General features: G+C 70.7%; 58 protein-coding genes (2 of these 58 running past the window's edge). 42 read left to right on the top strand and 16 right to left on the bottom strand.

Going from position 1 to position 56,749, the window contains the following annotated elements:
* The 16 genes from nusA to NLX83_RS01025 all read left to right on the top strand — a co-directional run.
* Window positions 1–327: the 3' end of a transcription termination factor NusA gene (gene nusA / locus NLX83_RS01100; protein ID WP_254232980.1), read on the top strand. It extends 696 nt beyond the left edge of the window; only the last 327 of its 1,023 coding nucleotides appear in the window; the start codon falls outside the window, past its left edge; its stop codon occupies window positions 325–327.
* Window positions 328–419: 92 nt separating this feature from the next.
* The gene (locus tag NLX83_RS01095) at window positions 420–752 is read left to right on the top strand and encodes a YlxR family protein (protein ID WP_254232979.1); all 333 of its coding nucleotides are present in this window, start codon (window positions 420–422) and stop codon (window positions 750–752) included.
* Between the two features lie 78 nt (window positions 753–830).
* Entirely contained in the window at window positions 831–3,926 is a 3,096-nt protein-coding gene (gene infB, locus NLX83_RS01090) for a translation initiation factor IF-2 (protein WP_254232978.1), read from the top strand.
* Between the two features lie 64 nt (window positions 3,927–3,990).
* Window positions 3,991–4,287, top strand: a complete 297-nt coding sequence (locus tag NLX83_RS01085) for a DUF503 domain-containing protein (RefSeq protein ID WP_254236037.1) — start codon at window positions 3,991–3,993, stop codon at window positions 4,285–4,287.
* A 42-nt stretch (window positions 4,288–4,329) separates the two neighbouring features.
* Window positions 4,330–4,770 carry a 30S ribosome-binding factor RbfA gene (rbfA, locus tag NLX83_RS01080; RefSeq protein ID WP_254232977.1) on the top strand — a complete coding sequence of 147 codons (441 nt, stop codon included), beginning with the start codon at window positions 4,330–4,332 and terminating at the stop codon, window positions 4,768–4,770.
* Between the two features lie 71 nt (window positions 4,771–4,841).
* Window positions 4,842–5,801 (top strand): DHH family phosphoesterase, encoded by a 960-nt coding sequence (locus tag NLX83_RS01075; protein ID WP_254236036.1) that lies wholly within the window; start codon window positions 4,842–4,844, stop codon window positions 5,799–5,801.
* A gap of 31 nt (window positions 5,802–5,832) precedes the next feature.
* Window positions 5,833–7,134, top strand: coding sequence for an MATE family efflux transporter (locus NLX83_RS01070; protein ID WP_254232976.1), 1,302 nt, complete (start codon window positions 5,833–5,835; stop codon window positions 7,132–7,134).
* A gap of 285 nt (window positions 7,135–7,419) precedes the next feature.
* Window positions 7,420–8,748 (top strand): MFS transporter, encoded by a 1,329-nt coding sequence (locus NLX83_RS01065; protein ID WP_254232975.1) that lies wholly within the window; start codon window positions 7,420–7,422, stop codon window positions 8,746–8,748.
* A gap of 25 nt (window positions 8,749–8,773) precedes the next feature.
* Window positions 8,774–9,697, top strand: a complete 924-nt coding sequence (truB, locus tag NLX83_RS01060; protein WP_308209252.1) for a tRNA pseudouridine(55) synthase TruB — start codon at window positions 8,774–8,776, stop codon at window positions 9,695–9,697.
* A 21-nt stretch (window positions 9,698–9,718) separates the two neighbouring features.
* Window positions 9,719–10,681 carry a bifunctional riboflavin kinase/FAD synthetase gene (locus NLX83_RS01055; RefSeq protein WP_254232974.1) on the top strand — a complete coding sequence of 321 codons (963 nt, stop codon included), beginning with the start codon at window positions 9,719–9,721 and terminating at the stop codon, window positions 10,679–10,681.
* Window positions 10,682–10,686: 5 nt separating this feature from the next.
* A complete protein-coding gene (locus tag NLX83_RS01050) occupies window positions 10,687–11,169 on the top strand; it encodes an XRE family transcriptional regulator (protein WP_254232973.1) in 483 nt (160 codons plus the stop codon).
* A gap of 418 nt (window positions 11,170–11,587) precedes the next feature.
* The gene (gene rpsO / locus NLX83_RS01045; protein ID WP_254232972.1) at window positions 11,588–11,857 is read left to right on the top strand and encodes a 30S ribosomal protein S15; all 270 of its coding nucleotides are present in this window, start codon (window positions 11,588–11,590) and stop codon (window positions 11,855–11,857) included.
* A 241-nt stretch (window positions 11,858–12,098) separates the two neighbouring features.
* Window positions 12,099–14,345, top strand: coding sequence for a polyribonucleotide nucleotidyltransferase (locus tag NLX83_RS01040; RefSeq protein WP_254232971.1), 2,247 nt, complete (start codon window positions 12,099–12,101; stop codon window positions 14,343–14,345).
* A gap of 84 nt (window positions 14,346–14,429) precedes the next feature.
* Window positions 14,430–15,776 carry a M16 family metallopeptidase gene (locus NLX83_RS01035; protein WP_374118752.1) on the top strand — a complete coding sequence of 449 codons (1,347 nt, stop codon included), beginning with the start codon at window positions 14,430–14,432 and terminating at the stop codon, window positions 15,774–15,776.
* Window positions 15,773–16,537: a 4-hydroxy-tetrahydrodipicolinate reductase gene (gene dapB, locus NLX83_RS01030; protein ID WP_254232969.1), complete on the top strand. Its 765-nt coding sequence runs from the start codon at window positions 15,773–15,775 to the stop codon at window positions 16,535–16,537. Before NLX83_RS01035 ends, dapB begins: the two co-directional genes overlap by 4 nt.
* Window positions 16,537–16,980, top strand: a complete 444-nt coding sequence (locus NLX83_RS01025; protein ID WP_254232968.1) for a hypothetical protein — start codon at window positions 16,537–16,539, stop codon at window positions 16,978–16,980. Before dapB ends, NLX83_RS01025 begins: the two co-directional genes overlap by 1 nt.
* Here NLX83_RS01025 and NLX83_RS01020 read toward each other — a convergent pair.
* From NLX83_RS01020 to NLX83_RS01010, 3 genes are all read right to left on the bottom strand, one after another.
* On the bottom strand, window positions 16,973–17,476 hold the full coding sequence (locus NLX83_RS01020; RefSeq protein ID WP_254232967.1) for a VTT domain-containing protein: 504 nt from the start codon (window positions 17,474–17,476) through the stop codon (window positions 16,973–16,975). The genes NLX83_RS01025 and NLX83_RS01020 overlap by 8 nt on opposite strands.
* 42 nt (window positions 17,477–17,518) lie before the next feature.
* Complete coding sequence (locus NLX83_RS01015; protein WP_254232966.1) at window positions 17,519–18,079, bottom strand: GNAT family N-acetyltransferase; 561 nt, start codon at window positions 18,077–18,079, stop codon at window positions 17,519–17,521.
* A gap of 92 nt (window positions 18,080–18,171) precedes the next feature.
* On the bottom strand, window positions 18,172–18,936 hold the full coding sequence (locus NLX83_RS01010) for a S1 family peptidase (RefSeq protein ID WP_254232965.1): 765 nt from the start codon (window positions 18,934–18,936) through the stop codon (window positions 18,172–18,174).
* A gap of 288 nt (window positions 18,937–19,224) precedes the next feature.
* On the opposite strand from NLX83_RS01010, the gene NLX83_RS01005 reads away from it, so the two are divergent.
* The 3 genes from NLX83_RS01005 (at window position 19,225) to NLX83_RS00995 (ending at window position 21,765) form a co-directional block, all read left to right on the top strand.
* Window positions 19,225–19,392, top strand: coding sequence for a hypothetical protein (locus NLX83_RS01005; protein ID WP_254232964.1), 168 nt, complete (start codon window positions 19,225–19,227; stop codon window positions 19,390–19,392).
* Between the two features lie 143 nt (window positions 19,393–19,535).
* On the top strand, window positions 19,536–20,534 hold the full coding sequence (locus NLX83_RS01000) for an EamA family transporter (protein ID WP_254232963.1): 999 nt from the start codon (window positions 19,536–19,538) through the stop codon (window positions 20,532–20,534).
* Between the two features lie 16 nt (window positions 20,535–20,550).
* Window positions 20,551–21,765, top strand: a complete 1,215-nt coding sequence (locus NLX83_RS00995; RefSeq protein WP_254232962.1) for a winged helix-turn-helix domain-containing protein — start codon at window positions 20,551–20,553, stop codon at window positions 21,763–21,765.
* A 33-nt stretch (window positions 21,766–21,798) separates the two neighbouring features.
* Here NLX83_RS00995 and NLX83_RS00990 read toward each other — a convergent pair whose 3' ends face one another.
* Window positions 21,799–22,713, bottom strand: coding sequence for a hypothetical protein (locus tag NLX83_RS00990; RefSeq protein WP_254232961.1), 915 nt, complete (start codon window positions 22,711–22,713; stop codon window positions 21,799–21,801).
* Between the two features lie 495 nt (window positions 22,714–23,208).
* Here NLX83_RS00990 and NLX83_RS00985 point away from each other — a divergent pair, with 495 nt between their 5' ends.
* The gene (locus NLX83_RS00985) at window positions 23,209–23,361 is read left to right on the top strand and encodes a hypothetical protein (protein ID WP_254232960.1); all 153 of its coding nucleotides are present in this window, start codon (window positions 23,209–23,211) and stop codon (window positions 23,359–23,361) included.
* 57 nt (window positions 23,362–23,418) lie between these two features.
* Here NLX83_RS00985 and NLX83_RS00980 read toward each other — a convergent pair whose 3' ends face one another.
* Both NLX83_RS00980 and NLX83_RS00975 read right to left on the bottom strand, forming a co-directional pair.
* Window positions 23,419–24,339, bottom strand: a complete 921-nt coding sequence (locus NLX83_RS00980; RefSeq protein ID WP_254232959.1) for a DUF4097 family beta strand repeat-containing protein — start codon at window positions 24,337–24,339, stop codon at window positions 23,419–23,421.
* Between the two features lie 19 nt (window positions 24,340–24,358).
* Window positions 24,359–24,937 (bottom strand): toxin-antitoxin system HicB family antitoxin, encoded by a 579-nt coding sequence (locus NLX83_RS00975; RefSeq protein ID WP_254232958.1) that lies wholly within the window; start codon window positions 24,935–24,937, stop codon window positions 24,359–24,361.
* Between the two features lie 119 nt (window positions 24,938–25,056).
* Here NLX83_RS00975 and thyX point away from each other — a divergent pair, with 119 nt between their 5' ends.
* The 6 genes from thyX to NLX83_RS00945 all read left to right on the top strand — a co-directional run bounded on the left by thyX (window position 25,057) and on the right by NLX83_RS00945 (window position 31,170).
* A complete protein-coding gene (gene thyX, locus NLX83_RS00970) occupies window positions 25,057–25,809 on the top strand; it encodes an FAD-dependent thymidylate synthase (RefSeq protein ID WP_254232957.1) in 753 nt (250 codons plus the stop codon).
* A 17-nt stretch (window positions 25,810–25,826) separates the two neighbouring features.
* Window positions 25,827–26,252: an ACT domain-containing protein gene (locus NLX83_RS00965; protein ID WP_441296803.1), complete on the top strand. Its 426-nt coding sequence runs from the start codon at window positions 25,827–25,829 to the stop codon at window positions 26,250–26,252.
* 147 nt (window positions 26,253–26,399) lie between these two features.
* Window positions 26,400–27,026 carry a TIGR03085 family metal-binding protein gene (locus NLX83_RS00960; protein WP_254232955.1) on the top strand — a complete coding sequence of 209 codons (627 nt, stop codon included), beginning with the start codon at window positions 26,400–26,402 and terminating at the stop codon, window positions 27,024–27,026.
* A gap of 278 nt (window positions 27,027–27,304) precedes the next feature.
* The gene (dapA, locus tag NLX83_RS00955) at window positions 27,305–28,231 is read left to right on the top strand and encodes a 4-hydroxy-tetrahydrodipicolinate synthase (RefSeq protein ID WP_254232954.1); all 927 of its coding nucleotides are present in this window, start codon (window positions 27,305–27,307) and stop codon (window positions 28,229–28,231) included.
* Between the two features lie 29 nt (window positions 28,232–28,260).
* Entirely contained in the window at window positions 28,261–29,946 is a 1,686-nt protein-coding gene (locus tag NLX83_RS00950; RefSeq protein ID WP_254236034.1) for a ribonuclease J, read from the top strand.
* A gap of 243 nt (window positions 29,947–30,189) precedes the next feature.
* Window positions 30,190–31,170: a hypothetical protein gene (locus NLX83_RS00945; protein WP_254232953.1), complete on the top strand. Its 981-nt coding sequence runs from the start codon at window positions 30,190–30,192 to the stop codon at window positions 31,168–31,170.
* Between the two features lie 55 nt (window positions 31,171–31,225).
* Here NLX83_RS00945 and NLX83_RS00940 read toward each other — a convergent pair whose 3' ends face one another.
* Entirely contained in the window at window positions 31,226–32,395 is a 1,170-nt protein-coding gene (locus NLX83_RS00940) for a S1 family peptidase (protein WP_254232952.1), read from the bottom strand.
* 249 nt (window positions 32,396–32,644) lie between these two features.
* Here NLX83_RS00940 and NLX83_RS00935 point away from each other — a divergent pair, with 249 nt between their 5' ends.
* The 3 genes from NLX83_RS00935 to NLX83_RS00925 are packed head-to-tail and all read left to right on the top strand — an operon-like array spanning window position 32,645 to window position 36,682.
* Complete coding sequence (locus NLX83_RS00935) at window positions 32,645–34,972, top strand: ATP-binding protein (protein WP_254232951.1); 2,328 nt, start codon at window positions 32,645–32,647, stop codon at window positions 34,970–34,972.
* Between the two features lie 46 nt (window positions 34,973–35,018).
* The gene (locus NLX83_RS00930; protein ID WP_254232950.1) at window positions 35,019–35,669 is read left to right on the top strand and encodes a dioxygenase family protein; all 651 of its coding nucleotides are present in this window, start codon (window positions 35,019–35,021) and stop codon (window positions 35,667–35,669) included.
* Window positions 35,669–36,682, top strand: a complete 1,014-nt coding sequence (locus tag NLX83_RS00925; protein WP_254232949.1) for a hypothetical protein — start codon at window positions 35,669–35,671, stop codon at window positions 36,680–36,682. The genes NLX83_RS00930 and NLX83_RS00925 overlap by 1 nt, the downstream gene beginning before the upstream one ends.
* 94 nt (window positions 36,683–36,776) lie before the next feature.
* Here NLX83_RS00925 and NLX83_RS00920 read toward each other — a convergent pair whose 3' ends face one another.
* Window positions 36,777–37,607, bottom strand: a complete 831-nt coding sequence (locus tag NLX83_RS00920) for a lysophospholipid acyltransferase family protein (RefSeq protein WP_254232948.1) — start codon at window positions 37,605–37,607, stop codon at window positions 36,777–36,779.
* A 116-nt stretch (window positions 37,608–37,723) separates the two neighbouring features.
* Between NLX83_RS00920 and NLX83_RS00915 the strand changes: the two genes are divergently transcribed.
* Window positions 37,724–40,186 (top strand): DNA translocase FtsK, encoded by a 2,463-nt coding sequence (locus NLX83_RS00915; protein ID WP_254232947.1) that lies wholly within the window; start codon window positions 37,724–37,726, stop codon window positions 40,184–40,186.
* Window positions 40,187–40,448: 262 nt separating this feature from the next.
* On the opposite strand, the gene NLX83_RS00910 is transcribed toward NLX83_RS00915, so the two are convergent.
* The 3 genes from NLX83_RS00910 to NLX83_RS00900 form a co-directional block, all read right to left on the bottom strand.
* A complete protein-coding gene (locus NLX83_RS00910; protein WP_374118751.1) occupies window positions 40,449–40,826 on the bottom strand; it encodes a phospholipase in 378 nt (125 codons plus the stop codon).
* 373 nt (window positions 40,827–41,199) lie between these two features.
* On the bottom strand, window positions 41,200–41,709 hold the full coding sequence (locus tag NLX83_RS00905; protein ID WP_254232945.1) for a phospholipase: 510 nt from the start codon (window positions 41,707–41,709) through the stop codon (window positions 41,200–41,202).
* A gap of 96 nt (window positions 41,710–41,805) precedes the next feature.
* Window positions 41,806–42,339: an amino-acid N-acetyltransferase gene (locus NLX83_RS00900; RefSeq protein WP_308209251.1), complete on the bottom strand. Its 534-nt coding sequence runs from the start codon at window positions 42,337–42,339 to the stop codon at window positions 41,806–41,808.
* Between the two features lie 95 nt (window positions 42,340–42,434).
* On the opposite strand from NLX83_RS00900, the gene rimO reads away from it, so the two are divergent.
* The 7 genes from rimO (at window position 42,435) to NLX83_RS00865 (ending at window position 48,896) form a co-directional block, all read left to right on the top strand.
* On the top strand, window positions 42,435–43,913 hold the full coding sequence (rimO, locus tag NLX83_RS00895) for a 30S ribosomal protein S12 methylthiotransferase RimO (RefSeq protein WP_254232944.1): 1,479 nt from the start codon (window positions 42,435–42,437) through the stop codon (window positions 43,911–43,913).
* Complete coding sequence (pgsA, locus tag NLX83_RS00890) at window positions 43,910–44,509, top strand: CDP-diacylglycerol--glycerol-3-phosphate 3-phosphatidyltransferase (RefSeq protein ID WP_254232943.1); 600 nt, start codon at window positions 43,910–43,912, stop codon at window positions 44,507–44,509. The genes rimO and pgsA overlap by 4 nt, the downstream gene beginning before the upstream one ends.
* A complete protein-coding gene (locus tag NLX83_RS00885; protein WP_254232942.1) occupies window positions 44,496–44,963 on the top strand; it encodes a CinA family protein in 468 nt (155 codons plus the stop codon). Before pgsA ends, NLX83_RS00885 begins: the two co-directional genes overlap by 14 nt.
* 150 nt (window positions 44,964–45,113) lie before the next feature.
* Entirely contained in the window at window positions 45,114–45,569 is a 456-nt protein-coding gene (locus NLX83_RS00880; protein WP_254232941.1) for a helix-turn-helix domain-containing protein, read from the top strand.
* 242 nt (window positions 45,570–45,811) lie between these two features.
* A complete protein-coding gene (locus NLX83_RS00875; protein WP_030430804.1) occupies window positions 45,812–46,636 on the top strand; it encodes a PspA/IM30 family protein in 825 nt (274 codons plus the stop codon).
* A 7-nt stretch (window positions 46,637–46,643) separates the two neighbouring features.
* A complete protein-coding gene (gene pspM, locus NLX83_RS00870; protein WP_254232940.1) occupies window positions 46,644–47,477 on the top strand; it encodes a phage shock envelope stress response protein PspM in 834 nt (277 codons plus the stop codon).
* 144 nt (window positions 47,478–47,621) lie between these two features.
* Complete coding sequence (locus tag NLX83_RS00865) at window positions 47,622–48,896, top strand: uracil-xanthine permease family protein (protein ID WP_254232939.1); 1,275 nt, start codon at window positions 47,622–47,624, stop codon at window positions 48,894–48,896.
* Between the two features lie 256 nt (window positions 48,897–49,152).
* Here the strand turns inward: NLX83_RS00865 and NLX83_RS00860 are convergent, their stop codons facing one another.
* From NLX83_RS00860 to NLX83_RS00845, 4 genes are all read right to left on the bottom strand, one after another.
* Window positions 49,153–49,482, bottom strand: coding sequence for a DUF6247 family protein (locus NLX83_RS00860; RefSeq protein WP_254232938.1), 330 nt, complete (start codon window positions 49,480–49,482; stop codon window positions 49,153–49,155).
* 251 nt (window positions 49,483–49,733) lie between these two features.
* Complete coding sequence (locus NLX83_RS00855; RefSeq protein WP_254232937.1) at window positions 49,734–50,522, bottom strand: DNA-formamidopyrimidine glycosylase family protein; 789 nt, start codon at window positions 50,520–50,522, stop codon at window positions 49,734–49,736.
* On the bottom strand, window positions 50,522–51,151 hold the full coding sequence (locus NLX83_RS00850; RefSeq protein ID WP_254232936.1) for a LysE family translocator: 630 nt from the start codon (window positions 51,149–51,151) through the stop codon (window positions 50,522–50,524). Before NLX83_RS00850 ends, NLX83_RS00855 begins: the two co-directional genes overlap by 1 nt.
* Complete coding sequence (locus NLX83_RS00845; protein WP_254232935.1) at window positions 51,148–51,996, bottom strand: ParA family protein; 849 nt, start codon at window positions 51,994–51,996, stop codon at window positions 51,148–51,150. Before NLX83_RS00845 ends, NLX83_RS00850 begins: the two co-directional genes overlap by 4 nt.
* A gap of 57 nt (window positions 51,997–52,053) precedes the next feature.
* On the opposite strand from NLX83_RS00845, the gene NLX83_RS00840 reads away from it, so the two are divergent.
* Window positions 52,054–52,821, top strand: a complete 768-nt coding sequence (locus tag NLX83_RS00840; protein ID WP_254232934.1) for a class I SAM-dependent methyltransferase — start codon at window positions 52,054–52,056, stop codon at window positions 52,819–52,821.
* Between the two features lie 3 nt (window positions 52,822–52,824).
* On the opposite strand, the gene NLX83_RS00835 is transcribed toward NLX83_RS00840, so the two are convergent.
* Window positions 52,825–53,979 (bottom strand): PucR family transcriptional regulator, encoded by a 1,155-nt coding sequence (locus NLX83_RS00835; protein ID WP_254232933.1) that lies wholly within the window; start codon window positions 53,977–53,979, stop codon window positions 52,825–52,827.
* 56 nt (window positions 53,980–54,035) lie between these two features.
* On the opposite strand from NLX83_RS00835, the gene NLX83_RS00830 reads away from it, so the two are divergent.
* From NLX83_RS00830 to NLX83_RS00815, 4 genes are all read left to right on the top strand, one after another.
* The gene (locus NLX83_RS00830) at window positions 54,036–54,254 is read left to right on the top strand and encodes a hypothetical protein (protein ID WP_254232932.1); all 219 of its coding nucleotides are present in this window, start codon (window positions 54,036–54,038) and stop codon (window positions 54,252–54,254) included.
* A gap of 114 nt (window positions 54,255–54,368) precedes the next feature.
* Window positions 54,369–55,535: a lactate 2-monooxygenase gene (locus tag NLX83_RS00825; protein ID WP_254232931.1), complete on the top strand. Its 1,167-nt coding sequence runs from the start codon at window positions 54,369–54,371 to the stop codon at window positions 55,533–55,535.
* Window positions 55,532–56,503, top strand: coding sequence for a 2-hydroxyacid dehydrogenase (locus tag NLX83_RS00820; protein WP_254232930.1), 972 nt, complete (start codon window positions 55,532–55,534; stop codon window positions 56,501–56,503). The genes NLX83_RS00825 and NLX83_RS00820 overlap by 4 nt, the downstream gene beginning before the upstream one ends.
* Window positions 56,504–56,715: 212 nt before the next feature.
* On the top strand, window positions 56,716–56,749 hold the beginning of the coding sequence (locus NLX83_RS00815) for a glycine cleavage system protein H (protein ID WP_254232929.1). The gene runs 392 nt beyond the window's last position; 34 of the gene's 426 nt are visible here — the first part of the coding sequence; it begins with the start codon at window positions 56,716–56,718; its stop codon lies beyond the right edge, outside the window.

The following is a 56,749-nucleotide window of genomic DNA, read 5'->3' as shown; positions in this document are numbered from 1 at the left end:
GGCCCGATGGGCGCGCGGGTGCGCAACGTGATGAGCGAGCTGGCGGGCGAGAAGATCGACATCGTCGACCACGCCGACGATCCGGCGTCCTTCGTCGGCAACGCGCTCTCGCCCGCCAAGGTCATCTCGGTGACCGTGGTGGACGAGCGGGCCAAGACCGCCCGCGTGGTGGTGCCGGACTTCCAGCTCTCGCTGGCCATCGGCAAGGAGGGGCAGAACGCCCGCCTCGCCGCCCGGCTGACCGGCTGGCGGATCGACATCCGCAGCGACGCCGCTCCGGACACGCCAAGTGCGCCCGGAGCAGCGACGGCGAGTACTCCTGAGTAAGTGTCGGCAAGCTCTCCGGGCTCCGGTGAACAACCGGTTCGCCCTAGGCGTTAGACTCATGAGTGGTTCAGGGCGCCGGGGAACGGGATTCAATGCACACGTCTGTTGTCCGAACGTGTGTGGGATGCCGAACTCGGGCGCTCACCGCTGAGCTTCTGCGTGTGGTGGTCTCGGGCGATTGTGCGATCCCCGACCCCCGGCGTCGGCTCCCGGGACGGGGCGCGTGGTTGCACCCCGATCCCGAGTGCCTTCGCCTCGCCGAACGGCGCAGGGCGTTCCCGCGAGCACTGCGTGTCGCAGGCCCGCTCGACACCGCCCCGGTCGGCTCCCACCTCGCCAAGGCGGCCCGGCTCTCGACCGACGAGGGAACCTCCCCGTCGCGCAATACGAAGGAAGCAGGTCGACCGATCATGAATCAGCCGTGAAGCTGAAGACATGAACGCGCTTCGACGGTAGGACGAGGTCGTGCGGGCTTGCCGCTCGGCCTCCCAGTGAGGAGACAAGTGGCAGGCAAGGCCCGTGTGCACGAGCTCGCGAAAGAGCTCGGTGTCACCAGCAAGGACGTACTGAACAAGCTCAAGGAGCTTGGTGAGTTCGTGAAGTCGGCGTCCTCCACAGTGGAGGCGCCGGTCGCCCGCAAGCTGCGGGACTCGTACCCGGGTGGCAAGGCGGACAAGCGTCCCGCCGCGCCCAAGCCCGGGCCCCCGGCTCCCAAGCCCGGCCCGGCGGCACCGCAGTCCGGTGCCCCGGCCCCGACGCCCGGGCCGAAGCCCGCGCCGACCGTGTCCTCTGCGTCTTCTTCGGAGGCGAAGTCCGCGCCGCGCCCGGGCCCCGGCCCCAAGCCCGGCCCCAGGCCCCCGGCCCCGAAGCCGGTCGAGCAGGCCAAGCCCGCTCCGGCCCCGGTGGTCGAGTCCAAGCCCGCGGTCACCGAGTTCAAGCAGGCCGCTCCCGCGCCCAAGGCGCCCGAGCAGGCCCCCAAGCCCGAGACGCCCGCCGCTCCCGCGGCGTCCGCGTCCCCGTCGGGTGCCAGGCCCGGCCCGCGCCCCGGCCCCAAGCCCGCGCAGGCCAGCCCGTCCGTCGTCCCGCCGAAGCCGCAGTCCCCGAAGCCGGGTCCGCGCGCTCCCCGGGTCGGCAACAACCCCTTCGGCGTCGGTGGCGGGGCTCCCGCCCAGCGTCCGCAGACCCCGGGCCCGCGTCCCGGCGGCCAGCGCCCCGGTGGCGAAGGCCGCCCGGGTGGCGACTCCCGTCCCGGTCCCGGTGGCGAGGGCCGTCCGGCCCCGGCCCCGCGCGGTGACGCGCGTCCCGGCGGCCCGCGTCCCACGCCCGGCAACATGCCCCCGCGCCCGAACCCCGGCATGATGCCGCCCCGGCCGCAGCGCCCCTCCGGTGGTCCCGGTGGCGGTCGTGGCGGTCCCGGCGGTGCCGGTGGCCGTGGTGGTCCCGGCGGTGCCGGTGGCGGTCGTGGTGGTCCCGGTGGCGGTGGCGGTGGCTTCCGTCCCGGTGGCGGCGGCGGAGGCGGTGGCTTCCGCGGCGGTGGTGGCGGTGGCGGCGGTTTCCGTCCCGGTGGCGGCGGCGGTGCCGGTGCCCCGGGTGCCGGTGGCGGCGCCGGTGGTTTCCGTCCCGGTGGCGGTGGCTTCCGCCCGGGTGGCGGCGGTGGTGGCCGTGGCCGCGCCGGTGGCACCGCGGGTGCGTTCGGCCGCCCCGGCGGCCCGAGCCGCAAGGGCCGCAAGTCGAAGCGGCAGAAGCGCCAGGAATTCGACAACATGCAGGCCCCGTCCATCGGTGGCGTGCGGTTGCCGAAGGGCCAGGGCGAGGTCGTCCGGCTGGCGCGCGGCGCCTCGCTGACCGACTTCGCCGACAAGATCAACGCCAACCCGGCCGCGCTGGTGCAGGCGATGTTCCACCTCGGTGAGATGGTCACCGCGACGCAGTCGGTCACCGACGAGATCCTGGAGCTGCTCGGCCAGGAGATGAACTACCGCGTCCTCGTGGTCAGCCCCGAGGAGGAGGACCGCGAGCTGCTGGAGTCCTTCGACATCAGCTACGGCGAGGACGAGGGCGGCGAGGAAGAGCTCGAGTTCCGCCCGCCGGTCGTCACCGTCATGGGTCACGTCGACCACGGTAAGACCCGCCTGCTCGACACCATCCGCAAGGCGAACGTGCACGAGGGCGAGGCCGGCGGCATCACCCAGCACATCGGCGCCTACCAGGTGGCCGCGGAGCTGGAGGGTCGCGAGCGGCTCATCACCTTCATCGACACCCCGGGTCACGAGGCGTTCACCGCCATGCGTGCCCGCGGGGCGAACTCCACCGACATCGCGGTGATCGTGGTCGCCGCCGACGACGGTGTGATGCCGCAGACGGTGGAGGCGATCAACCACGCCCAGGCGGCGAACGTGCCGATCGTGGTCGCGGTGAACAAGATCGACAAGCCGGACGCGAACCCGCAGAAGATCCGGCAGCAGCTCACCGACTACGGCCTGGTCGCCGAGGAGTACGGCGGCGAGACGATGTTCGTCGACATCTCCGCGCGGCAGAACATCAACATCCAGGGCCTGCTGGAGGCGATCCTGCTGACCGCGGACGCCACGCTGGACCTGCGGGCCAACCCGGACATGCAGGCCCAGGGCATCGCGATCGAGGCCCACCTCGACCGCGGCCGCGGCTCGGTGGCCACCGTCCTGGTCCAGCGCGGCACGCTGCGCGTCGGTGACTCGATCGTCGCCGGTGACGCGTACGGCCGCGTGCGCCGGATGGTCGACGAGTACAACGAGGACGTGCTGGAGGCGACCCCGTCGCGTCCGGTCCAGGTCATCGGGTTCACGTCGGTGCCGGGTGCCGGTGACACCTTCCTCGTCGTCGACGAGGACCGGGTCGCCCGCCAGATCGCCGACCGGCGGCGCGCTCGCGAGCGCAACGCCCAGCAGGCGGCCAAGCGCAAGCGCGTCAGCCTGGAAGACCTGGACGCGGCCCTGAAGGAGACGCGCCAGCTCAACCTGATCATCAAGGGTGACAACTCCGGTACCGTCGAGGCTCTGGAGAGCGCGCTGCTGAAGCTGGACGTCGGTGAGGACGTCGAACTGCGGGTCATCCACCGCGGTGTCGGTGGCATCACCGAGAGCGACATCAGCCTCGCCATCGCCGACGACGTGATCGTGCTCGGCTTCAACGTCCGCGCGGAGGGCAAGGCCACCGAGATGGCCAACCGCGAGGGCGTGGACATCCGGTACTACACGGTCATCTACCAGGCGATCGACGAGATCGAGGCCGCGCTCAAGGGCATGCTCAAGCCGATCTACGAAGAGGTCGCGCTCGGCAAGGCCGAGGTCCGCGAGGTCTTCAAGTCCTCCAAGTTCGGCACCATCGCCGGCTGCCTGGTCATGTCCGGTGAGATCCGCCGCAACACCAAGGCGCGTCTGCTCCGCGACAACGTCGTGGTGGCCGACAACCTCTCGATCACCTCGCTGCGCCGGTTCAAGGACGACGCGACCGAGGTCCGCGAGGGCTACGAGTGCGGTATCACGCTCGGTTCGTACGGCGATCTGAAGATCGGCGACTCGATCGAGACGTTCGAGATGCGCGAGAAGCCGCGCAGCTGATATCCGACGGTGGCCGGGCGCGTGTGCGCGCCCGGCCACCGCTTAATTCACAACGGTGATGCCCGTGTACGTGGGATCGTTGGAGCTGGACGTCCTCTTCGGGGACGTGCACTCGCTGAAGGAGAAGCGCTCCCTGGTGCGGCCGGTCATCGCCGAGCTGCGCAAGCGCTTCGAGGTGGCCGCCGCCGAGGCCGGTCACCAGGACCTGCACCGCCGCGCCCTGATCGGGGTGTCGGCGGTCGCCGGGGACACCCAGCACGTCCGGGACGTCCTGCTGTCCTGCGAGCGCTTGGTCGCCGGACGCCCGGAACTGGAACTGCTCTCCGCCCGTCATCGCATGTTCGGGCCGGAGGACGAATAGCCGCGTCGTGAGGCGCTGTACGAGAAAGACAGGAGGAGCGCCGTGGCCGACCAGGCCCGCGCCCGCAGGCTCGCCAAGCGGATCGCGCAGATCGTGGCGTCCGCGCTGGAGCACGACGTGAAGGACCCCCGCCTGGCCATGGTCACGGTGACCGAGGCCAGGGTGACCGGCGACCTGCGCGAGGCGACCGTGTTCTACACCGTCCTCGGGGACGACGCCGACCACGCGGGCACCGCCGCCGCGCTGGCCAGCTCGACCGGTGTGCTGCGTTCCCTGGTGGGACAACGCACCGGTGTGCGCTACACCCCCTCGCTGGCCTTCGTGCTGGACGCGGTGCCGGACACCGCCCGGCAGATGGAGGAGCTGCTGGCCAAGGCCCAGGCGGCCGACGCCGACGTGGCCCGGATCGCCGCGGGCGCCCAGCCCGCCGGGGAGGCCGACCCGTACCGCAAGCCCCGCGAAGCCGAAGAGGACGAGAACTAGTGGTACGCGGGCAGGGTGCCGAAGACCCGCTTGCGGGGTCGAGCGTCGGCACTGCCCTCAGCGCGGCGCGGCTGCTGGCCGACGCGCCTGACGTCACCCTGCTCGCCCACGTCAACCCCGATGCCGACGCGCTCGGTTCCGCGGTGGCGCTGGGCATCGCCCTCCAGCGGCGCGGCGCCACCGTGCGGGTGTCCTTCGGGCATCCCGCGGCGGTGCCGGAATCGCTGCGCGGGCTGGACTCGACCGGCATCGTGGTGCCCGTCGAGGAGGTGCCCGCCGTGCCGCCGCTGCTGGTGGCGCTGGACGCGGGCAGCGTCGACCGGCTCGGCGTGCTCGGCGACCGGGTGGCCGCGACCGCGGCCGCCGGGGGCGAGGTGATCGTGCTCGACCACCACGTCTCCAACACCCGTTTCGGCACGCTCAACGTGGTCGACGACAAGGCCGAGGCCACAGCGGTGATCGTGCTGCGCGTGCTGGACGAGCTCGGCGCGCTGGTCGACGAACCGATCGCCCGGTGCCTCTACGCGGGCCTGGCCACCGACACCCGCTGCTTCCGCGTCGCCACCGGCGCGACGTACGCGACCGCGGCCCGGCTCGTCGAGGCCGGGGTCGATCCGGACGCCACCCTGCGCCCGCTGCTGGACACGCACCCGTTCGGCTGGATGGGCATGCTCGCCACGGTGCTCGGCGGGGCCAGCCTGGAGCCGGATTCGGCTCAGGGACTGGGTTTCGTGCACGCCGCCGTCCGTGCCGCCGATGCCGAGGGGCTGCGCGGCGAGGACGTGGACAGCGTGATCGACATCCTGCGCACCACCCGCGAGGCCGAGGTCGCCGCGGTGTTCAAGGAGACCGCTCCGGCGACGTGGACGGTGTCGCTGCGCGCGATCGCCCGGCTCGACGTGGGGGCCGTCGCCGAATCACTGGGTGGCGGTGGTCACCGCCTCGCCTCAGGGGTGACCCTCCACTGTGGCCTCAAAGAGGCCGTTGACCAGGTGCGTTCCGCCCTGGAGTCCGCTCCCTCGCTGCGCTGAGGCTGTCGGTGGGCTGACCTACGCTCGGCTCGTGAAGGTTGTGGAGTCGCCGCGGCACGTGCTGGGCCTGGCGCTGCCCGCGCTCGGCGTGCTGGCGGCGGAGCCGCTGTACCTCCTCGTGGACACCGCGGTCGTCGGCCACCTCGGCGCGGTCCCGCTGGCGGCGCTCGCGATCGGCGGGATCGTCCTCGCCCAGGTCTCCACTCAGCTGACCTTCCTGTCCTACGGCACGACCGCTCGCGCGGCGCGGCTGCACGGCGCCGGTCGGCGGGCCGAGGCGGTCGCGGAGGGCGTGCAGGCGACCTGGCTGGCCGTGGCGGTCGGTCTGGTCCTGGTGCTGGCCGGGCAGCTCCTCGCGAGCCCGATCGCGCACGCCCTCGCCGGGCCGGGTGCGATCGCCGACGCGGCGGTGGGCTGGCTGCGCATCGCGTTGCTCGGCGCGCCGCTGGTGTTGATCACCATGGCGGGCAACGGGTGGATGCGCGGCGTGCAGGAGACCGCCCGGCCGCTCCGATATGTGTTGGCGGGCAACGGGATTTCGGCCGTGCTGTGTCCGGTGCTGGTGTACTGGGCGGACTGGGGCCTCGCGGGTTCCGCGGTCGCCAACGTGGTGGCACAGGCGATCTCCGCCGCCCTGTTCGTCCGGGCGTTGGTGGTGGAGCGCGTGCCGCTGCGCCCGGTACCGCGGTTGATGCGCGCGCAGCTCGGCCTCGGTCGCGACCTCATCGTGCGCAGCCTGGCGTTCCAGGCGTGCTTCGTCTCCGCGGCAGCGGTGGCCGCGCGCACCTCGGCGGAGGCCGCCGCCGCGCACCAGGTCGTGTTGCAGCTGTGGACCTTCCTGGCGCTCGTGCTGGATTCGCTCGCGATCGCGGCGCAGTCGCTCGTCGGCGCGGCGCTGGGCTCCTCGGATTCCTTGCGCGCCAAGGCTCTCGCCCGGCAGATCACGATCTACGGCCTGTGGTTCGGCGTCGCTCTGGGCGTGGTCTTCGCGGCGCTTGTGACGGTGCTCCCGCCGGTGTTCAGCCCAGAACCCGCGGTGCTCGCGCAGATCCCGCACGCGTGGTGGTTCTTCGTTGCGCTGCAACCGATCGCGGGCGTGGTCTTCGCTTTGGACGGCGTGCTGCTGGGCGCGGGCGATGCCGCCTACCTCCGCAACGCGACCCTCGCCTCGGCGATGATCGGCTTCCTCCCGCTGGTGTGGGTTTCCCTGGCGGCGGGTTGGGGCCTGGCCGGAGTCTGGACCGCGCTCTCCGCCTTCATGCTCCTCCGCCTCTCCGCCGCGCTCCTCCGCGCCCGCTCCGGCGCGTGGGCCGTCCCCGGCGCTATCCGCTAGCACGACGTCCCTGAGCGGGTTGGGGCGTCTTCAAGTACCCCCGACCCCCCCTCCCAGCGGTCGCTAACCGCCCCCAACCCCGGCGACGTCCCGGAGGGTTGGGTGCGGTTAGTGGTGATCGTTCGCGGGGTTCGTAGGACTTGAAGACGCTCCAACCGGCGCGGCGCCAGGTGTGGGCGAGTGCACGTTTTGGGCGGCTAACAGAAGGAGAGGCGGCGGGCGATGGACAGAGTGCCAACGTTGGCAGATTCCCATTTCCCCTTCTCCAGGTTCGGAGGGTTTTCCTTGCCTTCGGTCGAGCGCGCCACCCGCCAGGGCTGGCTGGTCTGGACCATTGCGGTAGCCATCTACGTCGCGGCGGTCTTCCACCGCACCTCGCTCGGCGTCGCCGGTCTCCAGGCCGGTGAGCGCTTCGGGGTCGGCCCCGCCGCACTCGGCGTCTTCACCGTCCTCCAGGTCGGTGTGTACGCCCTCATGCAGATCCCCACCGGCGTGCTCGTGGACCGCTTCGGCCCGCGCCGGGTGCTGACCGTCGCCGCCCTGCTGATGGGCACCGGTCAGCTGCTGTTCGCCGTCGCCGACTCCTACGCGCTCGCCCTCGTCGCCCGCGCGGTGCTGGGCAGCGGCGACGCCATGACCTGGGTCAGCCTGCTGAGGCTGATCGCCGGTCACTTCCCCGGCCGCCAGTACTCGGTGGTCGTGTCGTTCTCCGGAGCACTCGGCGCGGCGGGCAACCTCGTCTCGACGGTTCCGCTGACCCTCGCGCTGGACAACGTCGGCTGGACGTGGACCTTCCTCGCGGTCGGCCTGGTCACCGCCGCTTACTCCGTCCTCGCGGTGTCCAAGCTGCGCGACCACCCGGCGGGGCACGAGGTTCGAGCCGCCGATCCCGTGTCGCCGCGCCAGGTGCTGCACCGCGTCGCCGACTCGTGGCGGGTGCCGGGGACCCGGCTCGGCTTCTGGGTGCACTTCTCGACCATGTTCGGGCCCGCCGTGCTCGGCCTGCTCTGGGGCTTCCCGTACCTCGTCGAGGCGCAGGGCATGGACCCGCACGCGGCCAGCGCGCTGCTCGGCGTCCTGGTGCTCGGCGGCGTCTTCGGCAGCCCGGTCGTCGGCGCGCTGATCGGTCGGCGCCCGGAACTGCGCATGCCGATCGTGGTGGGTTACCTGATCAGCGCGCTCGTCGTGTGGACGGTGCTGCTGTCCTGGCCCGGCGGGCACGTGCCGACACCGTTCATCGCGGTCGGCCTCTTCGTGCTCTCCCTCGGTGGGCCCGCGTCCGCGGTCGCGTTCGCGCTGGCCCGTGACTACAACCCGCTGCGCGTGGTCGGCACCGCGACGGGCGTGGTCAACGTCGGCGGCTTCACGGCGACGACGGTGGCCGCCCTCTCGGTCGGAGTGCTGCTGGAGCTGACCCGGTCCCTCGGGCCGGCGACCTCGTTCCGCATCGCCCTGATCGCGGTCGCCGCGGTGCTGGTCTTCGGCACCTGGCGCACGGCCGTGTGGTGGCGCCGGGCTCGCGGAGTGGTCTTCGCCGCCGAGGCCCGGGGCGAGGAGGTCCCGGTCCAGCTCCGGCACCGCCGTTGGGACGAGGACCTGGCCCTCGCGGCCTGAGCCGTCCGGATTAGGGTTTCCCGTCGTGACAAGAGCACGACGGGACCGCAAGTCCGACCGGCCGACATCGAACGTCCCGCCGGGGCTGGTCATCGTGGACAAGCCCGACGGGATGACCTCGCACGACGTGGTCGCGCGGGTGCGGCGGATCATGGGCACCCGCAAGGTGGGCCACGCGGGCACGCTCGACCCGATGGCCACCGGCGTGCTGGTGCTGGGCATCGAGCGCGCGACCAAGCTGCTCGGCCACCTCGCGCTGGACACCAAGGCGTACCTGGCCACCATCCGCCTCGGCGCGGCCACGACCACCGACGACGCCCAGGGCGAGGTGCTCTCCACCGCCGACGCGTCCACTGTGGACGAATCGGCGATCACCGAGGGCATCGGCGCGCTCACCGGGCCGATCGACCAGGTCCCGAGCGCGGTCAGCGCGGTCAAGATCGACGGCAAGCGCGCCTACGCCAGGGTCCGCGACGGCGAGACCGTCGAGCTCAAGGCGCGCCCGGTCACCGTGCAGCGCTTCGACGTGCTCTCGATGCGGCGCGAGGAGACCTGCACCGACCTCGACGTGCTCGTGGAGTGCACGTCCGGCACCTACGTGCGCGCGCTGGCCCGCGACCTCGGTGCCGGGCTCGGCGTCGGCGGTCACCTCGCCGCGCTGCGCCGCACCCGCGTCGGCCCGTTCGGCATCGCGCTCGCCCGCACCCTGGAGCAGCTGGAGGCCGAGCCGACGCTCGCGCTGGACCTCACCTCGGCCGTCGCGGCGGCCTTCCCCCGCCGCGACGTCAGCGAGGCCGACGCCGCCGCGCTGCTCACCGGCAAGCGCCTGCGCGGCGCCGGGATCGCCGGTACGCACGGGGTTTTCGACCCCAGCGGCAAGGCGATCGCGCTCGCCGAGGAGGTCGAGGGCAGGACCCGTTCCCTCGTGGTGCTGAGCCTGGACGGCTGACCCGCCCGTAAGCTTCCCGTCGTGCAGCGTTGGCGTGGACTAGAGCACCTGCCCGGTGGCTGGGGTCGTTGTGTGCTGACCGTCGGAGTCTTCGACGGCGTGCACCGGGGGCACCAGCAGCTGATCACGAGGGCGGTGGAGCTGGCCCGCGACCGCGACCTCCCGTGCGTGCTGCTGACCTTCGACCCGCACCCCTCCGAGGTGGTCCGGCCCGGCAGCCACCCCGCGCAGCTCACCACGTTGCGCCGTCGCGCGGAACTGGTGGAGCAGCTGGGCGTCGACGTGTTCTGCGTGCTGCCGTTCACCCCCGACGTCGCCCGAATCCCCGCCGACGAGTTCGTGCACGAGATCCTCGTCGACCGGCTGCACGCGGCCGCCGTCGTGGTGGGGGAGAACTTCAACTTCGGCCACCGCGCGCAGGGCGACGTGGCGCTGCTGGAGACGCTCGGCCGCCGCTTCGGCTTCGTCACCGAGGGCGCGCGACTGCTCTCCGACGAGCAGGTCACCTTCTCCTCCACCTACATCCGCGCGTGCATCGACGCGGGCGACGTGGCCGCTGCCGCCGGAGCGCTCGGCCGTTCGCACCGGGTGGAGGGCATCGTCGTCCGGGGTGACGGCCGCGGCCGCGAACTCGGCTTCCCCACGGCGAACCTGTCGACCGCGCGCACCGCGGCCGTGCCCGCGGACGGCGTGTACGCGTGCCGCTTCGTCGACATCGGCCACGGCCGCCCCGGCTCGACGCCGAAGTTCCCCGAGCCGCGGATGGCCGCGGTGTCCGTCGGTACCAACCCGACGTTCTCCGGGCGAGAACGCCGCGTCGAGGCTTTCGTGCTCGACACCAACGAGGACCTCTACGGCCAGCGGGTCGCGCTGGACTTCGTCGCCAGGTTGCGCGGTCAGGAGCGGTACGACAACGTCGAGGCGTTGATCGAACAGATGCACCTCGACGTGGCGACGTGCCGCGAGCTGCTGGCCGACGGGTGAGTGCGGTGGACGACCAGAAGATCGTGCAGCGCAACCTCGCGCTGCAACGCGAGTGGTACGGCGAACCCCTCGGCGACCGCGTGCGGCGGCTGGTGGTGGCCTACTCCACCTCGCAGGCGCAGCTGGCCGACGTGCTCGGGATCAGCGCCCCCATGCTCAGCCAGGTGATGAGCGGCCGCCGGGCCAAGATCGGCAACCCCGCGGTGCTGGCCAGGCTCGTGATGCTGGAGCGCCGGGTGCTCACCGCGGGCGTGGCCGCGGGCGACCGCGAGGCGGTGGAGCGCGCGCTGGAGGAGGTCCGCGCCTCGCAGCCGACCGTCGGCCTGGACACGCTCCCCGTCGACGAGCGCGGCGCCGAGCAGGCCGCCGTCGCCCGGCTGCGCGAGCTGGCCGTCGCCGACGAGCTGGCCGGAGCCGCGCGCCTGCTGGGCGAGCGCTACCCCGCCCTGGCCGGTCTGCTCTCCCGCGCCGCCGCCGAAGGCGACTGACCCCCGTCACGTATGCGTTCAGGGACTCCAACGCCCCGAACGACTCGTTCAGGGACCTCAACGCCCCGAATGCGGCGTTGGGGTGGGGGTTGGGGGCGGTTGGAGACGGTGGGGGGTGGGGTTGGGGGTACTTGAAGACCGGGGAACCCCGGCTGCGGAAATGTGGTGGCGTGGGGGTGCTCGCGTGGGCATAGTGGAGGGGTATGCGCCTGACGAGGACCACCCTGCGGATCGACTCTGTTGATCTAGGTCCACTCGTTCGTGCGCAGTGTGACGCTTGCCGTGACGAACTGCTGAGACGAGCCTGCTAACCTCAGTAGTTGGGTCTGGCTGCGTTCCGTGGCGGCCACGACCGTCTTCGCGTGACGCGGACCTCGCACACGCGGCCGCACGGAACACCATGCAAGGAGATCTACACGTGGCTCTGTCCACTGAGCAGAAGAAGAGCATCCTCGGCGAGTACGCCGTCCGCGAGGGCGACACCGGCTCCCCCGAGGCCCAGGTGGCCCTGCTGAGCAAGCGCATCAGCGGGCTCACCGAGCACCTGAAGGTGCACAAGCACGACCACCACTCCCGCCGGGGTCTGCTGCTGATGGTCGGCCGTCGCCGCCGTCTGCTGAACTACCTGGCCAAGGTGGACATCGAGCGCTACCGGTCGCTGATCCAGCGCCTCGGCCTGCGCCGCTGACGCACTGACGAGGGGGAGGGGCCACGGGCCGCTCCCCCTCAGCACAGAACAACGCAGCACCAGAAGAACCAGCAGTACAAACCAAAACCAGGGCCTAGTCGCCACCGCACTCGCGGGACGCACGTTCGCCGGTCCTCGGTAGTGGTCTCCGGAATCAGCCGGGGACTTCGATCGAAGACCGGCCTTGTTCGGACCGCACACCCGTGACGTCGACGCGGCGGCCCGCAAACAAGGAGCATTTGTGACCGAACTTGCAGTGCACGAGGCGAGCGCCGTCATCGACAACGGCCGCTTCGGAACCCGGACGGTGCGTTTCGAGACCGGCCGGCTGGCCCGTCAGGCCGCGGGCAGCGTCGTCGCCTACCTGGACGACGAGACCATGCTGCTCTCCGCGACCACCGCGTCGAAGCAGCCGAAGGACCACTTCGACTTCTTCCCGCTGACCATCGACGTCGAGGAGCGGATGTACGCCGCGGGCCGCATCCCCGGCTCGTTCTTCCGCCGCGAGGGCCGTCCCTCCACCGAGGCGATCCTGACCTGCCGCCTGGTCGACCGCCCGCTGCGCCCGTCCTTCGTCGACGGCCTGCGCAACGAGATCCAGGTCGTCATCACCGTGATGAGCCTGGACCCCAAGGACCTCTACGACGTGGTGGCGATCAACGCCGCGTCCGCGTCCACCCAGCTCGCCGGGCTGCCGTTCTCCGGTCCGGTCGGCGGCGTCCGCGTCGCGCTGATCGAGGGCCAGTGGGTCGCCTTCCCGACCTACGAGCAGCTCGAGAGCGCCGTCTTCGACATGGTCGTCGCCGGTCGGGTCGTCGGTGACGACGTCGCGATCATGATGGTCGAGGCCGAGGCCACCGAGCAGGTCACCACCCTGGTCGCCGAGGGCGCCAAGGCCCCGACCGAGGAGATCGTCGCCGCCGGTCTCGAGGCCGCCAAGCCCTTCATCAAGGTGCTGTGCGAGGCCCAGGCCCAGCTGGCGCAGGTCGCCGCCAAGGAGACCCGCGAGTTCCCGGTGTTCCCGGCCTACCAGCCGGACGCCTACGAGGCCGTCTCCGCCGCCGTCGCCGACGAGCTGGCCCAGGCGCTGACCATCGCGGGCAAGCAGGAGCGCGAGTCCCGCCTCGACGAGGTCAAGGCCGCCGCCCTGGAGCGCGTGGTCACCGAGGGCTCCGCCTTCGAGGGCCGGGAGAAGGAGGTCGCCGCCGCCTTCCGCTCGCTGAACAAGAAGCTGGTCCGCGAGCGGGTGCTGCGCGACCAGATCCGCATCGACGGCCGCAGCACCACCGACATCCGCAGCCTCTCCGCCGAGGTCGCGCTGATCCCCAGGGCGCACGGCTCGGCGCTGTTCGAGCGCGGCGAGACCCAGATCCTGGGTGTCACCACGCTGAACATGCTGCGCATGGAGCAGCAGATCGACGCGCTGACGCCGGAGACGCGCAAGCGCTACATGCACCACTACAACTTCCCGCCGTACTCCACCGGTGAGACCGGCCGCGTGGGCTCGCCCAAGCGCCGCGAGATCGGCCACGGCGCGCTGGCCGAGCGGGCCCTGGCGCCGGTGCTGCCCTCGCGCGAGGAGTTCCCCTACACCATCCGCCAGGTCTCCGAGGCGCTGAGCTCCAACGGCTCCACCTCGATGGGCTCGGTCTGCGCCTCGACGATGTCGCTGCTCAACGCCGGTGTGCCGCTGAAGGCGCCGGTCGCGGGCATCGCGATGGGTCTGGTCTCCGACCAGGTCGACGGCGAGACCCGCTACGTCGCGCTGACCGACATCCTCGGTGCCGAGGACGCCTTCGGCGACATGGACTTCAAGGTCGCGGGCACCAGGGAGTTCATCACCGCCCTCCAGCTGGACACCAAGCTCGACGGCATCCCGTCGGACGTGCTGGCCAAGGCGCTCAGCCAGGCGCAGGACGCCCGGCTGACCATCCTGGAGGTCATGCAGGAGGCCATCGACGCGCCGGACGACATGAGCCCGTTCGCGCCGCGCGTCACCGCGGTGAAGATCCCGGTCGACAAGATCGGCGAGGTGATCGGCCCGAAGGGCAAGATGATCAACTCGATCACCGAGCAGACCGGTGCCGACATCTCCATCGAGGACGACGGCACGATCTACGTCGGCGCCGCGGATGGCCCCTCGGCCGACGCCGCGATCGACATGATCAACGCGATCGCCAACCCGCAGCTGCCCAAGGTCGGGGAGCGCTTCCTCGGCACCGTGGTGAAGACGGCCGCCTTCGGCGCGTTCGTCTCGCTGCTGCCGGGCAAGGACGGCCTGGTGCACATCTCCAAGCTGGGCGCCGGCAAGCGCATCGCCAAGGTCGAGGACGTCGTCTCGGTCGGTGACAAGCTCCGCGTGGAGATCGCCGACATCGACAACCGCGGCAAGATCAGCCTGGTGCTGGTGTCCGAAGAGAACACCGAGAACACCGAGACGGCCGACAAGTCCGACGCCGAGGTTCCGGCCGAGGTGGCCGCGAACTAGCGGTTGTCGTTGTAGTACAACGCAATCCACTCCGCAGGGGGCGCTCACAAAGCGCCCCCTGCGGCGTAGCGGAGGAGTCCGACCCTGAACGCGAACAGTGCCAACGGGAACAGCGGCGTGACCGAGGTTCTGGAACGCAGCTCCGAGGACTGCGCGGTGCGCAGGACGGTGCTGCCGTGCGGCCTGCGGGTGATCACCGAGCAGCTGCCGGGCGTGCGCTCGGCGTCGGTGGGCATCTGGGTCGGCGTCGGGTCCCGCGACGAGGAACCCGAGGTCGCCGGGGCCGCGCACTACCTGGAACACCTGCTGTTCAAGGGAACGCGGCGGCGCACCGCGGCGCAGATCGCCGAGGAGATCGACGCGGTCGGCGGTGAGCTGAACGCGTTCACCGCCAAGGAGCACACCTGCTACTACGCGCACACGCTGGACGCCGACCTGCCGCTCGCGGTGGACCTGGTCTCCGACGTGGTGTTCGAGGCCGTGTGCGCCGACGCGGACATGGAGACCGAGCGCAGCGTCGTGCTCGAAGAGATCGCCATGCGCGACGACGATCCCGAGGACCTGCTGCACGAGGCGTTCTGCGCGGCGATGCTCGGCGGGCACCCGCTCGGCCTGCCGGTGCTCGGCACCGACGAGTCGATCACCGGGATGAGCCGCGACGCGCTCTTCAACTTCTACAAGAAGCGCTACACCCTGCCGAGGATGGTGCTGGCCGCCGCGGGCAACGTGGACCACGCCGAGGTGCTGGCGCTGGTCGAGGCCGCCCTGGGCGAGCGCGCCGACGAGCGGCACACGCCGATCGCGCCGCGCACCGGTTCGGCGGACCTGCGCAGTGGGAGCCGGTTGGTGCTCCAGCACGACGAGTCCGAGCAGGCGCACCTGATGCTCGGTGTGCCCGCGCTGGACCGGCACGACGAGCGGCGGTTCGCGCTGGGCGTGCTCAACGCGGCGCTCGGCGGAGGCATGAGTTCGCGGCTGTTCCAGGAGGTCCGGGAGCGGCGCGGGCTGGCGTACTCGGTCTACTCGTCGATCTCCTCCTACGCCGACACCGGCATGCTGTCGGTGTACGCGGGGTGCCAGCCGGAGCGCCTCGGTGAGGTCGCCGGGGTCGTGCGCGAGGTGCTGGGCGAGGTGGCCGACAACGGCCTGATGGACGCGGAAGTGGCGCGCGGCAAGGGACAGCTGCGCGGGAACCTCGTGCTGGGGCTGGAAGACACCGGCTCGCGGATGTCGCGGATCGGCAAGGGCGAGCTGAACTACGCCGACCACCTCAGCGTGGAGCAGACCCTGGCGCGGATCAACGCGGTCACCCCGGAGGACGTGCGGTCGCTGGCCAAGGACCTGCTGAGCCGCCCGGTCAGCGCGGCCGTTGTCGGGTCGTACGCTTCTGCCGAGGAGTTGCCGAGCGAGGTGCACGAGGTGATCGCATGACGGACGGCAAGGCCCCCACACGCGTCGGTGTGCTCGGAGCGCGGGGGCGGATGGGCGCCGAGGTGTGCCGTGCGGTGGAGGGCGCCGAGGACATGGTCCTGGTGGCCGCCATCGACGCGGGCGAGGAGCTGTCCGCGCTGTCCGAGGCGGGGGCCGAGGTCGCCGTCGACTTCACGCAGCCCGCCGTCGTGATGGACAACATCCAGTACTGCGTGGAGAACGGCATCCACGTGGTCGTCGGCACCAGTGGCTTCACCGACCAGCGGCTGGAGCAGATCCGCGGCTGGCTCTCGCAGCGACCAGAGCTGGGTGTGCTGATCGCGGCGAACTTCGCGATCGGCGCCGTGCTGGCGATGAAGTTCGCCGAGAAGGCCGCCGAGTTCTACGAGTCGGTGGAAATCGTTGAGCTGCACCACGAGCGCAAGGTCGACGCGCCCTCGGGCACCGCGGCTCGCACGGCGCGCCTGATCGCTGACGCTCGCGCGGCGGCCGGGCTGGAGAAGTACGCGCCGGACGCCACGACGGAGTCCTTGGACGGCGCGCGCGGTGCGGACGTGGACGGTATCCGCGTGCACTCGCTGCGGTTGGCTGGTTTGGTTGCGCACCAAGAGGTTCTGTTCGGTGGCACCGGCGAGACGCTGACCATCCGGCACGATTCGTTGCACCGAAGCTCGTTCATGCCCGGCGTGCTGCTCGGCGTGCGTGAGGTCGTGAAGCGGCCCGGGTTGACCCTGGGACTCGAATCGACATTGGGCCTTTGATGTTCACCGCCCGGCGGATGGCCGTCGTGCTGACCGTGGCTCTCGCGGTCTACTTCGTGCTGCTCGCCGGGCGGGGCATCGACCTCATCGCGTCCGGCACCGTGGTCGGGGTGCTCCTCGGCGCGGCGATCCTGGTGCTGCCCGTGCTCGGCGTGATCCTGATCGTCTTCGAGTGGCGGTTCGGCGCGCAGACCGAGCGGTTGGCGCGGTTGTTGGACGCCGACGGGGAGTTCCCCGACACGTCAGGGCTGCCGCGCCGTCCCTCTGGCCGGGTGGAGTGGGACGCGGCGGACGCCTACTTCGCCGAGCGCAAGCAGGAGCTGGACGAGGCTCCGGAGGACTGGCGCGCGTGGTTCAAGGTGGCGCAGGCTTACGACCTGGCCGGGGATCGCAAGCGGGGCCGTGAGGCGATGCGGAAAGCGATCGAGCTCCAGCTCAGGTGAGCCACACGCTGAACACCGAAGGCATCGCGGCGAGGGCGGCGAACCGGGCGAAGCGGCCGATCAGGCACGCGGAGATGAAGTTCGTCAGCGACACGTTGGCCACTCCGGCGACCACCGCGACCGCGAAGTACGGCGGCAGGCTGGTCGAGGACGACAGCAACAGCACGCCGTAGGTCCACACGGGTCGCTTCTCGCACTCGATGGCGAAGCGCTCCATGTAACCGCCCCAGCGCCCCTGCACGTGCTCGGCGTTCTGTTGCTTGCGACGCAGGAACGAGGGCAACCGCAGCATTCCCTTGCCCGCGTAGAAGTAGACGAGCTTGCCCGCGACCGAGCCGACCGCGACCACCAGCGCGAGCGCCCACCACGGCACCTCAGGCTGCGTCAGGGCGACGGCCAGCACCCACGGCTCGATCAGCACGGGCGGGATCACCGAGGACAACACCGCCATGCCGAGGCTCGCGCTCAACCAACCCAGCAACTGCGGTACCCCCATAGCAAAAAGCCGACTGTGGAGGCTAGCACCCCAACGGATGACTCAATCCCGTAGTTCGAGCTCCAGGGAGCCGGTCAGCCGGTACTCGCGCAGGGGGCGCCCGCCCGCGTCGAGGGTGCGCACCGTGCCGTCGGTGTCCCACCCCGCCGCCCGGTAGAAGTTCAGCGAAGCCTTGTCCTCCTGGGGAACCCAGGCCACACCGCGCACTCCGCCCTTCTCGCGGTAGGCGGCGGTGGCGGTGGCCAGCAGGCGCCCGCCGTGCCCGCGACGGCCCCACCTGGGCTCGACGAGCAAGGTGCCGACCTGGACGACGTGCAGCGCGTCCTCGGGCAGCGCTCCGTCCGCCGCCGCCACCTCGTCCTCCGGGGCGGGCAGGATCGCGCAGAAGCCCACGGTCCACTCGCCCTCGGTGGCCACGAAGACCAGCCCCGGGCCGTCCTCGATCGCTTGGCGCCACACGGTTTCAGCGCTCTCGGAGTCCAGTTCGGCGAGCAGGTCCGCGGGCAGCAGGGCGGCGTAGGCCAGCCGCCAGGTGTCGAGCTGGATGCGGGCGATCTCGGCGACGTCGTCGAGTGTCGCCGGGCGAACGGCGGCGAGGGCCATCGGGGGAGCTCCGTGGGGAATCGCGGGAAGGTGCCTGGGAGAACCTACCCGCGAGGGTGCGGAGCACGGCGGGCGCCGTGCTCCGCGACCGCTCAGACGCCTGAGGTGGTGTGGATCCAGTTACGGAACAGCGTGACGTTGGTGTAGCCCGCCCAGCCGCTGCCCGCCGGGCGGTGGCCGATCGCGCAGACGCCCGCCTGCACGGTGTTCCCGGCAGCGTTGCGCACGGTCACCGGGCCGCCGGAGTCACCGCCCGCGATGCTGCCGTTGGTCTGGGTGCAGATCGCGCGGGGCGTCGCGTTGCTCTGCGCGCAGTCGACGCTGCTGATCCGGCCGTCGGCGTACTTGAGCCGCTCCGGCAGCGGGCCGCTCCAGTCCGCCTTCTCCGAGCCCCAGCCGAGGACCTGCGCGGCCTTGTTGTCCGCGAGATCGGCGGCGGAGGCCAGCACGGAGTACTGCGACACCACGACGTCGCGGTCCAGCTGCAGGAGCGCGATGTCCGCGCTCGGCCAGCTGTAGCTGGGGTGGATGACCTTGCGGGCGACCGTGGCGGTCTGGCCGCCGCTGCTGCGGGTCAGCGAGCCCACGCGCACGGTGTAGGTGCCCGCGGCGGTGACGCAGTGCGCGGCGGTGAGCACCCACCGGCGCGCGATGATCGAGGACGTGCAGGTGAAGCCGCCGTTGCGGTGCAGGGCGCTGATCCACGGCTTCGCGGAGGAGACGAACCCGCCGCCGACGATCTGCGTCTGCGCGTCGTCGGGGGCCGGGGCCGCCGTCGCCGCTGGGGCGAGCACGGTGGACACCGCGGCGGCGAAACCCACGCTGAGGGTGGCCAGCCGCATGCTTGTGAAGCGCATGATGATCTCCTTGCAGGGGGAAGAAACCGCGCAGGGGTGCGGTTTCGAAGGTGGAGATATCAGTAGTCTGGGGAAAGATCGGCTTTACGAGTCAGCTCCGTTCGCCGCAACTTTCCTCATGAGTAGTGCTGCATTCGCACAGCGCGCTCCGCCATTCGTCCCGCTTCGTTCGTCGTTGTCGCGGAAAGTGATGCTCGCGTCACTCGTCCTGGGAATGCCGATCTCCCGGGTGCGGGTCCGAGAATGGGCTGTTCGCCTCGACCGAGGCGTGGGAGTGGGGAAACAGTGATGCGCCAGGTGGATCCGGGCTCCGAGCCGACAACGGACGACCTCCTCCGCGGCATGCGCGACACCTCGCAGGAGTGGCTGGCCAAGCGCCTGGCCGAGGCCGTGGCGGCCGAGGTGGCGCTCGCCGGGGTCCTACCCCGTCAGCGCGGTGCCTCCCGCCTTTCCTGAGTGGGCGTTTCTCGCGCTGAGGGAAATGTGGGTGGTCTTTTCTCCCGTCGTTGCGGGCGCGACACAAAATATTGATCTTGTCGATGTCCTGCATGGCGGGAAACCGCCAGATTTTTGTCGGAGGTGCGTGCGAACGTTGGCGTGTGACGACCTCAGCCGCTTCTTCGACAGGGTCCTCCGCCGACTCCACCGCACACCGCAGCCCCGGCTGGCTCCCCTGGGCCGCGCTCGGCGTGGTCTACCTGGTGTGGGGTTCGACCTACCTCGGTATCCGCTTCACGATCACCTCCATGCCGCCGCTGCTGTCCGCCGGGCTGCGGTTCCTGCTGGCCGGTCTGCTGCTCGCGGTCGTCGTCCTCGTCGTCTCCGGCCGTTCCGCGCTGCGGATGTCGGCGCGGGAGCTGGGCACCGCCGCGCTCGGCGGACTGCTGCTTCCCGCCCTGGGCAACGGAATCGTCGTCATCGCCCAGTTCCAGGTGGCGTCCGGGCTGGCCGCGCTGCTGGTCGCCTGCGTGCCGCTGTACGTGGTGGTGCTGCGCCGGATCAGCGGTGAGCGGCCGCCGTTGATCACCTTCGCCGGGATCGCCCTCGGGCTGGCCGGGCTCGCGGTGCTGCTGCTCGGCGGTTCGACGTCCGCGGGCACCCACGGCTCGGCGTGGTGGGGGCCGTGGCTGGTGCTGCTGGCCGCGATGTTCTGGGCGACGGGGTCGTTCGCCACGACCAAGCTCCCCGTGCCCGCCAACCCCTTCACCCTCTCGGCCGTGCAGATGGTGGTGGGTGGCTCGGTGCTGAGCGTGGCCGGGCTCGTCTCGGGGGAGCGGATCGATCTCGGCGCGATCACCGCGTCGTCCTGGATCGCGTGGGGCTACCTGGTGGTGTTCGGTTCGGTGTTGGCGTTCAGCTCGTACGTGTACTCGCTCCGCAAGCTGCCGGTGTCCACCGTGGCCACCTACGCGTACGTCAACCCGGTGATCGCGGTGGTGCTCGGCGTGCTGCTGGCGAGGGAGCACTTCGACCTCGTCCAGCTCGCGGGCGGCGCGTTGGTGCTGGTCGCGGTCGTGCTGGTGGTGCGAGCGGAGCGCCGGTCGCGGCGGGCGGTGATCACGGAGTCCTCGCCGGTCGAGGGGACTGTCAGTGGGTGATGCCACTATCCCGGTCGTGCAGACACTCTCGTTGGCGGCGACCAGGCGGGCGGCGCTGGCCGCGCAGGGGTTCACCGACGCCCGGCCCGCGGGCCCGCCCACCAGACGGCACCTCCAGCGCGTGCTCGACCGCACCGGCCTGCTCCAGCTGGACTCGGTGAACGTGGCCGTGCGCGCCCACTACGCGCCGGTGTTCGCGCGGGTGGGGCCCTATCCGATGGAGCTGCTCGACGACGCGGCGTGGTCGCACTCCGCGCGCAGGCCCCGGCTGTTCGTGGAGTACTGGGCGCACGAGGCCAGCCTGCTGCCGGTGGCCGACTGGCCGCTGTTCCGCTGGCGGATGCGGCGGTACGAGTCGTTGAAGGGCAAGCACTGGAAGGCCGCGCACAGCGAGCCCGAGCTGATCTCCGACGTGCTGGCGGCGATCAAGGAGCTGGGGCCGATCGGCGCGGGCACCCTGGAACGGGAGCTGGGCGGGCCCGGCAAGCTCGGCAAGGGCGGGTGGTGGAACCGCAGCAACACCAAGATCGCGTGTGAGTACCTGTTCGCGGTCGGCGAGCTGACCACCGGGGCGCGGCGCGGCTTCGAAAGGCTCTACGACCTGACCGAACGCGTTGTGCCGCAAGAGATTCACACACTGCCCGAGCCCGATCTCACCGAGGCCGCGCGGCGCCTGGTGGAGCGCTCCGCGATCTCGCACGGCGTCGCGACCGAGACCGACCTGCGCGACTACTACCGGCTGGGCGTGCAGCCGTGCAGGCAGGCCATCGCCGAGCTCATCGAGGACGGCGTCCTCGAACCGGTCCAGGTCGAGGGCTGGCGCAACCTCGCCTACCGGCACGTGGACGCCAAGATGCCCAGGCGGGTCCGCGGCCGCGCGCTGTTGTGCCCGTTCGACCCGCTGATCTGGGAGCGGGCGCGCACCGAGCGGCTGTTCGGCTTCCACTACCGCATCGAGATCTACGTCCCGGCCGAGCTGCGGAAGTTCGGCTACTACGTGTTCCCGTTCCTGCTCGACGAGGAGTTGGTGGCGCGCGTCGACCTCAAGGCCGACCGGGCCGATGGCGTGCTGCGCGTCCAGGGCGCCTTCTCCGAGCCCGACGTGGACCGCCCGCGCGTCGTCGCCGAGCTCGCCGGGCAACTACGCGAGATGGCCGAGTGGCTGGGCTTGTCCGGCGTCTGGATCGGCGCTCGCGGTGACCTGGCGAAGGAGCTGCGCAAGGCGATCTGACCGTCCACTGTGGATTATCGGGTCGAGTTCAGTTCAGTACTGCTCCGGCTGGTAGCGCATCTCGACTGTCTCCGGAACGCGATTCATGAACTTCTGCAGCTCGTAGTACGGCAACTCGGGAGGCTCCAGCCAGACGGCAAGCCTCTTGGTCGGGTCCAGGTGGTCGGCTCGGTTGTTGATCCAGGCCAACCATTGACGCGCTTGTCCGATCGCCTCGCTGGATTCCTGGTCGGCCGCATCAGCAGCCGCAATCCCGGCCGCGACCGCCACCGCGTAGGTCCGAAGCTCCTTGGCGGCTCGCCAACTGGTGAGCTGCTGTTCCAAGACCTCCCTGCGGTGCGCCTCGGCAGCGCGGGCACGAGCCCGTTCCTGCTCGCGTTCAACCGCCTGCTGATGCTCCACCTCCGCCCGCGCCTTCGCCTCGCGGCGCAGTCGTAGTTCATCAGCACGCACGCTGATCTCTCGCAGCAGTTCTGGCAGCTTCTCCTCCAGGCTCCAGGAAGCCCTGTCGGCCCAATTGGCCTTGCGGTCCAGCTGTGACTGGCCGCCGATCTCGATCCGCAGTCGGCCGCTGGCTACATGGTCATGCGTGGGGATACGCATCCACGAATGACGTTGCTGTTCCTTGCGTTCGTGGGGAGTCGGGACGTGTTCGACCCGGTCGGTCTCCTCTTCGATGCGCAGCGGCACAGTCTCGTGTCCGCTGGTGAGGAGCAAGTGCCATGTTTTCGACGCTCCGGTTTGACGGCCGGTGGTCTTTGACAGATGTTCCTTGACTGAGAAGCCGCGCTGTTCGGCTTCGGTAGCGATCGCATGCAAGATGCGCACTGCGCGGGGTAGGACGGTCGATCCAAGCTCGAGAAGCTTGGCTTTCCGCAGCGCGGACACAGCCGGGTGGTAACGCTTGACCTCATCCGGAACTAGCACCGGCATGAGCTGGGCGTCCATGCCCGCTGGACCGTCTTCCAGGGTGAACAAGTCAAATGACGGCGCGGACCAGTGCGAACCCTCGCGGACGACGTCGTGCGCCAAACGCTTGCCAGGCGGTGTCTTTCCATGCCGGTTCGCATTTCGAACGAGCTGGTCTACCCCGCGCCACCCCTTGCTCCTGGTGTCTCTCGGTTCCCGCAACGAACCTCCGGCCGCGACGACGTCCGCCACGAGCTGCTCTGTCGGCGAGAGCTTTCGCGGCTTGCCCGCTCGCGGAGCTGAGGCGGGCGCCGCCTCACGAGGGTTGGTCCCTATGCGGGTGCGAGGAGCAGAACTGCGGTCAACTGGCTGGCGACGAGGTTTTGAGTTCGCCGCATCGAGACGTGACGGGAACGACCCGTGATCGAGGTAGTACCTCCCAGCCGTGGTTACCGTCGCCGACCACGTCCCCTTTCCCTTGCTGATCTTCACAAGCCGCCGACCCTCCAGCGCCCGGGCGGTCAGCTTGTGGGTGTGGTCGCCCATGACGCCGTCCTGGCAACCATCAGCGATCCATTGCAGGACCTCTACCTGCCGCTGCGTGAGCGGGTCCGTTCGACGCACGCCACGCATTTCAGCACGTGCCAACGGCTGAGGACGCCCCTCGGTGGCGTCGTCGCCGGTTAGTCGGGTGAACGCCAATATGCAGCCGGGGTGGTGTTCGAGGGAACGAGCGAGATGGCGCTAGCTGACCGAGGTGGTGACGAGGACGTTGCCGGAGGCGGTGCGGCCCTCGATGCGCAGCGCGGGGTTGTCCCAGCCGGACTGGCGTTCCTCGAACACGGGCAGCTCGCTGCGTGCCTCGCCGGAGACCGACAGCAGGTCGAGCTCGGCCACGATGCCTTGGCGCACACCGATTCGGAGCGAGCCGGAGCCGCTGGCGAGGTGGACGCGGCCGGAAGCGGCGTCGGCCACGGTGAGGTCGCCGCTGCCGGTGCGGACCTCGACGTCGTGCTGCACCGCGCCGAGCCACACGTCGCCGCCGGTGGTGACGAGCTTGCTGGGGCCGTGGACGGCGGAGATCTCCAGCGCGCCGTTGCCGCTCTTCGCCCGGAGCGTGCCGTGCACGGGGCCGAGGCGGACGGTGCCGGTGCCGGTCTGGACGTTGGTGCTGCCGTCGGTGCGGTCCACGGTGACGTCACCGCTGGAGGTGGTCAGGTCGATCCGCCCGGCGGCGGCGCCGGTCGCGCCGGTCAGGTTCACGGCGGCGGAGCCGGTGGTGACGTTCACGTGGGAGCCCCTGGGCACGCGCACCACGATGGACAGCGGCACCACTCGCAGCGGCATGCCCTGCGGGCCGCGCACCACGAGCCGGTTGCCGGTCTGCTCGACCCGGGTCTGCTTCACCGCCTCGTCGGTCGGCGCGTCCTGCTCGCCGCCGACGAACTGCGAGTTGACCCAGTTGAAGAGCCCGGACAGGCCGTTGACCAGGGTGTCCCCGCCCTCGGTCAGGCGGCGCACGGTCACCGAGGCGCCGTGGTCGCCGACCAGCTCGACGTCGACCCGGCCCGCGTTGACGTGCACCTCGACCTCGGCGGGCCGGTTGGTGACGAACTCGTGCTGGCGGACGACGCCGTGCTCGGTGCTGGTGGTGGACTCGTTCATCTCGTCTCTCCCCCTGGCCTCAGCCACGAACCCAGCCGCGGATGCGTTCGCCGGTCTCCGGCTGTTCCTGCTCGCGCCGGGCCTTCTGCTGGTTGTTGGCCCGGTTCTGCAGCGCGCTGCGCACCGCGTAGCCCATCCAGCTGTTCAGCGACACGCCCTGCGACGCGGCGGCCTTCTCGGCCTTGGACTTGATCTCGTCGACCATCCGTAGGGTGACCCGGCTGATGTTGCCGGTGGCGTCGTCGAAGGCGGATTTCAGCGGTGTCTCGTCCTTCGGCTCCTCCGGTTCCTCCTCGGCCTCCGCCGAGGGCTCGGGCTCCGGGGTGGCCTTGGGCTCGGGCCTCGGGCGCGGGGCGTGGACCGGGCTGGTCACCACCTCGACGTCGCGGCCGCGCAGCCGGACCTCGACGACGTGCTCGTCCTGGGCGGCGGTGACCTGGGCGGCGAGGTCGGACAGCGCGTTCATGATGGCGAGCCGGGCCGCGGGCTCCAGCGCGGCGGAGAGCACGGCCGCGGTCCGCCTGGTCTGCTCGTCCCCGGCCGACGCCGCGGTGGCGAGATCCTCGCGAAGTGCGGCGATGTAGGGCGTGAGGTCCATGACGTCACTATGGCGTCACTTGTGACGTCAGTCAAGGAAGCGGTGACGCCACGATTGGAGATCGAATCCTCTGGCTTAGGGTTGACGACGGCAGAATCGCGGCGAACAAAGGGCAAGGCATGGCGCAGACGGTGTCCCCGAAGGTGCAACTCATCGCCAAGACGGAGTTCTTCCCGCCCGCCGAGGTGCCCTGGTCCACCGACGCCGACGGCGGCCAGGCGCTGGCGGAGTTCGCCGGGCGGGCGTGCTACCAGTCCTGGCGCAAGCCCAACCCCAGGACCGCGACCAACGCCGGGTACCTGCGGCACATCCTGGAGGTGGGTCACCTCTCCGTGCTGGAGCACGGGTCGGTGAGCTTCTACCTGACCGGCATGTCCCGCTCGCTCACCCACGAGCTGATCCGGCACCGGCACTTCTCGTACTCGCAGCTGTCGCAGCGCTACGTGCCCGAGTCGGACGCGGCCATGGTCGAGCCGGACGTCATCGCCGACGACCCCGAGCTGCACGAGATGTTCGCCAAGGCGGCCGAGGCCAGCGTGGCGGCGTACAACGAGCTGCTCGCCGGGCTGGAGAAGAAGTTCGCCGACGTCTCGAACGCGACCCTGCGCCGCAAGCAGGCTCGCCAGGCCGCCCGCGCGATCCTGCCCAACGCCACCGAGACCCGCATCGTGGTGACCGGCAACTACCGGGCCTGGCGGCACTTCATCGCGATGCGCGCCACCGAGCACGCCGACGTGGAGATCCGCGCGCTCGCCGTGGAATGCCTGCGGCACCTGCAGAAGGCCGCGGAGAACGTGTTCAGCGACTTCGAGATCTCCTCGCTGCCGGACGGCACCGAGGTCGCCTCCAGCCCGCTGGTCGCCGAGGGCTGAGCCACACGGTGAACGCTGTGGAGCTGGATCTGCGGTCGGAGCCCTACAGCGTTCTCCGGCTCGCCGCCGACGCCCCCGCGCCGGTGGAAGTCCTTGCCGCACAAGGGTTCGTGTCGGTCACCAGAACGCCGGACGAACTGTCCGTGGTGTGCCCGACCGCGGTCGCCCCGCCCGCTGACGAGGCAGAGGGCGGCTGGCGGCTGCTCACCGCGCGAGGCCCGTTCGACTTCGCGCTGACCGGGATCATGGCCGCGCTGTCCACTCCGCTCGCCGAGGCCGGGGTCCCGCTGTTCGCGTTGTCCACCTACGACACCGACCACCTCATGGTCCGCGAGGAGCACCTCCACCGCGCGATAACCGCCTTGGAGAACGCGGGCCATCGTGTGCACGCCGAAGTTGGCCGGTCTTCAAGTCCCACGAACCCCTCCGCCAACGATCGCTAACCGCCCCCAACCCCGAACGCTTGCGTACCCAATGTGGCTTTCGTTACGTCTGACGAAACAAATGCCACATTGGGTACGTACTCCCGGTGGTGGGGGTTGGGTGTGCTTGAAGACCGGCGAACCCCCGGGGGCGCTTAGGGTGGGTGCATGGGTCTCGCGCGGGATGAGCGAAGTGCACTGTCCGAGCTGTTCGAGGAGGTCGGGCCGGACGCGCCGACGCTCTGCGGGGGCTGGCTGACGAGGGACCTCGCCGCGCACCTCGTGGTCAGGGAGCGCAGGCCGGACGCCGCGGCCGGGATTCTCATCGGCCCGCTGGCGGGCTACACCGAGCGCGTGCAGCGGGGTTACGCCGCGAAGCCCTGGCGCGAGCTGGTCGAGCTGGTCCGCACGGGCCCGCCGACCCTGTCACCCTTCTCCCTGCCGGGCGTCGACGAGGCGGCCAACGGCACGGAGTTCTTCGTGCACCACGAAGATGTCCGCCGCGGCGGCCCGGGGTGGGAGCCGCGCCAGGCCGACACGAACCGCGACGAAGCGGTGTGGCGCAACGTCAAGAAGGTGGCGCGGTTGAACTACCGCCGCAGCCCGGTGGGCGTGGAGCTGCGGCGCCCGGACGGCGCGGCGATCACGGCGAAGCGCGGGCCGAGCACGGTGACGCTGACCGGCGAGCCGGGCGAGCTGCTGCTGCACGCTTTCGGCCGCGACGCGGTGCGGGTGGAGTTCGAGGGCGAGCAGCGGGCCATCGCGGTGGTCAACGGACTCAGCCGGGGCATCTGACCCGAGGCCCGGACCTCGCGCTGGAGCGTCGCCACCCGGGGGTTGGTCGTGGTTTGAGACCTCGGGGGCGGGGGTCGGGGGTACTTGAAGACCGGCGAACCCCTCGGCCGCCGCGGGGTAGCTCACACGGAAAGTCAGCGCGCGGAGCACGTGGTGCGGCGGAGAAAAAGCGGGGCTCGGCGGCGTTTGGCGGAAGGCATTGCGCGGGGCCCTGGAGAGCGTGGTCACGAGGGGGTCGCACCGCGTGGACCAGGCAGGTCGCGCGGTAGCGTCATGCCATGACCGGATGCCCCACCGCAACCCCAGGCCGCCCGTTCGGACGGGTGCTCACCGCCATGGTCACCCCGTTCACCGAGACCGGGAAACTGGACCTGGACGCGGCGCAGAAGCTCGCCGTACACCTCATCGAGTCGGGCTGCGACGGGCTGGTGCTCAACGGCACCACCGGGGAGAGCCCGACGACCTCCGACGCTGAGAAGGCGGACCTGGTCCGCGCGGTGGTCGACGCGGTCGGCGGCAAGGCCGGAATCCTCGCGGGCGCGGGCACCAACGACACCGCGCACAGCGTGCAGCAGGCCATCGCCATGGAGAAGGCGGGCGCGCACGGGCTGCTGGTGGTCTCCCCCTACTACTCGCGGCCCGCGCAGACCGGGCTGTTCGCGCACTTTTCGGCGGTTGCCGACGCCACGTCGCTGCCGGTGATGCTCTACGACATCCCCGGGCGAACAGCGGTGCCGATCGAAGTGGAGACGCTCTGCGGCCTCGCGGAGCACCCGAACATCGTCGCGGTGAAGGACGCCAAGGGCGACCTGTACGCGAGCACCCAGGTGATGAGCCGCACCGACCTGGCGTTCTACTCCGGTGACGACATGATCAACCTGCCGTGGTTCTCCCTGGGCGGGGTCGGCGTCGTCAGCGTCGTCGGGCACGTGGTCGCGGGGCGGCTGCGCGAGATGCTGGACGCCCACGAGCGCGGCGACGTCACCGCGGCGCGCCAGATCAACCGGGACCTGCTGCCGGTTTACGCGGCGTTCGGCAGACTGGGGGGTGTGATCTTCAGCAAGACAGCGCTGCGCCTGCGCGGCCTCCCCGTCGGGGAACCCAGACTGCCCATCCCGCCCGCCACCGCCGCCGAGCGCGACGCCCTCGCCGCCGACCTGCGCTCCGCCGGCCTCGACCTCGCCGAGGAGGCGGTCGCTCAGTGACTTCGCCGACCGCTGCCAGTCGCGTGCAGATGCACAGTTCCACCGCGCCCATCCCGCCCCCGAAGCTGCCGGAAGGCGGCCTCCGGGTCGTCGCGCTCGGCGGCATCGGCGAGGTCGGCCGGAACATGACGGTCTTCGAGCACGCCGGCGAGATGATGATCGTCGACTGCGGCGTGCTGTTCCCGGAGGACATGCAGCCGGGCGTCGACCTGATCCTGCCGGACTTCCGCGCGCTGGAGCAGCGCCTGCACGACATCGTCGGCCTGGTGCTCACCCACGGGCACGAGGACCACATCGGCGCGGTGCCGTTCCTGCTCAAGCTGCGGCCGGACCTGCCGGTCTACGGTTCCCGGCTGACGCTGGCGCTGGTGGCGGCCAAGTGCAAGGAGCACCGGCAGACCCCGCGCCTGGTCGAGGTCAAGGAGGGCGAGCACCACGCGATCGGCCAGTTCGACTGCGAGTTCTTCGCCGTGAACCACTCCATCCCGGACGCGGTGGCGGTGGCGATCAAGACCGCGGCCGGGGTGGTGCTGCACACCGGTGACATCAAGCTGGACCAGCTGCCGCTGGACGGGCGGCTGACCGACCTCGCGGGCTTCGCGCGGCTGGGCGACGAGGGCGTTGACCTGTTCCTGGTCGACTCCACCAACGCCGAGGTGCCCGGGTTCGTCACGCCGGAGCGCGAGATCGGCCCGGTGCTGGACAACGTGATCCGCAAGGCCACCCAGCGGGTGATCGTCGCGTGCTTCGCCAGCCACGTGCACCGCGTGCAGCAGGTGCTCGACGTGGCGGTGAACCACGGTCGCCGGGTCGCCTTCGTCGGCCGCTCGATGGTCCGCAACATGGGCATCGCGTCCGAGCTGGGCCTGCTCAACGTGCCGGACGGGCTGCTGGTGGACCTCAACGAGGCCATGGCCATGCCCGAGGACAAGGTCATGTTCGTCTCCACCGGGTCCCAGGGCGAGCCGCTGTCGGCGCTGTCCAGGATGGCGCGCGGCGAGCACCGGCAGATCAGCATCCGCGCCGGGGACACCGTGGTGCTGGCCAGCTCGCTGATCCCGGGCAACGAGAACGCGGTGTTCGGCGTGGTCAACGGGCTGGTCCGGCTCGGCGCGAACGTGGTGCACCAGGGCAACGCGAAGGTGCACGTCTCCGGGCACGCCTCCGCGGGCGAGCTGCTCTACCTCTACAACGCGGTGCGGCCGAGCAACGTGATGCCGGTGCACGGCGAGTGGCGCCACCTGCGGGCCAACGCCGAGCTGGCCATCCTCACCGGCGTGGCCCCGGAGCGCGTGGTGATCGCCGAGGACGGCGTCGTCGTGGACCTGGTCGACGGCCAGGCCACCATCACCGGGCGGGTCGAGGTCGGGCACGTGTACGTGGACGGGCTCTCCGTGGGCGACGTGGGCGAGTCCACGCTGTCCGACCGGCTGGTGCTCGGCGAGGGCGGGTTCATCTCGATCACCATCGCCATCGAGGCCGCGACCGGGCGCGCGGTGGCCCCGCCGACGATCTCCGGGCGCGGGTTCTCCGACGACCCGAAGGCGCTGGACCAGGTGGTGCCGCTGGTGGAGATGGAGCTGGCGCGCACCGAGGCGGAGAACATCACCGACTCGCACCGCATCGCCCAGGCCGTGCGCCGGGTGGTCGGCCGCTGGGTCGCCGACACCTACCGCCGCCGCCCGATGATCGTCCCGACGGTCATCCCCGTCTGACGCCGCCCGCGTGGGCGCCGGTGCCCGCGGCGCCCACGCGGACGGCCGAAGCGCCACCCCCGAACGCCGGGGTCTGTTTCAGTGATTTTCACAGTTGGCGCAGGCGTGCGGCGGCATTGTCGCTGGTCACGGGGATATTGGAAAAGGTTTGCCAGGCGTTCGGGACTGGTTTCCGGTGTGTTGGCAAGGTTAACTAGTTCCCCACCTGGACGGCCGTGCGACGCCGCCGGGCTGGGAGGAGCCATGACCCTCGACTCGGTCACCCCGGTCGCTGGGCGTGCGGACACGCGCTCCATCGCCGAGATCGACGATCCCGAACTGCTGGCCGCGCTGCGCACCGGCCCGTTCTCCGAGGCGCTGCGCGTCGCGATCCGCCGCAGCGGCCTCGCGCTGGAACGCGTGCAGTCCCGCCTCCTGACCCGCGGCGTCCGGGTCAGCCTGGCCACCCTGAGCTACTGGCAGCGCGGGCGCAGCCGCCCCGAGCGGATCGAATCGCTGAAGGCGGTCGAGCTGCTCGAAGAGGTGCTGCGGCTGCCGCCGAACTCGCTGCTCAACCTGCTCGGCCCGCGTCGTCCGCGGGGCCGCTGGCAGGCCGGGTCGCCGCGCCCGCTGACCTTCGACCGGCTGTGGACCGACCACTGGGCGCTGGAGCGGGTCCTCGACGAGGCCAGCGACCGGCTCAACGAACACGTCACCGGGCTGACCATCAAGGACCAGTACTGGATCGGCGCCGACCGGACCGAGCGCCGCGTGGTGACCAGCCAGGTGCTGCGCGCCGAGCGCGACGGCATCGACCGCGTGGTGGCGATCTTCCGAGGCGACGACCCGGACCAGCAGATCCCCTCGGTGATCACCGTGCGGTACGGCGAACTGGGCCGGGTGTGGTCCGACGACGAGTCCGGCTTCCTGGTCTTCGAGATCCTCTTCGACCGGATGCTCGACCGCGGTGAGACCGCGGTGGTGGAGTACGAGATCGACTTCCCGGAGGGCGGCGCGATCGCCCTGTCCTCGGACCGCCGGGCCCGCTACCCCGTCCGCGAGTACCTGCTCCAGGTCCATTTCGACCCCACGGCGGTTCCGCGCCGGGTATTCGAGTTCAGCAGGCACAATGCGCAGACTCCGGACCACGTGCGCAACGAGTTGCTGATAGGCCGCTCGGGAATGGTGCACTCGCTGCACAGCGATTGCGTCCCCGGAGTGCACGGAATCACCTGGGAATGGTAACGGCCGCGCGCCCCCGAAAGGACGCACGGCCGTTTCGTTCGAACAGACGGGCTTTCTAGCTCGCCGTCTGCACGGACAGTCCGTAGTAGCTCAGCGCGTCGCTGAGCGGCTGGAAGTACGAGGACTTCCCAGCGATGGTGCCGCCGTTGAACGTGCAGGTCTGACCCATCGGTCCGCCCGAGGTCATGCCCTGCGCCTGGTGGCCGGAGATGTAGGCGCCACCGGAGTCACCGCCCGCGGTGCAGACCGAGGAGCTGCCGAGCCCGCGCACGACGGTCTGCGGGCCGCCGTTGGGGTCGGTGTAGGTGACCGTGACGTTGTAGGACTTGATGTTTCCGCAGGTCCAGCCGGTGGTGGCGCCGGACTTGCAGATCGTCGAGCCCACCGCGGCCCGGTTCGCGCCGCGCACCGCCACGGTCCCGGCCGCACCCCACGTGCCGACCGAGGTCATGATCCGGTCCTCGGCGTCGATCCGGGCGATGCCCATGTCCACGCTGTCCTTGCCGAGGCCGAAGCGCGTGTGGGTGGCCTTGCCGAAGTGCGTGCTGCCCAGGTAGAGGTCGGGCAGCCCCTCAACGCAGTGCCCCGCGGTGACCAGGAAGCGCTGGCCGGAGGTGTTGGTGGCGCCGAAGCCCACCGAACACCAGCCGCCACCCGCGGCGCTGAAGGTCATCTTGCTGCCCGGGTACACGTCCGCGGTCGGAGCCAGGCGCTCGGTGGTGGTCTCCACGCGCACCGCGGTGCCGTGCTTGGCCGCCGCTGCCAGGAACTTCTCGGTGGCGGCCGAGCGGCGGCCCTCCTGGATCGTCACGACGACCGCGTCGGCGGCCAGGTCGACGGCCCACGAGTTCACGCCGTCCGGGCGGTGCGCGCTGGCGGCGCGGTCCAGGTCGGCGGAGACGCGCTCCAGCGCGGCGGCGCCGCGGGCTCCGGTGCGGGCCGCGAGGCCCTTCGCCTTGGCCTTGGCCGAGGTGGCCTTGTCCGCGGCGTTGACGATGAGCTGGCCGTTCACGAAGAACGCGCCGTCCACCGCCGCACCGGAGCCGCGCAGCTCGGTGAGGCGCTGCTGCTGGACGCCCTCGCTGTCCAGCCGCGCGGCCGCGGCACCGGGGCTGATCCCGAGGCTGCTCGACAGCGCGTCCAGCATTCCCCGGTCGTAGGAGTTCGAGGGGCTCGCCACGGCGGTGCCGGAGAACCCGAGGAGACCGGCGGCCAGTGCCGTCACCAAAACTTTCGATGAGCGTGACAAAGTGGTGCTCCTTTTTCTGGCAGGCCGGAGCGAAGCAGGGAGGAATCGGCGGACAGCAGGGGTCCGCCGAATTTCTCGCTCCGGCCTGGCCGCATTCCATTGAAGCCTTGAATGCGATGGGACAACTGTCGCCATCGTTGCGCGCACAAGCAAGACCCAAGGGCCATTCACTTTTTCACCCGCCCTTCACGTCGGACAAACAGCGCGCTGGGCAGGGTCGGTGCCATGCGGGTGTGTGCGGTCTGCGGGACCGCGCTGGTGGACGGTGGCGTGGGGCGGCCGACGAAGTACTGCTCCGGCGCGTGCCGTCAGCGCGCGTTCCGCCGCCGATCGCCCAAGGCGCCCGCCGGTGAACCGCTGCCGCGGGCTCTCGACGGGTTCGTCGGCCGTGAGCTGGAGCTGCCGCGCGTGCGCTCGCTGCTGCGCTCCGCTCGCCTGGTCACCGTCGTCGGGCCGGGCGGCGTCGGCAAGACGCGGTTGGCGACGGAGGTGGTGCACGGTCTGCGCGGGGCGCGGCTGGCCGAGCTGGACTCCGTCGGCCGGGGCGAGTTGGTGCCGCAGGCGCTCGCGGCCGCGCTCGGGATGCGTGAACGCGCCGAGACGGATCTGCGCGAAGCCCTGCTCGCCGAGCTGCGCGAGCGGGAAGTGTTGCTGCTGCTGGACAACTGCGAGCACGTGATCGACTCGTGCGCCTCGCTCGTCGAGTGGCTGCTGCGGCGCTGTCCCGGTCTGCGGGTGCTCGCGACGAGCCGCGAGGCGCTCCGCGTCCCGGGCGAGGTGGTCTTCCGGCTCGGCCAGCTCTCCGTGCCTGAGGTCGAGGACGACCTGGCGCTGGTGCTGCGCTCCGACGCGGCGCGGCTGTTCGTCGAGCGCGCCCGCGGCAGTGACCCCGCCTTCGTGCCGGAACCCGCCGGGGTCCTCGCCGAGGTGTGCCGCAGGTTGGACGGCCTGCCGTTGGCGATCGAGCTGGCCGCGCGCCGGGCAGGAGCGCTGTCGCTGCCGGAAATCCTTGCCGGGCTTGACGATCAGCTCGCCCTGCTCACCGATGGCAGCCGTACCGCGCCGCCACGGCACCGCGAGCTGGCCGCGGCGATCGAGTGGAGCCATCGCGTGCTCGAACCCGCCGAGCGAGCGGTGTTCCGCAGGCTTTCGGTGCTGCTGGGCGGCTTCGACATGAGCGGGGCGATCGCGGTGTGCGGCGAGGACTCGGCCACCGTGCGCCGACTGGTCTGCGCGCTTGAGGCGAAGTCGTTGATAGTGCGCAACGGCGACCGGTTCCGGCAGCTCAACCCGATCCGGGTGTACGCGGCGGAGCGGCTCGCGGAGTCCGGAGAGCTGGCGGCGACGCGGGATCGGGCCGCCTCGTGGCTGGCGGGGCTGGCCGGATCGCCGGTGGGTCCGCTGTTCTTCGGGGACTCCCTCGCGGAGGGTGTGCGCGACGAACACGAGAACCTGATCGCGGCGGTCGAACACACGGCAGGCGACCGCGACGACCGGCACGTGCTGCTCGCGATGGCGCTGGCCAGCGTGTGGCAGCAGCGCGAACTCCCGGCTCCGGCGCGGGAACTGCTGGCGGCGACCCTGGATCGGGTGCCGGTGTCGGAGTACCGGGGGATGGCGCTGGCGATGGCCGCGCGCTTCGCGTGCTTCCAGCTGGATCGATCAGTGGGGCTTTCCCTTGCTCGGCAAGCGGTTGAGGCTCAGCGCGGGCGCGAGGACCCGATTGCGCTCGTCGACGCGTTGGACACGCTCGCGCTCGCTCTGCTGGTGTGCGACGAAGGTCCGGCCGCGGTCGCGGTGTACCGCGAATGCCTGGAACTGGTGCGTCCGTTGGGGCGCGTGGCCGAGACGGCGTTCTGCGAGTACACCGTCGCGTGGGCGTTGTTCCGCGTCGGCGACGTGGTCGGAGCGGAGGAGATGCTGGCGAAGTGCTTGCCCGTGCTTCGGGAACACGGCTCACCGGCCCAGCTCGCCGCCGCGTTGCAGACGGCGGGCGCACTCCGGCTCGAACTGTCCGATGTGGACGGTTCGGAGCGGTTCTTCGTGGAGGCGCTGGACGTCGTGCCGATCGACAGCTCGCACATGGCGCCCACCATCGAGGGGCTGGCGTTCGTCGCGGTGCGGCGGGGCGACCTGACGCGGGCGCTGACCCTCGGCGCTGCCGCCGCCTCGATCCGCGACCGCCTCGACATCCCGGCGGAGGGGCCGTGGCAGGAAAAGCTGGACGCCAGCCTCGCGCTCGCACAGGATCGGCTGACAGCGACCGCCGCACGGTCGGCGATCGCGGCGGGCGAGTCGCTTCACGGTGCCCGGTTGACCGCGTTTCTGTTGCGGGACAAGGAAACCCGAGCGGTCGAACATCCGCTGACGCCACGCGAGGCGGAGGTGGCCAGGCTCGTCGCGGAAGGGCTGACCAACCCCGAGATCGCGAAGCGGCTGCGGGTGTCCGGCGGTACGGTCGCCGCGCACCTCAACCGGATCAGGGACAAGCTCGGGCTGCGGTCGCGGACCAGGATCGCGCTGTGGGTGGCGGAGCGCTTTCGTAACGCGTGATCGGTTGGGGGATGTGCCGCCGCGCGGGCGTCCCGACGCTGGCGCCATGAGCACTTCATCCCGACGAAGTTTCATCCGAGCGGGCGCGCTCGGTGCCACCACGGTCGCACTGGGGACCTCGGCCGCCGCACCGGCCCTCGGCGACGCGCCGTGGCCGGTCACGCCCGCCTGCTCCGGGCACGAGACCCCGGCGGCCATGGAAGGCCCCCTGTTCAAGCCGAACTCGCCGGAGACCACCAAGTTCGTCACGCCCGGGACCAGCACCGGTGTGCTGCTCGACTTCACCGGGTTCGTCTACGCCACGGACTGCAGGCCGATCGCGGGCGCGCTGCTGGAGTTCTGGCAGTGCGACCAGAACGGCGACTACGACACGGTCGGGTTCTCCTTGCGAGGACACCAGTTCACCGCGGCGGACGGCTCCTACCGGCTGAGCACGATCGTGCCGAGGGACTACTACGGGCGGTGGGGCCGCCGTGCCCCGCACATCCACACCCAGGTCCAGGCACCGGGCGGCCCGGTGCTGGTCACGCAGCTCTACTTCCCCGACAACACCCAGGCGTACGGCCGGAACTTCGCCGAGCTCAACGCCGGTGACGCGTTGATCAACCGGGCCTGCACCATCGCGCTGAACCCGCCGCGCGACGGCCGCTACACGGGCCGGTTCGACTTCGTCATCAAGACCAGGGGAGACAGCTGATGCGCATCGCGGCACTGGTCAGCGCCGTCGCGCTGCTCTTCGGCGGGCAGCCGGCGAGCTGGACCCGCACCCCCGTCCCGATCGACAAGGGCGACATCGCCGCCGTGGCCGCGCTCAGCGACCGCGACGCGTGGGCGCTCGGCTACCGGCTCATCAGCACCACGAACCTCCAGGCCGTCGCCCTGCGGTGGAACGGGCGGACCTGGACGCAGGAGTCCACGCTGCCCGCCAGGACCTTCCCGCAGGCCATCGCGGTCGCCGCGGCCAACGACATCTGGGAGGCGGGCGACGGGACGAGCCACTGGGACGGCAGCACCTGGACCAAGCACGCGCTGGAGGGCGAGATGGTGCCCGAGGCGCTGGCCACGGTCGGGGGCCGCACCTGGGTGGCGGGGGCGAACACCCCCGACTCGATCAAGGACAGCGTGCCCGACGTGCAGGCGTGGGACGGCTCGCGCTGGCGCAGGCAACCGTTGCCGCAGCTCGGCAAGGGCACGCTGACCAGCATCGCCGCGCTCGCGCCGGACAACGTGTGGGCGGCGGGCTACACCACCGCCGGTGCCACGCAGGCCACGCTCGTCGTGCACTGGGACGGCCGCACGTGGCGCAAGATCGACTCGCCGAGCGTCGCGGGCTCGCACACGTGGGTTTCCGGGCTGACGGCGAACAACGCCAACGAGGTGTGGGCAGTCGGCGGGAGCGTGAAGGGCACCGCGGAGCGCCCGTTCGCGATGCGCTGGGACGGCCGCGGCTGGACGATCACGCCGACCCCGGACGTCGCGGACGGACGACTGCGCGGCGCCGCCCGTGTCGGTGCGGACCTGTGGGCAGTCGGTGGCAAGGGAACCGCCACGGTCGCTTTGCGGTGGAACGCCGCCGCTCGGAGCTGGACCCCCGCCCCCGCCCCCGACATCTCCGTCCGCGGGCTGGCCGCAGCGGGCAACGGGGGCTTGTGGGCAGTCGGCCTGGCCAAACAGGGCGACCTGACCCCCGCCATCACCCGCTACCACTAGCGCTCCGCCCCACGCCAACGCCGCATTTGGGGCGTTAGATTCCCTGAACGGGTCGTTCGGGGAATCTAACGCCCCGAACGACCCGTTCAGGGCATCACAGCTTGTCCGGCGTCCAGGGGCTCTTGGACTTGATGGGGCGCGTCTTGTCCTTGAAGCGCGGTTCGCCCAGCTCGTCCTCGCGCAGCGGGACCATGCCGGTGGCGATGGAGCGCATGATCCGGTCGCGGGCGCGCACGGCGTCGCCCGGCGTGGTGGGGGACAGGTCGTCCAAGGGGACCTGCGGGCCGAAGTGCACCTTGAACTTCGGGCGCTTGAAGACCGACTTGAACCACGAGGTCATCAGCGGCTTGAAGTCGCTCCAGCCCTCGACGTTCTTCGAGCCCCAGACGACCGCCTCGTGCGCGCCCCACTGGCTGACCGGCAGCACCGGGGTCTTCGCGCCGAGGGCGATCCGGGCCGCGCCGCTCTTGCCGCGCTCCGGCCACAGGCCCGGGTCCAGCGAGATCTGACCCTCGGGGTAGATCACCAGCGTCTTGCCGCGGTTGAGCGCGTCGATGGCGTTGTCCATGGCCTGGGTGACCGTCTTCTCGCCGCGGTCCACCCGGACGTGCCGACAGGTCCGCCACGCCCAGCCGACCACCGGGGCGTCGAACAGGCCGCCGGTGGACATCAGGTACGGGATGACGCCCTTCTTGTGGCACGCCGCCACCAGCACGAAGCCGTCGAAGACCCCGATGTGGTTGGAGGCGACGAGCACCGGTTGACCGCGCAGCTCCTCCGGAACCTCGCCGGTGACGACGAGCTTGCCGGTGACCGCGACGAAGACCCTGTTGGCGCGCAGAAGGATTCGCCAGAGCAGGGGCGGGCGCCGCAGCGGCCCCGGCCGGTCTGACGGGTCTTCTGGGGTGGAAGGCAAAGAAACCATGGCGAGGGCAGCATTGCATGTCTGCGGCGACCGGTGTGCGACCAAGTCCGAATTTGTCGGGTGCGTTACGGCGTGACGGCTTCGGGCACGACGTGCGGCCCACTACCGTGTCCGGCATGGCCAACCGTGCGACTCCGGCGAGGAGAGGGACCCCCAGCTCCCGGGGCGGCGGCAAGCCACGTTCGAGTTCCGGCAGGTCACCGGCCAAACCCAGGTCCAAGCCGCCAGCCGCCAAGAGCCGCACTCCCGCCAAGCGGCCCGCGCCGCGCAAGACGGGTAACCCGATCGGCCGAGGGCTGCGCGCGGGCTGGGGCCTGCTCGCCAAGGGCATCGGCGGGATGGCCCGCACGGTCGCGCGCACCAAGGAGATCGACTCCGCGCACCACCGCGACACCGTCGGCCTGTTGCTCATCGCGGTCGCGGTGATCTCGGCGGCCGGTGTGTGGTGGCAGGCGGGGGGTCCGGTCGGCGAGGGCGTGAACTGGGCCGTGCGCAGCGTGATCGGCGCGGGCGCGGTGGTGTTGCCGTTGCTGCTGCTCGGCATCGGGATCACGGTGATGGTCCGGGAATCGACTCCCGAGGCGCGGCTGCGGACCGTGCTCGGCTCGATCCTGCTCACGCTCGCGGTGCTCGGGCTGCTGCACGTCTTCACCGCCCGCCCGCAGAACTCCGATGGCTGGATGACCGGCGGCGGCGCGATCGGCTACGCCATCGGCGATCCGCTCTCCCGCGGGCTGACCACCTGGGTCACCGTCCCGCTGCTGCTGCTCCTGGTGATCCGGGGTGGCCTGCTGATCTCCGGGACCCCGATCCGCGAGGTGCCCGGACGACTGCGCGCGCTCACCCAGGGCGAGCCCTACGACGACGGTTCCGAGGACGTCGGCGCGGACGACCTCTTCGACGACGTCGACCCGGCTTCGGTGCGGTTGCGCAAGCCCTCCCGGCGGCGCCAGGCCGCGGTCCCGGCCGAGGACGACCAGCTCAGCCTGGACGACGTGCCCAGGGAGTCCGCCAAGCCCGCGCGGGCGGTCAAGGAGACCCCCCAGGTCGTCGACAAGGCACCGGCCAAGATGACGATGACCCGCGCCGTCGAGGGCGACTACAAGCTGCCGCCGATGACGCTGCTGACCGCGGGCGAGGCGCCGAAGGCCCGCAGCCGCGCCAACGACGCGATGATCGAGGCGATCACCGGCGTGCTGGAGCAGTTCTCCATCGACGCCCAGGTCACCGGCTTCACCAGGGGCCCGACCGTGACCCGCTACGAGGTCGAGCTCGGCCCCGGCGTGAAGGTCGAGAAGATCACCGCGCTGACCAAGAACATCGCCTACGCGGTGGCCACCGACAACGTGCGGCTGCTGGCGCCGATCCCGGGCAAGTCGGCCGTGGGCATCGAGGTGCCCAACAGCGACCGTGAGATGGTCCGCCTCGGCGACGTGCTCAAGTCCGGCACCGCGCTCAACGACAACCACCCGCTGGTGATCGGCCTCGGCAAGGACATCGAGGGCCACATGGTCACCGCGAACCTGGCGAAGATGCCGCACCTGCTGGTCGCGGGCTCCACCGGTTCCGGCAAGTCCAGCTTCGTCAACTCGATGCTGGTCTCGCTGCTGTCCAGGGCCACCCCGGAGGAGATCAGGATGATCCTGATCGACCCGAAGATGGTCGAGCTGACGCCCTACGAGGGCATCCCGCACCTGATCACGCCCATCATCACCCAGCCGAAGAAGGCCGCGGCCGCGCTGGCCTGGCTGGTCGAGGAGATGGAGCAGCGCTACCAGGACATGCAGGTCAACCGGGTCCGGCACATCGACGACTACAACCGCAAGGTCAAGTCCGGGGAGATCACCGCGCCACCGGGCTCGGAGCGGGAGTACCGCCCGTACCCCTACATCCTGGCGATCGTCGACGAGCTGGCCGACCTGATGATGACCGCGCCCCGCGACGTCGAGGACGCGATCGTCCGGATCACCCAGAAGGCCCGGGCCGCGGGCATCCACCTGGTGCTGGCCACCCAGCGGCCCTCGGTGGACGTGGTCACCGGCCTGATCAAGACCAACGTGCCGTCCCGGCTGGCCTTCGCCACGTCCTCGCTGACCGACTCGCGGGTCATCCTCGACCAGCCGGGCGCGGAGAAGCTGATCGGCATGGGCGACGCCCTGTACCTGCCGATGGGCGCCTCGCGGCCGGTCCGCGTGCAGGGCGCCTACATCGGCGACGACGAGATCAACACGGTGGTCGCCTTCACCAAGGAGCAGGCGGAGCCGGAGTACACCGACGGCGTCACCGCGGCCAAGGCGGGCGAGAAGAAAGAGATCGACCCGGACATCGGCGACGACCTCGACGTGCTCGTCCAGGCGGTGGAGCTCGTGGTGACCAGCCAGTTCGGCTCCACCTCGATGCTGCAGCGGAAGCTGCGCGTCGGCTTCGCCAAGGCGGGCAGGCTGATGGACCTGATGGAGAACCGCGGCGTCGTCGGCCCCTCGGAGGGCTCGAAGGCGCGCGAGGTGCTGGTCAAGCCGGACGAGCTGGACTCGGTCCTCTACTCCATCCGCGGCGGCGGCCCGATCGACGACGACTAGCCACTCGTCCGCCCATCCCTCCCAGTCCCCCTCAACGTCCGCCGGCGTCGCCAAAACCCCGTTTCGTACTCATAGCGGTTCAGGGGAGCGCTCTCTTTCCCGTTATGAGTACGAAACGGGGTTCTCTAGACCACCTCGCGGACCGATCGGGTGCGCGGGTGGGTGGCGTGCATGCACCCATGATACGCCCCTGACCAGGGCTTGGACGTGAAGAAGGCCCACCCGGGCAGGGAGCCGGGTGGGCCTTCGAGCGCGGTGGGGATCAGGTGCCCCACTTGCGGACGGCCGCGTAGTAGAGGTCGGCGATCCGCTTGCAGGCCCAGTTGGACCCGCAGATGCCGTACAGGTCGCTCTTGAAGTTGTTGTCGACCCGCAGCTTGGCGTCGGCGTTCCACCGGCTCTGCTTCTTGTAGTTGCGGTAGCCGAAGTCGTGCCGGTGGCAGGCGGGCTTGAAGTTGAAGCCGACCGGCTTGTCCGGCGACCAGGAGCAGGCGTCCGAGGACCAGTCCAGCTGGTTCGCGTACGGCTTCTGGTTCCTGGTGTTCTCGAACTGGCTCAGCGAGTAGCTGAACAGGTACTGGTCGGTGACCGCCCTGATGTCGACCGCCTGTGCGGTCCCCGCGCCCATGGTGACGCCCATGGCCAGCGCGGTGGCCACGAGGGTGCCCCTGGCGGCGGAGCGGATGGAACCGGTCATGAAGTCTCTCCTCGGCAGGGTGAGGTAGATAACACGATGATTCCTACCTGGCGCGGGCCGCGATCGGTAGCGCGCTCTAAAAAATCCTGAACAAGATTCGACAACCGTTTGTTGATCGTTTTTTGTAACGACGGAAGTCGTGCGCCGTTTGCCGCTGGGCCGTTTGTCCTACTATTCGGCCAGAGCCCTCATTCGCTAGGCCGTTGGGGTGAGTCACCAATCACACTGATGGTGTAAGCCGCTGTACAGGCCGTGTCCGGAACGTTTTGGCAACCCCTGTCCCTCTTTTCTGTGGGTTGCCAAAACGTGATCCCGACTAGAGCCGTGCCGCGGCTCTCGCGGCGGCCTTCACATCGCTTCGGTTAAGAGCGTCCGCGGTGCTTCCGCTCCCGCCGAATGCGCGCACCGCGTAGTAGTAGATGTCGGCGACTCGGCGGCACCCCCAGTTCCCGCCGCAGATGAGATACATGTCGTCGCGGAACTTGTTGTCGATCCGCAGCCGGTTCCCCGAGTCGAACCGTCCCTGCCACTTGTAGTTGCCGTAGCCGAAGTCGTGCCGGTGGCAGGCGGGCAGCACCTGGAAGCCGAACGGCCGGTCGGGGGCCAGGGTGCAGCCGTCGGTCGACCAGTCCAGCTCGCCCTCGTAGGGCCGCTCCAGCCGGATCTGGCCGAACTCGGCGAGGGACTTGGTGAACATGTAGTCGTCGGTGACCGCGCGGACGTCGATCGCCTGCGCGGAACCCGCGCCGACGACGAAGGCCAGCACCAGGGTGATCACTGCGGTGACGCCGCGCGCCAGCCGCCGGAAGCCTCGTGAAGTCCTCATCGTGGTCTCCCTCCGTACCCGGGCGCACAGATGCGCACACCCATGTTGGTACGGCAAGGATGAGCTGCGAGAACAGCTCCGAATGGGGAACGATTCCTAACGATCGCGCACGCGGTCGGCCAGCATCAGCAGCATCCGCGAGTTACCGAGCGTGTTCGGCTTGACGTAGGGCAGGTCGAGGAACTCCGCGACACCGACGTCGGGGGAGCGGCGGATCTCCTCGTAGACCTCCGGGGTGACCGGCGTCCCGTCGATCTCCACGAACCCGTGCGAGCCGAAGAACCCCGTCTCGAAGGTCAGCACGAAGATCCGGCTCAGCCCCAGCTCCTCGGCGACGTCGAGCAGCCTGCTGACGATGCGGTGGCCGATGCGCTTGCCGCGCGCCGCCGGGTCGACCGCGATGGTGCGGATCTCGGCGAGGTCCTCCCACAGCACGTGCAGCGCGCCGCAGCCGAGGAGGCCGGTGGAGTCGGTGGCGACCCAGAACTCCTGCACGTCCTCGTAGAGGGTGACCAGGTCCTTGTCCAGCAGCACGCCCGCGTACTTGTCCGCGAGCGCCTTCATCGCGGGAACGTCACTCGTCCTGGCTCGGCGGACGGTGACCCCGGAATCCTCCGGATCGGTCGACACGTCAGCAGCCTACGCCTGCCCCTGATCTCCATTCGCCCAGTGATAAGGAGTGGCGTGGTCAGAGGGAGTCAGTGCGGGCGGTTACCCTGACCGGCGTGTCTGCACCCTCGTCTTCCCGCCGTGTCGCACTGCTGACCTTGGGCTGCGCCCGCAACGAGGTCGACTCCGAGGAGCTGGCCGGAAGGCTGGGCGCGGGAGGTTGGGAACTGGTCGACCCGGACGCCGAAGCCGACGTCGTCGTGGTCAACACCTGCGGCTTCGTCGAGTCGGCGAAGAAGGACTCGGTGGACACGCTGCTCGCGGCCTCCGACACCGGCGCGAAGGTCGTCGCCGTCGGCTGCCTCGCCGAGCGCTACGGCAAGGAGCTGGCCGACAACCTCACCGAGGCCGACGCGGTGCTCGGCTTCGACCACTACCCGAACCTGGCCGAGCGGCTGGACGACGTGGTGGCGGGCCGCGAGGTCACCTCGCACGTGCCGGTGGACCGCCGCACCCTGCTGCCGATCAGCCCGGTCGAGCGCCCCAAGGCGACCTCCGACGTGTCGGTTCCCGGCCACGGCTGGGTGCCCGGCGTGGTCAGCGCCAACCGCAGGCGCCTCGACGACTCCCCGGTGGCGCCGTTGAAGATCGCCTCCGGCTGCGACCGCCGCTGTTCGTTCTGCGCCATCCCGTCCTTCCGCGGCTCCTTCGTCTCGCGGCCCGCCGACGAGCTGGTCGCCGAGGCGGCCTGGCTGGCCTCGCAGGGCGTCCGCGAGGTGTTCCTGGTCAGCGAGAACTCCACCTCCTACGGCAAGGACCTCGGCGATCTGCGCGCGCTGGAGAAGCTGCTGCCGCGGCTGGCCGCCGTGCCCGGGATCGACCGCGTGCGCGTCTCCTACCTCCAGCCCGCGGAGACCCGCCCGGGTCTGGTCTCGGCGATCGCGGGCACGCCTGGCGTCGCCGCGTACTTCGACCTGTCCTTCCAGCACTCCAGCGAGCGCGTGCTGCGCCGGATGCGCCGCTTCGGCTCCACCGACTCGTTCCTGGCGCTGCTGGAGCAGATCCGCGAGCAGGCGCCCACCGCGGGCGCGCGCACCAACGTCATCGTCGGGTTCCCCGGGGAGACCGAGGACGACCTCGCCGAGCTGGAGCGCTTCCTGACCGGCGCCCGCCTCGACGCCATCGGTGTGTTCGGCTACTCCGACGAGGACGGCACCGAGGCGCTGGAGCTGGACGGCAAGCTCTCCGAGGACGAGGTGAACGAGCGCGTCGCCCGGATCTCCGCGCTGGCCGAGCAGCTGACCACGCAGCGCGCCGAGGAGCGCGTCGGCGAGGAGGTCCTCGTCCTGGTCGAGCAGCTGGCCGACGAGGAGTCCGACTGCACCGGCCGTGCCGAGCACCAGGCCCCTGAGGTTGACGGCGAGTGCGTCTTCACCGAAGACCTGCTTGCAGGGTCGAGCATCGGCACAGGCGAGGACGTCCTCTCTGTTCAGGATCTTGAGGTCGGGATGCTGGTGCGCGCCAAGGTGATCGCGGCCGAGGGTGTGGACCTGGTCGTCGAGCCGCTGGAGATCGTGCCGGGGATCTCGGCGTGAGTCGCGGAGGTGAGCCCGCCGCGGGCACACCCGTGCCGCTGCTGAACATCGCCAACCTGCTGACCATGTTGCGGCTGGCGCTGGTGCCGGTCTTCCTGGTCACCCTGTTCACCGGCGGCGGCCACGACCAGTACTGGCGGTGGGTGACCTTCGGCGTGTTCGCGTTCGCCTCGATCACCGACCGGATCGACGGCAGCGTGGCCCGGCGCTACGGCCTGGTCACCGACTTCGGCAAGATCGCCGACCCGATCGCGGACAAGGCGCTGACCGGGGCCGCCCTGGTCGGCCTGAGCGTGCTCGGCGACCTGCCGTGGTGGGTGACCATCACGATCCTGACCCGCGAGCTGGGCATCACGCTGCTGCGGTTCTGGGTGATCAGGATCGGCGTGATCCCGGCCAGCCGCGGCGGCAAGCTCAAGACGCTGCTGCAGATCCTGGCGATCGGGCTCTACCTGCCGATGCTGCCCAGCGCGTTCAACCCGTTGCTGTGGACGATGATGGGCGCCGCGGTCATCGTCACGGTGGTCACCGGCTTCGACTACATCGTCCAGGCGCTTCGGCTGAGGGCGGGTGCCCGTGAGCGTGAACTGCACTGAACTCGTCGCCGCCCTGCGCGCGCGAGGGGAGACCGTCGCGACCGCGGAGTCGCTGACGGCGGGACTGGTGTGCGCCGCGTTGACCGACGTCCCCGGTTCCAGTGTCGTGGTGCGCGGCGGGCTGATCGTCTACGCGACCGACCTGAAGGCATCCCTCGCCGGGGTGGACGCGGACCTGCTCGCCGAGCACGGCGCGGTGCACCCGGAGGTGGCCGCCCAGCTCGCCGAAGGGGCGCGGCTGCGGTGCGGCGCGACGTGGGGGATCGGCCTGACCGGGGTCGCCGGGCCGGACCCGCAGGACGGCGTACCTCCAGGAACGGTGTACATCGGCCTCGCGCACGCGGACCGGGAACCAAGTGTGGTCACCCTGCGTTGTGAGGGGGACAGGCACGCGGTGCGTGCGGCGTCCCGAGACTCCGCACTGGCAGTGCTCGCTGGCCACGTCATGACCTGATCGGGGTAACCGCACGCCGACATCAGCGGACTGGATAACGTTCGCCCTTGGCGGACGAGCCGCATTACGTTCTTCCGGTGTCGGGAACGCTGGGTAACGTGGTCGCCACGGCCGTGAGGCCCGGGCTGGCAGTGTGAAGGGAGGCACGCGATGACCGTGCTGCTGAGGGAGGCGCTGGGGGACCGGCTGCGCCGGGCCCGCACCGACCAACGCCGTACTCTTCGAGAGGTTTCGCGTTCCGCCCGGGTGAGCCTGGGATACCTCTCCGAGGTCGAGCGCGGGCGCAAGGAGGCCTCCAGCGAACTGCTGGCCGCCATCTGCGGTGCGCTGGACCTGCCGCTGTCGGACCTCCTCGGTGAGGTGGCCGCCGACATCCGCGCGGGCGAACCGGTGACCATCCCGGCGCCCTCGCAGGCCAAGCCGGAGCCGAAGGTCCCGGTCGGGGCCGAGGCCAGGGCGGACCGGGGCGTGGTCGACGCGGGCTCGCTGGTGCCCGCGATCGTCGGCAACGACCTCTCCGACCTGAGGCTGCAGCCGGTGTTGCGGACCCACCTGACCACGAAGATCACCAACTCCGCTCCCCGTGGTGTCGTCGTAGCGGCCTGATCAGGTCACAGCTGGGAAAACCCCCGAACCGCTCCAACGCGCTCGCCCCTAGGGTGAGAATGGGCGTCCGGGGGTTGATCCCTGAATCGCGTCAGGCTCGACCCTGATATCCGCGGGGGCCGGTGGAAGCCGGGACGAGCACCTGACACGATGGATGTCAGCACCGGGTGAACGCCTGGTCATGGGGCGTAGTCACGGGGCTGGGCCGCGGCAGGGTCGCACGAAGAAGGCAGGCGGAGGAGATGGCCAATCCGTTCGTGAAGTTCTGGAAGTACCTGATGGCGGCGTTCTCGTCGAAGATCGACGAGCACGCCGACCCGAAGGTGCAGATTCAGCAGGCCATCGAGGAGGCTCAGCGCCAGCACCAGGCCCTCTCCCAGCAGGCGGCCGCCGTCATCGGCAACCAGCGCCAGCTGGAGATGAAGCTCAACCGCCAGCTCGGCGAGGTCGAGAAGCTGCAGGCATCCGCCAGGCAGGCGCTGGTGCTCGCCGACCAGGCGCGGGCCTCCGGGGACGAGGAGAAGGCGCGGCAGTACGAGGACACCGCGACCGCCTTCGCCACCCAGCTGGTCACCGCCGAGCAGTCGGTCGAGGACCTGAAGAGCCTGCACGACCAGGCGATCCAGGCGGCGGCGCAGGCCAAGCAGGCCGTCGAGCGCAACGCCATGGTGCTGCAGCAGAAGCTGGCCGAGCGCACCAAGCTGCTCAGCCAGCTGGAGCAGGCCAAGATGCAGGAGCAGGTCTCCAGCTCGCTGCGGCAGATGAGCGAGCTGGCCGCGCCGGGCAACACCCCCTCGCTGGAGGAGGTGCGGGAGAAGATCGAGCGCCGATACTCCACCGCGCTCGGCCAGACCGAGCTCGCCAAGAACTCGGTGCAGGGCCGGATGCTGGAGGTCCAGCAGTCCACCGCGGACTTCGCGGGTGCCTCGCGCCTCGAGCAGATCCGCGCCTCCATGCGCGGTGGTTCGGCCACCCCGCAGGTGACCGGTGGCCAGCAGGCGGCGGCTCCGGCCCCCGCCCCGAACCAGGCCACCACCCAGCTGCCGCAGAACCCGCAGCAGGGCTGAGGCCGCGGTGGCGTCGGGACGGGACGAGCTCAACAAGTTAGGCGAGCTCGTGGTGAAGCAGCTGCGCAACAGCGGCGAGCTGACCAAGCACCTGCGCGGTGCCGGCGACGTGGTCGACGGCGTCCAACGCAAGCTCTCGGCCTGGCGCGATCCCCGCGCCAAGATGATCCGCCAGCGCAAGCGGTCGGTGCGCAGGATCTGGTTCCGCACCACGCTCGCCGCAGCCGCGGGCGTGGTGGCGTTCTTCGTCGGTGGCGACCCCGGCCTGGAGTTGTCCGAAGCGGCGCTGGGCACGGTCTCCGTGCTCAGCGCGGCCGCGGCCACCTCCGCCGGGGTGCGCTCCTACAAGCTGCACAAGACCCCGCTCCCGGAGGTCGCGGCCCCGCCGCCCCCGCTCCCCCCTTCCTCCTCCGCCGCCCGCGGTCCGATGCGCGAGCTGGCCGAGGCCGAGGCGTTGCTGGCCGATCTGCTGACCCAGCTCGCCACGCCGCGCAACGGCGTCCCGCCGGTCCCGCTGGAGACCGTCGGCGAGTCCAGGGCGATCGCTGCCGAGGCCGCCGCGGCGATCCGCGAGGTCACGGCCCAGCTGCGCGCCGTCGAGCAGGCCAGGGACGTCGCTCCCGCCCACGAGCGCGCCGGGCTGGACGCCGCCGTCGCCCGGCTGCTGCACGAACTGGTTGAGGGCGTCGAGGGTTACCGCGGACTGGTCGCCGCCGCAGGCAAGGCTGTTGCCGCGAGTACCACCATGCGGCCGATGCACGCGCTGGACGACGCCACCGACCGGTTGGCCGGACTGGCCGCCGCACTACGTGAACTCGCCTCGGGCCGGGGTCCGTTCTAAGCCCCTGACCTGCACGATCGCCGCTCCTTTCGCGAATCCTGCCCCTATCTCGTTTTGATTACATACGGTGCTACCGTTGCGCTTCTCAGCGGAGTGTCGGTATTACTCGTCGCTGCTGCTCAATCCCGCGTTGGAGGGGTCTTTGTGGCGTTGTGGACGGTGCACGGCGACGGCCGCCACCTCGCGGAGGGAGACAGCGTCGCTCCGAACGAGCGACTGACCTGGCCGCGCACCATCAGCTTCGGCCTGCAGCACGCGGTGACCATGTTCGGCGGCACCCTGCTGGTCCCGCTGCTCACCGGCCTGGAGCCGACCACCGCGCTGCTGTTCTCCGGCCTGGGCACGCTGCTGTTCCTGGTGATCACCCGCAACCGGGTGCCCTGCTACCTCGGCTCCTCGCAGACCTACGTGGCGCCGCTGATGGCCAGCGAGGCCGCCCCGGTCGGCGGGCGCACCGGCGGGCTGCTGATCTCCGGCGTGCTGATCACCATGGTCGGCGTCGCGGTGAAGGCGCTCGGCGCCCGCCTGGTCGAGTCGATCATGCCGCCGGTGGTGACCGGCGCGGTGGTCATCCTGATCGGCTTCCACCTGGCCCCGGACGCGGTGAAGTCGTTCAACACCCAGCCCGGCCTGGCCGCGCTCACCCTGCTGGCCGTGCTGCTGGCCACCGCGCTGCTGCGCGGGTTCCTGTCCCGGATCGCGGTGCTGATCGGGGTGGTGATCGGCTGGGTGCTCGCGGCGCTGTCCGGCAACCTGGACCCGGTGCGGATGGCGGCCGTGCACTCCGCGGACTGGATCGGCATGCCGCCGTTCGCGGCGCCGGAGTTCCAGCCGGAGATCGTGCTCAGCATGCTCCCCGCGGTGATCGTGCTGGTCGCCGAGAACCTGGGCCACGTCAAGGCGGTGGCGGCGATGACCGGCCGCAACCTCGACGGCAGCGCCGGTGACGTGCTCATCGGCAACGGCCTGGCCACCGCGCTGGCCGGCTCCGGCGGCGGGTGCGGCACCACGACCTACGCGGAGAACATCGGTGTGATGGCCGCCAACCGGGTCTTCTCCACCGCCGCGTACATGATCGCCGCGGTGACCGCGCTGCTGCTGGCCTTCTCGCCGAAGTTCGGCGCGCTGGTGAGCACCATCCCGACCGGCGTGCTCGGCGGGGCCTCGATGGTCCTGTTCGGCCTGATCGGCCTGGTGGGCGTGCGGATCTGGATGGAGAACAAGATCGACCTCACCGATCCGGTGAACCTGATGGTCGGCGGGGTCGCCCTGGTCGCGGGCATCGGCAACCTGACCCTGACCGTCTTCGGCGCCACCATCGGCGGCATCGCCTGGGGCTCCCTGATGATCATCGTGCTGCACCCCGTGATGCGCGGCCTCAGCAACCTCCGCAAAACCCCCACCCCACCCGCCGACTAGCCCCGCTCCGCCCGGGGTTCCCCCGTCTTCAAGTACCCCCGACCCCCGCCCAAACGGTCTCAAACCGCCCCCAACTCCGGCGTCAGTCCGGGGTTGGGGGCGGTTTGAGACGGTTTCAGGTGGGGTTTGTAGGACTTGAAGACTGCCTTACAGGTGGGGCAGTAAGAGGTGATGCGTGGCCTAAGAGCCGTCAGGATTCGTTCTATTGCAGGACGATCTGCTCCATCGCCTCGCCGTCAGTTTCGACGCGGTACACCTACAGGCCCAGTCGCTCCCGGAGCAGGGCCTTCACCTGGTCCGCAGACACGCTGCCCGGCTGGGGTTCGCCGGTTCGCAGGGTCCGGTCGGCCCGCTGGAGCATCCTTCGGTGCGCCGCCGGATCGAGCTGAGTCATGCGCGCGATGCGGTGCCAGTGCTCCAGTGTCTGACGCAGTTCGTCCAGGCTGAGCGCCTCAGCGGCGGTCTTGAGCGCGTGGCGGTAGTCGGCGTCGAAAGCGTCCACTTCTTCCGGAAGCAGCGCCGCGCGGATCGCGCGCGGACTGGTGTCCGGCGGATCAGGCGGGAAGTGCATCGCGGGGGTGGCCACGAGAACACGATAGCGGTGCCTCGTCCGATTCGGCAGCAGGCGCTGCCTCAGCAACCTCCGCAAACCCCGCTCTCTCCGCCGACTGAGCGTCCATGGGGGCGGCCCCCTCCCCACCGCAGAGCCTCACGCGGGCGCGCGCGTGCGTCCGCCGGGTTCCCTCGTCTTCAAGTACCCCCAACTCCGGCACCAGTCCGGGGTTGGGGGCGGTTTGAGACGGTTTCAGGTGGGGTTTGTAGGACTTGAAGACTGTGCTACCTGGGTTGGCAGGTGGGGCAGTGGTAGGTGCTGCGTTGTTCTACGCCGCTGCCTTGCATGGTGCGGCGGATGGGAGTGGCGCAGCGGCGGCAGGGGCGGCCACCGCGTTCGTACACCCAGTGCTGCCGTCCTCGGGCGAGTTCGCCGGTGGTGGACTGCTCGGGGCGCAGAGCGTTGCGCAGCAACAGTTTTCGTGCCAGGAGAACCACTCGCTGAGCGTCCACAGTGGACACAGGAGCCCAGGGGGACGCGCCGAGCATGAAGCAGACCTCGGCCTTGTAGAGGTTTCCGACGCCCGCCATCACGCGCTGGTCGAGCAACGCCAGGCCCAGTTCGCGCGAAGGGTCGGCGGTCAGCCTGCGCACGGCCTCGGCCTCGTGCGCGGGGCTCCACGAAGGATCGAGCAGATCGGGGCCGAGGTGGCCGACGAGACGGGATTCCTCAGCGGTGGCAAGGAGTTCCATGTCGTGCAGGCGAAAACCGACCGCGACGCGGCGCGATGTCGAGAGGATCGCGCGCACCTGGTGGCCGGGGCCGCGCCAGCGTTGGCCGGGCGCGTAGAGGTGCCACGAACCGTCCATGCGGAAGTGCGTGTGCAAGCTCCGCGAATCGTCGAAGCGGAAGAACAGGTGCTTGCCGACGGGGTGCACGCCGAGCACCACGCGCCCCGCGAGGTCCACAGTGGACAGTCGGGGGTGGCGTAGCTCGCCTCGCTGCAATCGTTGTCCGGCAAGGGCTTCGTTGAGCCGCTTGCCTGCGAGGAAGACCGTGTCCCCTTCGGGCATCAGTGGTTCTCGAAAGCCAGCTTCACGCCGAGGCCGAGCAGCACCGCTGCGGTGGTCCGGTCCAGCCACCGCCGGACGCGCTCCCGGGCGAGGAGCCGCTTCGCCCGCGTGGCCAGCCACACGACGCCGAACAGCCACAGCAGACCGGAGCCCGCGTGCACGACGATCAGCAGCGCCGCCCAACCCGTGGTGTTCCCCGTGGTGGGCAGGAACTGGGGCAGCAGGCTCAGGTAGAACACGCCGACCTTCGGGTTGAGCAGGTTGGTCAGCAGGCCCGCGCGCAGCGAACCCCACACGCTGGTCGCGGGAGCGGCCTCCTGAACACTCGCCGGGGTCCGACGACGGCGTGACTTCCACAGCGCGGAGGCGCCCAGCCAGACCAGGTAGCCCGCACCGGCGTAGCGCAGCACGTCATAGGCGAACTGGGACGCGGTGAGCAGGGCGGTGATGCCCAGCACGCTCGCGGTCCCCCACACCAGGCTGCCCATGGAGACGCCGATCGACGTGGCCAGGCCACCGCGCCGACCCCCGGTCACGACCTGGCGCAGCACGAGCATCGTGTCCAGCCCAGGTGTGATCACCACCAGCAACGCGGTGGCCAGGTAGGTGAGGAACATCGTGCCTGTCACGCCTCCGCCTCCGCCTCCAGTTCCTCCAGGTCCTGCAGGTCCTGCTCCTTGCGGCGGCCCCGGGCGGACCTCAGCACGCGCGCCAGCAGGAGGTTGAACGCCAGCGCGACCTCGCGTGCCCCTGGGGTACCCCATTGGTGGATGGGTGTGCACGCTCCTTGCGCCTGTTGCACCGCGAGGCGGTCCGGCAGCGACACCGGCATCACCAGCGGCCCGAAGATGTCGCGCAGCTCGTTGATGCGGAACTGGTGCTCGTGCGAGCGCGGGCGGACGCGGTTGACCACCACGCCGAGGGGCTGGAGTTCCGGGTTGCTGTCCGCCCGCTCGTCCTGCACCGCCTCGAAGGCGCGCTGCACCCCGGAGACGGCGAAGATCGTCGGCTCGGTGACCAGCAGCGCGCGGTCGGCCGCGACCAGGGCGGAACGGGTGAGCCTGCCCAGCGAGGGCGGGCAGTCCAGCAGCACCACCTGGTAGGGCAGCTCGTCCTCGGTCAACAGGCCGTTGACCTTGGCCAGCGCGTCGGCGAGCCGGTGCAGCTGCTTCACGCCGGGGTCGTGGTCGTTGTGGACCTCTCCGTCCTCGGTGCCGACGAGGACGTCGATCTCCTCACCCCAGCCGCTCGGCGCGATGGCGGCGCGCAGTGTCGAGCGGGTCGGGTTCTCCAGGACGTCGTAGAGGCTGGCCTCGGTCTCCTCCGGCTCAAGCGCCGATGTGGCGTTGCACTGGGGGTCGAGGTCGACCACCAGGGTGCGGACTCCGCGTCGCAAGGCCGCCGAAGCCAGGCCCAACACCACGGTCGTCTTGCCAACACCACCCTTGAGGCTCAGCACTGCCACCGTATGCACGCGTGAAGCCTACGGCCTGACACAACCGGGCGGTGTGCTCGATTAGGCTTTCCGGTCATGCGACCTGACGCAGTGCACCGCGTGCTGGACGCCGAGCTCCAGGCGGCGCGGCAACGCAGGGGCGCGGCCCCGGAAGTGCTGGACGTTGGCGGGGGCAGCGGCGTGTGGGCCGTTCCGCTCGCCGAACAGGGCTGCCGGGTGACCGTGATCGAGCCGAGCCCGAACGCGCTGGCCACGCTGCACCGCAGGGCCAAGGAGGCCGGGGTCGCCGACCTGGTCATCGGTGTCCAAGGCGACACGGAATCCATGCTCGACCCCGCGAGCGGGTCTTCGGCGACGATGCCCGCACTGGGCGAGCTGGCCCCCACGGGTGGCGCCGACGTGGTGCTCGCGCACGGGGTGCTGGAGGTCGTGGACGACGTCCGCCTCGCCGTCGCCGCGATGACCGCCGCGCTGCGCCCCGGCGGAGTGGTCTCGGTGCTGGTCGCCAACCGCTACGCCGCGGTGCTGGGCCGAGCCCTCGCCGGGCGGCTCACGGACGCGCGGCACCTGCTCGACGATCCGGACGGCCGGGTCGGCGCGGCCGACCCGCTGCTGCGCCGCTTCGACCTCGACGGCCTCGCGGAGCTGTTGGACGGCGGGGGCCTGGACGTCGAGGTGTTGCAGGGCCACGGCGTGCTGAGCGACCTGGTGCCCGGCGCGGTCCTGGAGGCGACTCCCGGTGCCACCGAGGCCCTGGCCGAGCTGGAGCTCGCCGCCGCCGCGCGGTCACCGCTGCGCGACCTCGCCACCCGCCTGCACGCGCTGGCCCGCCGCCCCGCCTGAACCTCAGCGCAGGCGAAGCGCTTGGAGGGCGACGAAGAGTTCGGCCGAGTGCCTCGGATCCGCGAACGAACGGTCGGTCAGCTGCTCGATGCGCTGCATCCGGTAGCGGATGGTGTTGCGGTGGCAGTACAGCGCTTTCGCCGTCTCGGTCGTCGAGCCGCCGTGCTCGTACCACTGCCACGCCGTGTCGAGCAGGAGCGCGCGGTCCTGCTCCGGTAGCTCCAGCAGCGAGCCGAGCACGCGTCCTGCCAGGTCGTGCGCGATGTCGGCGGCTCCGGCGACCAGGGTCGCGACCGGCTGGGCACCGTGGTGGCGGACCTCCTCAGCCCCGGGCTCGATGCTCGCCGAGGTCAACCGGGCCAGCCGCACCGCTGCGACCGTTTCGTCGATTCGTTCATAGGTGGGGCTCACGCCGACCCGGCCCCCGCTGAGCGCGTCGTCCAGGCCCTTCGGATCGGTCTTCGGCAGCGACAGCACGCCGACGCGGTCGTCATCGGTGTGCCGCCACACGGAGTGCACCCCCACCGCTTGGAGACGCCGTTCGCAGCGGTCGAGCTCGCCCTCGGGATCGGCCACGACCACGCGGAAGCGGCCGATGCGCGGTAGCGCCAGGCCCTCCGCCGCCTCGGCCAGGCGCCCGGGGTCCGTCGTCCCGGTCAGCAGCACGTGCAGCAGCGCGGCCCGTTCCTGGTCGGATCGCCGGGCTCGCTCCGCCACGGTGCGGCGGTAGGACTCCTGGAACGCCTCGGAGTAGCGGTCCAGGCCGAGCCACAGTTCGTCGGCGTGGTCCAGCAGCGCCGCGCGCGCCCGCTCGCCGATCCGATCCGCCTCCTCGCGCAGCTTCGACCAGATGTACTGGGTGCCGATGCGGTAGCCGTGCAGCACCGCGGGCAGCGGGATGCCCTGCAACGCGCGCTCGCGGCCGTTCTCCACCGGCACGCGCAGATCGAGCGGCTCCGCCGAACCGAGCTGTCCGAGGATCTGGGTCAGGTGCACAACGCAGGTCCGCAACAGGTCAGCCCGGGAGAGGGTGATCGCGGCGGAGATCTCCGACTCCGCGGCCCACACCCGGTCGCACAGCTCCTCGGACAGCTCCGGCACCTTCGGCAGCAAGGACGTGCTGATCCTCGCCATCAGCCGCAGGCCGGGGTCGCTCATGCCGCGACCTTAGCCACACCGGTGACGTCCTTCGCTCGTCCGGAGGAAAACCGCTGATGGCAAGGCGGATCGCGGCTAGCTTCGCCGCCGAGGAGGCGATGACGATGAAGGCATTGCTGTGCGCTGCCGTCCTGGTGGCCGCCGGGGTGGCACCCGCGTCCGCCGCGCCGAGGTGCGCTCAGCCCGCCGAGCGGGCCGGGGTCTGCGACCAGGTGTGCGGCAAGGTCTGCAAGGTGCCGGGCATCTGCGACGCGCTCTGCGCGGTGATGTGCTGAGCATTTGTGCACGTGCACAAAATCGACGGCACCAACGTGAGGCCCCGGAACGTGGACACCCCCGGCTCCACCCGCGAAGACTGAACGGGACAGTCCAGGGAACGGAGGACCGCGGTGCCTGCTCAGTTCGGGACCTACCAGTCCGAGATCTACCTCCAGGGCCTCGCCGGCGTCGTGCCCCCGTTCACCACCGACCCGACCGCCCTTGAGGCCGTCGCGCGCGAACTGCTGGAGCCCGGCCCGTTCGGCTACGTGGCGGGCGGGGCCGGCTCCGGCGCGACCGTGCGGGCCAACCGCGAGGCGTTCGACCGCTGGCGGATCGTGCCGCGGATGCTCGCCGACGCCACCGATCGCGATCTGCGCACGACGGTCCTCGGCGCAGAACTCGCCGCGCCGGTGCTGCTCGCGCCGATCGGCGTGCAGTCGATCGTGCACCCGGAAGGCGAACTCGCCACCGCGGCGGCGGCGGCCGAGCTGGGCGTGCCGATCGTGCTCTCGACGGCGTCGTCGTACTCCATCGAGGAGGTCGCCGAGGCGAGCGGGGACGGCGAGCGCTGGTACCAGCTCTACTGGCCGAACGACGACGACGTCACCATCAGCATCCTGGAGCGCGCCAAGCGCAGTGGCTACACCGCGCTCGTGGTTACTTTGGACACTTGGACCCTGGCGTGGCGGCCGCAGGACCTCGACCAGTCGTACCTGCCGTTCATCCGCGGCATCGGGACCGCGATCCCCTTCTCCGACCCCGCTTTCCGGGCGTTGCTCGCCCAAACCCCCGAGGAGGACCGCAACTCCGCGGTACTGCGCTGGGTGCAGATGTTCACCGGCGTCGACAAGAACTGGGACCGGCTGGCCTTCCTGCGCGAGCACTGGGACGGGCCGATCGCGCTGAAGGGCATCCTGCACCCGGACGACGCGCGGCTGGCCGTGGACGCTGGGATGGACGGGATCATCGTGTCCAACCACGGTGGGCGCCAGGTCGACGGCGCGGTGGCCGCGCTGGACGCGCTGCCCGCGATCGCCGAGGCGGTCGGGGATCGGGTCGACGTGTTCTTCGACTCCGGCGTGCGCACCGGCGCGGACGTGATCAAGGCGATCTCGTTGGGCGCCAAGGCGGTTCTGCTCGGCCGCCCCTGGGTCTACGGCCTCGCGCACGGTGGCGAGGAGGGCGTGCGGCACGTGCTGCGCGGAGTGCTGGCCGACTTCGACCTCACCCTCGGACTGTCCGGAAACCGTTCGCTCGCCGACCTCGGTCGGCACACGCTCATGGAGACACCGTGACGAAGGTTCTGATCGTGATGCCCCCGCACATGGGCGGGGGCAAGCTCGGCGGGATGTTCGCGGCCGCGCTCGGGCCGGGCTTCGACGCCACCCCGGTCGAGGAGCCGGGCGCCGACCCGGAGGCGCTGCGCGAGGCCGAGGTGATCATCACCGCGCTCGCCCCGATCGGCGCCGAGCACATCGCCGCCGCCGAGGACCTGCGGCTGATCCAGTGCGCCAGCCACGGGTTCGACTACGTGGACACGGCCGCCGCGGCGGCGAAGGGCGTGCGGGTGTGCAACATCGGCTCCACGTCGGCGGAGGCGCAGGACGTCGCGGAGCAGACGATGACGCTGATGCTCGCGCTGGCCAAGCAGCTCATCCCCGGGCACGAGGCGCTGCGCGAGGGCGACTGGGCCTTGCCGCGCTTGCAGTTCAGCATCACCGAGCTGTTCGGCAAGACGCTGGGCATCGTCGGCTTCGGCGCGATCGGCAAGCAGCTGGCGAGGCGGGCGCGCGCCTTCGACATGCGGATCGTGGTCAACACCAGGACTCCCGTGCCCGTGGACGTGATGAACGAGTACGGCGTCGCGGCGCGGATGGAGCTCGACGACCTGCTCGCGGAGTCCGACTACGTCTCGCTCCAGCTGCCGCTGACCGACGCCACCCGGCACCTGGTCGACGAGCGCAGGCTCAAGCTGATGAAGCCGACCGCGATCCTGGTGAACACCTCGCGCGGTGCCCTGGTCGACCAGGACGCGCTGGCGCGGGCGCTCACCGACGGGCGGCTGGGCGGGGCGGGCCTCGACGTCTTCGACCCGGAGCCGCCGCCCGCCGACCTGCCGCTGCTGCGCGCGCCCAACGTGGCGCTGTCCCCGCACGCCGGTGGCGTCACCCGCGAGTCGATGTTGCGCATCGCCCAGGCGGCGCTGGAGAACGTGCGCCGGTTCGCCGCCGGAGCCGATCCTTCGGATGTCGTCGAGGGGTGAGATCGCTCGCGCCCGGATTGTGTGACCGTGCACACGAATCGGGTGCGGCGGGCTTGCCTGCGGGGCTTAAGCTCGACTTAGTGGGGATTCATAGAACTTTTTATGCAACGGGCTTTCTTTCGTGTTCAGATATTGCCGTTATCCATGAGTCCTCATAGATTCTGTCGCACTTTCCCTAGCCGCCATGTGCCACGGCGTTCCCTGGAGAAAACGTGACGCAGAATCATGTTCCATCGGAGCTGGACT

This window comes from Allokutzneria sp. A3M-2-11 16, assembly GCF_024213555.1.
Taxonomy (GTDB): Bacteria; Actinomycetota; Actinomycetes; order Mycobacteriales; family Pseudonocardiaceae; genus Allokutzneria.
Note: the sequence above shows the minus strand (reverse complement) of the source record. Positions and strands in the feature narration are given on the sequence as shown.

Coding starts and splice junctions, on each gene's coding strand:
- NLX83_RS00975 (WP_254232958.1), bottom strand. CDS start 24,937: ATGGACCTCACGCCCTACATCGCCGCACTTCGCGAGGATCTCGCCACC.
- NLX83_RS00855 (WP_254232937.1), bottom strand. CDS start 50,522: ATGCCCGAAGGGGACACGGTCTTCCTCGCAGGCAAGCGGCTCAACGAA.
- NLX83_RS00905 (WP_254232945.1), bottom strand. CDS start 41,709: ATGAGGACTTCACGAGGCTTCCGGCGGCTGGCGCGCGGCGTCACCGCA.
- NLX83_RS00990 (WP_254232961.1), bottom strand. CDS start 22,713: ATGGACGCCCAGCTCATGCCGGTGCTAGTTCCGGATGAGGTCAAGCGT.
- NLX83_RS00910 (WP_374118751.1), bottom strand. CDS start 40,826: ATGGGCGTCACCATGGGCGCGGGGACCGCACAGGCGGTCGACATCAGG.
- NLX83_RS00830 (WP_254232932.1), top strand. CDS start 54,036: ATGGCAAGGCGGATCGCGGCTAGCTTCGCCGCCGAGGAGGCGATGACG.
- NLX83_RS00880 (WP_254232941.1), top strand. CDS start 45,114: ATGACCGTGCTGCTGAGGGAGGCGCTGGGGGACCGGCTGCGCCGGGCC.
- NLX83_RS00960 (WP_254232955.1), top strand. CDS start 26,400: ATGGGTCTCGCGCGGGATGAGCGAAGTGCACTGTCCGAGCTGTTCGAG.
- thyX (WP_254232957.1), top strand. CDS start 25,057: ATGGCGCAGACGGTGTCCCCGAAGGTGCAACTCATCGCCAAGACGGAG.
- NLX83_RS00925 (WP_254232949.1), top strand. CDS start 35,669: ATGCGCATCGCGGCACTGGTCAGCGCCGTCGCGCTGCTCTTCGGCGGG.
- dapA (WP_254232954.1), top strand. CDS start 27,305: ATGACCGGATGCCCCACCGCAACCCCAGGCCGCCCGTTCGGACGGGTG.
- NLX83_RS00835 (WP_254232933.1), bottom strand. CDS start 53,979: ATGAGCGACCCCGGCCTGCGGCTGATGGCGAGGATCAGCACGTCCTTG.
- NLX83_RS01005 (WP_254232964.1), top strand. CDS start 19,225: ATGCGCCAGGTGGATCCGGGCTCCGAGCCGACAACGGACGACCTCCTC.
- dapB (WP_254232969.1), top strand. CDS start 15,773: ATGACGGACGGCAAGGCCCCCACACGCGTCGGTGTGCTCGGAGCGCGG.
- NLX83_RS00840 (WP_254232934.1), top strand. CDS start 52,054: ATGCGACCTGACGCAGTGCACCGCGTGCTGGACGCCGAGCTCCAGGCG.
- NLX83_RS01010 (WP_254232965.1), bottom strand. CDS start 18,936: ATGCGCTTCACAAGCATGCGGCTGGCCACCCTCAGCGTGGGTTTCGCC.
- NLX83_RS00920 (WP_254232948.1), bottom strand. CDS start 37,607: ATGGTTTCTTTGCCTTCCACCCCAGAAGACCCGTCAGACCGGCCGGGG.
- NLX83_RS00930 (WP_254232950.1), top strand. CDS start 35,019: ATGAGCACTTCATCCCGACGAAGTTTCATCCGAGCGGGCGCGCTCGGT.
- NLX83_RS01015 (WP_254232966.1), bottom strand. CDS start 18,079: ATGGCCCTCGCCGCCGTTCGCCCGGCGACACTCGACGACGTCGCCGAG.
- NLX83_RS00875 (WP_030430804.1), top strand. CDS start 45,812: ATGGCCAATCCGTTCGTGAAGTTCTGGAAGTACCTGATGGCGGCGTTC.
- NLX83_RS00915 (WP_254232947.1), top strand. CDS start 37,724: ATGGCCAACCGTGCGACTCCGGCGAGGAGAGGGACCCCCAGCTCCCGG.
- NLX83_RS00945 (WP_254232953.1), top strand. CDS start 30,190: ATGACCCTCGACTCGGTCACCCCGGTCGCTGGGCGTGCGGACACGCGC.
- NLX83_RS01095 (WP_254232979.1), top strand. CDS start 420: ATGCACACGTCTGTTGTCCGAACGTGTGTGGGATGCCGAACTCGGGCG.
- NLX83_RS00980 (WP_254232959.1), bottom strand. CDS start 24,339: ATGAACGAGTCCACCACCAGCACCGAGCACGGCGTCGTCCGCCAGCAC.
- NLX83_RS01025 (WP_254232968.1), top strand. CDS start 16,537: ATGTTCACCGCCCGGCGGATGGCCGTCGTGCTGACCGTGGCTCTCGCG.
- NLX83_RS01020 (WP_254232967.1), bottom strand. CDS start 17,476: ATGGGGGTACCGCAGTTGCTGGGTTGGTTGAGCGCGAGCCTCGGCATG.
- NLX83_RS00935 (WP_254232951.1), top strand. CDS start 32,645: ATGCGGGTGTGTGCGGTCTGCGGGACCGCGCTGGTGGACGGTGGCGTG.
- NLX83_RS00950 (WP_254236034.1), top strand. CDS start 28,261: ATGCACAGTTCCACCGCGCCCATCCCGCCCCCGAAGCTGCCGGAAGGC.